This window comes from Dehalococcoidia bacterium (genome assembly GCA_035528575.1).
Lineage (GTDB): Bacteria > Chloroflexota > Dehalococcoidia > E44-bin15 > E44-bin15 > DATKYK01.
On the sequence record DATKYK010000041.1, the window covers coordinates 1 to 57,671 of the forward strand.

Below are 57,671 nucleotides of genomic sequence, written 5' to 3' on the forward strand. Positions count from 1 at the left end.
TGATGGGGTCGATGGTAACATACATGCCGGTGCCGGCGCCGATGGTATCCATGAGCAGGGTGGGAATATTGAATATCCTGCGGTTGATGACCACCTCGCGCAGCATGACGGGCTCGCCGCTCATGATGAGGCCCACGTCGAAGCTGGTACCGCCCATGTCGGAGCAGACCCAGTTGCCTGTCCCCATCACCTGCTCCAGATAGCGAACCCCGAGCAGACCCCCGATAGGCCCGGAGAAGCACCCTTCATAGATTCGGGGGTAGCGGATATTGGTCACGCCTCCGTGCGCCAGAACTATCTGAAGAGGATACCTGTATCCACTGTCCTGGAGCTTGCGCTCAATCCCAGACAGCTGTTCGCGTCCAGGCTCTGCAGCGCTGGCATGGAGCACGAGCGTGTTGAGTCGCGGTTGCTCCCTGGTAATAGGACAAAGCTGGCAAGAGAGATACACCGGCACCTGCCGACCCCGCTTCTGCATCACCTCCTGGGCTATCTCGGACACCCTCAGCTCATGAATCGGGTTCAGGTATGAATACCACAGGGAGACGGCGATGGCCTCCACCCCCTCATCCAGCAGCTCCTCGACCGCCCTCTCAACCTCATGCTCATAGAGGGGTATGGCCTCCATCGAGAACATATCTATTCGCCCGGTCACCCCCTTAACCAATCTCCGAGGAACCAGGGGCATGTTGTGGTGATGCGTTACGTGATGCAGAACATCCTGATAACCATACCCGGTCCACGTCTGGCGGCTCCGTTCGTGGATGAAGACGTCTTCATCCCCCCGTTGGGTGATAACCCCCACATTTTTACCCGTGGCGGTGAGAAGCACATTCATCATCGAAGTGCCGCAGTAGACGATAGCCTCGACACCGGGAAGTATATTACCCGCCTGCTTCTTGAAATCGATATCCCAGTACTCGAAAGCATCCGTCAGCGACTCCCAAACACCCAGAGATTGATCCTGAGGGGTAGTTGCCGCCTTGCCGATGGTGAAGTTTCCCTCGCTGTCTACCACCATCATGTCAGTCATGGTGCCGCCGGCGTCACTGGCGATTATCTGTACCTGGTGTTCCATGTCGCCTCCTTGCAAGTTCTACAGAAATTGGGGCTTCCAGCATATCCAATCCATCGCACTGTGTCAACAGGTTACGCGTGATAACTTCCCTAATTATGTAACCTTATCGCATTACTACACCACATATTTTTCTAGGCAGGGGCCTCGGTTTATAGGTAGGTTGGAGAAAGCCAATTTGTTATTGCGATCCCCGACAAGTCGGGGCAGCAACACATCTAAGGGCGGGTAGGTGAGAAAAGGTGAGATAGCTTTCTCTGAGGCTGACCGGTCGGGGTCGCAATAACGGCCATACACATGCTTGTTATTGCCCCTCGCCAATTGCACAAGCCCGCAACCAGCCAACCCGCATCCTTTACAGCTTGTTCCTACTGACTTGGATAATTGATAGGCGTGCATTATAATAGCCGTGGAACAAAAATTTCACCTCAAACGTCTATATTTTATGAGAAGAACAGTGTCCTGAAAACGGATATTGCAGGATTGCGAAAAGGGAGGGGAGGGGAGCTTACATATGGAATTCATCATTATAGCGACATTGGGTATACTCGGTGCGGCGCTTATTGCAGGTGGCATCGTCATGTATCGTAAGAGCGAAAGTGCTCACGGCCGGGCATTCGGTGCTGCTGCTATTGCCGCTGGAGTCGTCATGTGGGTCATAATTATAATCGTCACCCCAGCATCCCAGAGTTCAGGGGCTTATGCACTGAGTGTTGTGGCAAACATGGGAAGTGGAGATATTATTAGGGGTTAAGAGAGTGAGGGGTTAAGAATCCTAGGGGCTACCCGAGAATGGGTGGCCCCCTCTTTTTTAATACCCCCATACATTTTACCTTAATGCTGCCTTAGCTATGAAAAGCATGCTAGTCACTCTGTAACTGGCATCCACATGGTCATTGTTGCACGATGAGGCTGTCCACAACCTGCATCCTTGATGCCTGACAGCCTGCACTACGGTATTGACCTGTGTCAAGGCCTCCCCACAATAAACCAAAATATTGTCAGGGTTTTCCCCACACAAAAATATACAGACTTTCCCCACAAAAAATACAGACTTTTTCTACAGACAAATGGCGAATCTTGTGTTACCGTTCATATGAGAGTTTTACCAGAGGCGCTTCCTGCAGATAGCCACAATCACAGCGGGTAAAACTGAGGAGGAAATTGGCGATATGGTGCAACGCTATGTTCCGTTCGTCTTTTTCAAGGTGCATCCTGTCGCTTAGCTGAGCCAAGTAGTTGAAATTACAAAAAGATTATCTGGATAAGCCTATCTAGTTAATCAATTAGGATTCCTTAATGCAGTGACAGCGATATTCGCCCTGCCGGGATAAGGGGGCGGACATTCTGTCATACCTGCTGCGCAGGAGGGTCTTAGGGTGAAAGACGGCGGGAATGTGAGTCAGAAGCGGTAGCATAACCAGCCGCATTGTAGGGGGATACCCGGCAATGGGTGGCCCCTCTGTTTTCGCCAATAGTTGCATTGCTTGAGAACGCCTGTATTAGCATAGTATATAGTGACTGATTGTCTTAGTGTTAGATACACCGGTGAGGGCATTTTTGAACCTGTTGTATTAGAGGGATAGCCAAATCCGAAAGGGAGATAAAGGGTGAACACGGGTACGAAGAAATGGCTTACATCTCTATCAATAGCGGCCGTGCTGACAGCGGCGCTGGCAGTCCCGCTGCTGAGCCTCAATGCCGCACTGGGGGATCCTGGCGACATAGGTGATTTAGTAATAGATAGACTAGAGGTTGACACCGTGGGTGACCAGCCAAGTATGACCTATGTCTCCAATAATATTTACGCCATAGCATATAAAAGTGGCTCAGGTAATCTGACGACGGTTGAGATTGCCACCAATGGCAGCATTACTGATCCCATACTGGCTACCTATAAGTATCAAACTGACGACAAGGATGAGGAGCCCAGTATAGTCCGTGTTTCCGATGATACTATCGCCGTGGCCTACAAAGGAACTGACGATCATGGTTGGCTGGAGACGTTTGCGATAAATCTCACCGCCGGGGCCAGTTTTGGCAATATAACCCCTGTAGATTCTCTGGAGTTTGATGAGGTAAAGTGTAAGAAGTCCAGTATGACCAGTATGACCTATGTTTCCAATAATATTTACGCCATAGCATATGAAAGTAGCTCAGGTAATCTGACGACGGTTGAGATTACCACCAATGGCAGCATAACTTATCCCATACTGGCTACCTATAAGTATCAAACTGACGACAAGGGTGAGGAGCCCAGTATAGTCCGTGTTTCCGATGATACTGTCGCCGTGGCCTACAAAGGAACTGACGATCATGGTTGGCTGGAGACGTTTGCGATAAATCTCACCGCCGGGGCCAGTTTTGGCAATATAACCCCTGTAGATTCTCTGGAGTTTGATGAGGTAAAGTGTAAGAAGCCCAGTATGACCAGTATGACCTATGTTTCCAATGATGTGTACGCCATAGCATATAAAAGTAGCTCAGGTAATCTGACGACGGTTGAGATTGCCACCAATGGCAGCATAACTGACCCCATACTAGCTACCTATAAGTATCAAACTGACGACAAGGGTGACGAGCCCAGTATAGTCCGTGTTTCCGATGATACTGTCGCCGTGGCCTACAAAGGAACTGACAATGCTGGTTTCCTGAAAACGTTTACGATAAATCTCACCGCCGGGGCCAGTTTTGGTAATATAACCTTTGTAGATTTTCTGGAGTTTGATGATTTAAAGGGTGATCAGCCCAGCATGGTCTATGTTGCCAATGGTGTTTACGCCATAGCATATAAAGGTGGCTCAGTTCATTTGGTGACGGTTGAAATCACCACTCCTACTCCGACACCGACACCGACACCAACACCTACTCCAACTCCTACACCCACACCCACGCCTACACCTACACCTACTCCAACACCTACACCCACACCTACACCTACACCTACACCTACTCCTACTCCTACTCCTACGCCCACTACTAGCGCCACGGTAGCCACAGCCACCGTCACGGGCAATGCCACCTTCTCTACAAGCTCGGGCACGATACAGAACCTGAACGCCCATGCTAAGTCAACGCTATCCTGCCCCGCTGAAGGTAATGGGAATCTTCAGTTCCCACATGGCTTCTTCTCATTTAATATTACAGGGCTATCCAACGGCGAGAGCGTAACTGTCACCATAACGCTTCCCTCTGCCGTCCCGGTGGGAACCCAGTACTGGAAGTGCGGCCCAACTCCCGGCGATGCCTCCAATCACTGGTACCAGTTGCCTATGGGTGACGACGATGGGGATAACATTGTCACCATAACGCTGGTAGATAACGGACTGGGCGATGATGTCCTGACCGGGGAAGACGGCGAGATAGTTGATGATGGAGGCCCCGGGGTTCCACCCGTTGGGGGCGAGGTCTACCCGGTGAACAGGGTAGCCATTTTGGCACCGTGGCTTGCTCTTGCGGCGCTGATGGCAGTGGCCTTGGCAGTCTTAGTGATAACGAAGAGAAGACGCATTGCGTAGACTCTCCAACAGTGGATGAGAAGATTACGGGAGGCTACCCGAGAATGGGTGGCCCCTCTCTTATTCTTATATAGTCCACAACATTGACAGCCTAGCTCCCCCAGCCCGCATCCGGCCAACTCGCATCCTTTGCAGCCTGTTCACTCGCACCGCTGCCTTGGAGGATTGACAAGCTCTATTAGTTGTGGTCTAATCCCCATCGAAAATTCCGCAAGAAACACATCCCCGTCGGGGGTTAGTACCGTTTCAATTTCAAACTAGGAGTACGGTAAATAAGGGAGGTTAGTCATGGCTGTTTCAGGAAAGTGTGCCCCCAAATTCGAGCGCGTGCGCGAGGAATTCGAGCGCAACTTCAAGGAGCGGGAAGAGGTCGGGGCCTCTGTGTGTGTTACCTTGGACGGCGAAACTGTTGTAGATATCTGGGGCGGCACGGCTGATGTCGACACCGGCGAGCCATGGAAGGAGGACACGGTCTCGGTCGTCTTCTCCGCCACTAAGGGGGCGACAGCCCTCTGTGCCCATATCCTCGCTTCCCGGGGCCTATTGGATATTGACGCTCCCGTAGTGAAATACTGGCCCGAGTTTGGTAAGGCCGGTAAGGAGAACATCACGGTGAAGATGCTACTCAACCACCAGGCGGGTCTCCCACATGTCCGTAAGCCGTTACCCCAAGGGGCGTACTACAACTGGGACATAATGGTACACGCACTTGAGGAGCAAGAGCCATTCTGGGAGCCTGGTACACGACATGGTTATGAATTCGTGGTGTTTGGGTGGTTGGCCGGTGAGGTGGTGAGGCGTGTATCGGGCAAATCGCTCGGTCGCTTCCTCCAAGACGAAGTGGCAAAACCTCTCGGGCTTGACTTCTGGATCGGCCTGCCAGAGGAGATGGAACCGCGGGTCTCAAAGATCATTATGTTCGACCCTCAGCAAATGCTTGACACACCCTTTATGAGAACTGCCCTGGCAGATCCGAACTCTATCCAGGGCCTAGCGCTATTTAACGACGGTGGCACCTTGACCGTGGACGGCGTTGACTCGCGCGCCATCCATGCAGCTGAGGTCGGAGGGGCTGGCGGTATAACAAATGCTCGTGGACTTGCCGGCATGTATGCTCCACTAGCGTGCGGAGGAAGCCTCAATGGCGTCAATCTGGTGGATCGTGACACCCTTGCGCGGATGTCTACGGTGTCTTCCTCGACTGGCCAAGATATGACACTCCTTATCCCCATGCGATTCTCCCTGGGGTTTATCAAATCACACGATAATAGGAGACAACCTCCGGGCATGCAGGATAGCATGATCCTAAGCGAAGACGCATTCGGCCACCCGGGAGCCGGGGGGTCCATCGGGTTCGCTGACCCACGTGAGAGGATTTCATTCGGCTACATGATGAATAAGATGGGCCCTGGTTTGGGGCTGAATCCCAGGGGACAAAGCCTTGTTGATGCCGTCTATATCTCGCTCGGTTTCAGATCGAACGCGTCCGGTAGTTGGTTGCGGTGAATCTATCCCTATGCCCATAGAAAAAGATAGAACCTCTGAACGAGAAGTCCTATCTATCACACGACTTGGCTCCCCGAGCATGATTCGAACTGTGAACTAGCATAGGTCGTAGTGTTGGGCTACTTCACGACCGCTACCGGCGCCTCCTCACCTTCACAACCACCCTTTCCAATCTTTCAACTACTTCATTCACGCCAAACGCTTCCCCATGTAACCTACCTTAATACCGCCTTAGCTACAAAAAGCATACTAGTCACTTTGTAACTGGCATCCACATGCTTGTTGTTGCATACATGAACCCCAACCTGTGCAGCTACTATTGCCAGGGCGCATCCTTCTATAAAAAGACCGCTCTATTTAGAGATGCCTTGCACTATTCATAAGTGATGGATATAGCGCATATAACCTAGTCATGGCAATTGACGTATGAATGGTAGTAATATAAAATATTAAAGCTTCATATCCCGTAAGTTGTGTCATTGGTTTAATTGAGAAGGGAAACTTCACTATGAATGTTAAAAAAGCCATGATAGTACTAGTTTGTACAGCACTACTCGCAGAGTTACTCCTCTTCGCTTTGATACCTTTTAAGGAACAGATGGCATTAGCAGATACTTGCGAGGCTACGTTCTATTCAAGTGCCTCCGATGGCTATTTATATTACGTAACTGGGGGTTACGATACTGTTCACGATTGTCCTTCAGGAACTGTTCAAAGTTCGGGGCGTTTACTTATAGGACAAGATGCCCCCGGTTCAGCGAAGGCTATTTATCGTGCTGGACTGTTTTTTGACACCAGTTCCTTACCTGACTCTGCCGAAATTACGTCAGCAACTCTATCGCTGTACGGGTATAGCGATGCTAGTAATACCGACTTTAATATTACTGTGGTAGATGGGACTGTGCTTAATGACCCGTTACAGACATCGGATTATGGCAACCTGCTAAGTCAGACTACGAGCGGGGGAGCGTTCAACACATCTGGCTTCTCTATCGTTGCTTATAATGACATTCCGCTAAATACGGTAGGAATAGGGTGGATTTCAAAAACGGGAACAACAAAACTGGGGCTTAGAAGTGAGCGTGATATTACCGATACTGAACCTTTCGGACCAGAGTATGTAACAGTTAATGCCTGTGAACAAGGAGAAGGGTACTGGCCTCGGCTGGTCGTAAGCTATGAATGTACCCCCGTAGGTGGCGACATCTACTCCATAACTAGGCTAGCTGTACTCGCGCCTTGGCTGGGGCTGGCAGCGTTTATGGCAGTAGCTATGGGAGTCATAGTGCTGATGAAGAGGAGGCATGTGGCCTAAAGCTACAGACATTTGTTAACAAATGAAGAGGGGCTACCCGAGAATGGGTAGCCCCTGTATTATATACCCCGTGCAACCTACCGCAATGACGCCTTAGCTACAAAAAGCATGCTAGTCACTCTGTAACTGGCATTCACATGGTCATTGTTGCACAATATGGCGTTTTGTTGCTCCTGCCATTTTGCCCAGTTCTGCTCAAAAACGGGGGTCCCTGAAGTGGAGTCCTCTTGATTCTCCCCGAGTTACGTTGTCGAAATCGCATTTTTAGTCCACTGTAGATACAAAACATTGACTCACTGCTTTCTGATCATGGTGTCATAATCATGACACTTGAGTCTATTATCGTGCTCTGGTCAACCGTAAGTTTTATATCTCAGGATGTAATTTTCTCAAGTATTCTGGCCATAAATTCATCTTTTTCTTCATCCGTCATCCCTACAGAACCCTGTTCGATAAGTTTCGCAACCATATCCAGTACAAATTCAACACGCTCTTCTTTTGGAACATTGGGAAGCATCATATTTAGACAATGGGGCATCATCTGAGTCATCATATTTGGCATTATTGGCATTCCTTTCTCCTTACCGCTTCCCATCATCTGCGACATCATTCCCATCATACCGCCAGCACTTTCATCTCCACCCATCATATCCATCATCATTCTAGGCATCATCTGCTCCATCATCCTCTGCTTGTCCTCTGCCGTCATATCGGCGAAAAACTTTTCCATCATCTTTACCATCATATCCTGTTTTTCTTCCTTACTCATACTCCCAATCATCGCTTCCATCATTTCGTCCATCGTGCCCATTTTCTCTCCTCCTTTTACCTTTTTATTCTTATGGATGACTTTACACCTGAATTGTATTTTTCAAACTTCTCCCCGCTATATAGAACTGTATTTACTTGATTAATAGCAGCTTTGCATGTACACTCGGCCTCCATTTATTTCTCCAGTATTGTCTCAATATCTCTGTAAGCACGCGATATGACTTCTCGAATACTCCGCATCTTTTCCGTGTCTATACCGCGAAAACGTTGCCCAACCAGACGTCCAAGCCGCCCGATTTCGGCCATAGTCTCGCGTATCTCTGCAGTATTCTCCGAACTCCAGCAATCTCTCATTTGCCTCTTTATACCTTCAGCGAACTGCCCGTGTTCCATTAGGAAAGCGCGACCTTCATCTGTTATCGTGTAGATTTTTTTCCCATCCATTTGGGCGGCAGAAATGTACCCCATTTCCTCAAGTAGTTGAAGCGTGGGGTATACGGCCCCGGGGCTGGGTGTGTAGAAACCGTGAGAGCGCTCTTCTAATATCCGGATCACCTCATAGCCATATCGAGGCTTATCTTTTATTAGGTCAAGGATGACATACTTCAAGTCTCCCTTCTGAAATGGGCTTTCAAAACAAGGTCTTTGGAATCTTCTATGCATATTGAACATTGCCAACTCCTTAATTGGTCATTCCTATATATCGAGTTATATCCCGATATATCGGGATATATCATAACATAGGGTATCAGTTTTGTCAAGGGGCTAATCATTGTGATTTTATGAAGTCATGGTGTCATGGTAGCGCAGGAAGTGGAGGAAGGGCATTTGGAGTCCGAAAAGTTCGGCGGGAATTTGAAATTTACCAATTGTAGGCCAGATTAGAAAATAGAGGGGCTACCCGAGAATGGGTGGCCCCTTATCTTGCCAGCATAACCGCACACTCCAATGCTGTAATTACATCATGAACCCCCACCTATTGACAACAGCCTCTCAGTCGTCTAGGATGTCCCCACCAGTAATCGGCTTGTAATCTTCAAAGCTGAATAAACATGAAATGCCCGAAATGCCAGTTTGAGAATCCCGAGGAGTCGAAGCCTTATGGAGGATAGGATACTTATTGCATATGCAAGTAAATATGGGTCAACTGCCGAAATTGCTGAATACATCGGTCAGGTTCTTCGCAATATGGGTATTGAAGTCGATGTTCGCAATGTGAATGCAGTAAATGATATCTCACAATATAAAAATATCATCATCGGCAGCGCCACCAGGATGGACAAGTTGCTTTCAGAAGCAGTGAAATTTGCCACGAAGAATGAGTCTAATCTCCGTCGAATGAAGACGGCCTATTTCATCGTGGGCGTTACTATGAAACAAAACACTCCAGAGAATAGGGAGAAGGTCAAAGGATTCCTGGAGCCGCTTTACCGCATACGTGAGCCAGTTAGTATTGGGCTATTTGCTGGTAAGATTGACTATAGCAAGGTGGGATTTTCTTGGAAGGTGATGGCTAAACTAGACAAATCAGGTCTAATGGAGGAAGGTGACTTTCGAAACTGGGATACTATTAGCAAATGGGCTAATGAAATAGCTCCTGCATTAACAGATAATTCGACCAACTAAACGGTCTCCGAATAGCATTGGTCACGTTGACCTGCACCCAAAATCGGTCCAGGTAAAATGTTAGAGTTGGATCGATTTGAGGCGCTACTCAGGACGCAACAGGTGCTGGAGAGGGTGGAAGGGTAAGCTAGGAGGTGAAAAGAAATGACTGAACTAAGTGAAAAGGCACTCTATTGCAGGGATAAATGTCCCATCTGCTCTAGGGCAAAACGTGGTAACAAGGTATTGAAGGCAATAGCTTCCATTGACAGGCTATTTTGCCCTCACTGCAAGGCCTATGAGCGGGAAACGGGCAAGAAATGCACAGATAGTATAGAATAGCCTGGCATATTGTAGTTATTTAGGGCTACCCGATAAAGGGTGGCCCCCTCTTTTTTAATACCCCCATACATTTTACCTTAATGCTGCCTTAGCTATGAAAAGCATACTGGTCACTTTGTGACAGGCAACCACAAAGGTGATATATCACTGATGTGCCGGACTAGTATAAAATTGACACGGAGTGTTAAAGCTAGCTATAATCCTACAAGATAAACTATCGAAAGGACGGGCAGCATGAGCGAGGTTGATATTAATATCCTGGGCCTCTCGGCAACACCGGTTAAGGACGGCAACTGCGACACATTTGTGAAAGAAAGCCTCAAGGGAGCCAGGGAGCTGGAGGGTGAAATCGGTAAAGTGAAGACCGAGTTCGTCACGCTGGCAGGTAAAAAGATCGCCATGTGCCAAAATTGTCAGTGGTGCATCGAGAATAAGGCACCATGTAAGGTAAAGGATGATGCCCAGGGGATATTCGATAAGATTGTCGCCGCCGACGGCATTATCTTCGGCGCACCGACGTGGGGGCTGACCCTGTCTCCCCCGCTCACTGTCCTTTGGTCCAGGGTTAGATACTACGCCATCTTTACCCAGCTAATGAATAACAAGGTTACCGGCTACCTGACCGTGGGATTTTTCGGCCTAGGCTTCGATGCCTGCCTGGACCAGATGGAGAACCTGGTGAAGAGGATGATGATACCCGTGGCCAGGGGCTGGGGTGTTACCAGTACGATCTTTTCTGGAGATAGGCCGAGATACCTCAAGAATGGGGTGCGCGACGACAGAAGGGGAATGCTCATGGCGAAACAGGTGGGGATACGGGTAGTGGAGGTGACCCGCATGATAAAATACGCTACCCAGCACGGCATAGTGCTTCCCGATGAATATAAGACCACCGTCTTCGGCGGGCACTGGGAGAAAGGGAAGGAGAAGGTTTATATCGACGGTGTGTGGAGGGATAAGGGTAGTGGGGGATAAACCTCACCGAAAGGCAAGCGCCGCGGAAGCGATCGCAGCGGTAAAACCGGGCGATATGGTATTTATCGAGGGAACCTGCGGCGAGCCGCGCACGCTGGTAGATGCCCTGGTTGAGGATAGGGAGAGGCTCAAGGGCACTCATCTGCTAGACAGCAGGGTTATCCCCGGCTCCCCGTATGCCGGCTTCACCGATTTTTTTCATATCGTAACCATGCATGTGAGCCCCGACCTGAGGAAAGGTGTCGAGGACGGCACCATCGATTTCCTGCCGGTCAGCCTGACCCAGACCCCCTCCCTGTTTACCACAACCGTGCCCCTGGATGTTGCCCTGGTGCATGTCTCCCCGCCTGATGAGAATGGCTACTTGAGCTTCGGGGCTGTTCCCGGCTTCAACCGCGATGCAGCGCTTGCTGCCCGCACTGCCATCGCACAGGTGAACGAGCAGATGCCGTATACCTACGGCGATAGCCTCATACACGTAAGCGATCTCGACTACCTGGTAGAGGTCTCCCGCCCAGTCCAGCCCTGGCCCGAACCCAAAATAGGCGCTGAGGAGGAGGCGGTGGCGAGGGTGGTGAGCCAGCGCATATCTGACGGGGACACGCTTTGTATCGGCGTGGGCGCCATACCTGAAGCCCTGGTCAGAATGCTCGGTGACCGGCGCCATCTTGGCATCCACACCGGAATGATAAGCGATAGCACCGTTGACCTCATGGATAGCGGCGTGGTGACCAACGAGCGCAAGGCAATCGACAGGGGTAAAACAGTGAGCGGCGCCGCCGCCGGCACCGATAAGCTCTTCCGCTTCATCCACAAAAACCCGCAGGTTGAGATGCACCCCTATACCTATACCCACGACGCCAATATTATTCGCCAGTTCGATAATTTCATAACCATAGTCTCCGCGATCGAGGTCGACCTCAGCGGACAGGTTAATGCCGAAACTATCAGGGGCAGGCAGATTAGCGCCGTGGGGGGACAGGCGGAGTGGCTGAGGGGGGCGGCGGTAGCTCCCGGCGGTAGGTCGATCATTGCATTTACCTCATCGATACAGGGTAAGTCTTGCCGCCACTCCCGCATCATCCCACAGCTTCAGGAGGGCACCATCACCAGCGTGCCGCGCTATGATGTTGACTGTGTGGCAACCGAATATGGCATCGCCGAGCTTAGGGGCAGGACCATGGCCCAGCGTGCCCAGGCCCTTACCTCCATCGCCCATCCTGACTTCCGGAACGAATTGGAAAAGGCGAGGCACCATATAGACTAAGCCTCTCCAGGCCGCTCCACCGCCGCCAGCGAGGTCACTGCAGCGATACACGCCACTATGGCGCCGGCTATGAACGCCCAGCGCACGCCAGCGAGGAACTCCTCCACCTCCGCGCTGGCAAGTGGGCCTATCTGACCGGAGGCCGCCACCGGAGCCAGGTTATACAGCACCGCACCGGCAAGAGCTATCCCAAGAACCATTCCTACATTACGCATCGCGGCCAGCATTCCCGATGCAACGCCCAGGTGAATGACCGGCACACTGCCCATGATGGCGCTGTTATTGGGGCTCTGGAACATCCCTCCTCCCACACCGCAGATGACAAGCCGCCAGATGACATCGATGCTGCTGGAGGTGGCACCCAGGCCGCTCAGTAAGAACAGACCTACGGCGCAGATGATCATGCCGCAGAAGGCCAGGCCCCGGCTGCCGATACGGTCGGAGAGCGCACCGGCCGCGGGCGCCACGAACAGGGTGGCGACGGGTGATGCGGCCATAACCAGCCCCACTTTGAGGATACTATAATGCAACACGAAGGTCAGGTAGAAGGGTGTCAGGAAAACTACCGCGTAGATCGCCACGAAGTTGAGAAGGGCGCTCAGGCTGGCAAAGCCGAACACACGGCTTCTGAACAGCGCCAGGTTGAGCATCGGCTGTTTCACCCTCCGCTCCAGCCAGATAAAGGCCACGCCGGAGATGAGCGCTACCATGAGCAGGCTAATAGAGGCAGGGGACAGCCACCCCCAGTCCTGACCTCTATTGGTATAGAGAAGCAGGCTGAGCAGAAAGACGAAGGCGGCCAGGACCCCGTACCAGTCGAGATGCTGCCCGGGCTTGGTGACCCCCTGAGGTATGACCCGGTAGCACCACAATAGGGCGACTACACCGATGGGAACGTTGATTATAAAGACGTAGCGCCAGCTGAGATGCTCGGCGACAGCGCCGCCAATAGTCGGCCCCAGGCCCAGGGCCGCAGCGATGCTAATAGCGTAGATGCCCAGGGCCTTTCCCCGCTCGGTAGGCGGGAAGGCCGAGGTGATGATAGCCATGCCCACAGCCATAATCATGCCCGCTGAAAGTCCCTGCAGTGCCCTGAACGCTATTAACATCCAGATGCTCTGTGAGAGACCGCACAGTAGAGAGGTGACGGTGAAGCCAGCCAGGCCGTAGAGGAAAATCCTCCTGTATCCGAATATGTCCCCCAGCCGGCCGTAGAACAGGATGAGGCAGCTAATGGTCAGCAGGTAAACCGTCGGCACCCACTGTGCTATAGAGACATCGGTATGGAAGTATTGGGTAATGGCGGGGAGAACGGTATTGACTATGCTGGCATCCAGGGGGCCCATGAAACTGCCCAGCATCACGGCAGCCAGGACTAGCCACTTGGTTTCGATTTTCCTCGACGGTGTGTTGTTATGGGCCATGTTTATCCCCGAAAAGCGCTAATCCTTCGGCTAAAGTAAGCAGGGGCGCGCGTGGCACCCCTGCTCCTATGGCAACGCATCTCAGGTCTATTTTTTCTTCTTTTTCTCAGCACCTTCCGCGCGCCAGGCCTGGTCACCGTAACGCTTGTCTCTAGCTGAATACATGCCCGTGCGCCCCTTGTCCTTCATCTCCCGCATCAGGTTAAACTCTCCAGGCCCAAACTTTAGATTGCTCATCAGGGTGTGGGAAATGCTGGCCAGGTCGTAGCCGGCGGAAAGCCCCATTATGTCCATCGCCAACTGGAACTCTTTCTTGCCCATCACGATACCGTCAAGGGGCCGGCCGGCTATTTTCTCAGCTATCTCAGCAACTTCCTCTTCCAGTTTACTGAGGGGCACCACCCTGTTAACCAGACCAAATTCGTGTGCTTTGCTGGCGGTGAGCGGGTCTCCCAGAAGCATCATCTCCTTTACCCTGCGCCACCCGATCATGAGTACATAAAGGGGAATCGGGCCCTCGATGCCGAGATAGGTGTAGCCGGGGTGGGTAAAAAGCGCATCCTCGCTGGCGATGGCCAGGTCACAGGCACACATCATCTCGAAATGGCCTCCGTAGCAGTAGCCGTGCACCTGGGCAATGGTCACCTTATCACAGGTGAGTATCTTCTGCAGGATGCCCCTCCGCCCCCACCACTCATCCACCCCCCAGTACCTCCTCCTCTGCGGGGGACGCTTATCCTCACTGAAGCCACGCCGCGAGCGCACCGCATCGATATCATACCCCGCCCCGAACGCCCGCCCCGACCCTTTCATGACTACCACCGCCACATTATCGTCCCTATCTGCCTCGTATAACCTGGAGATAACCTCCTCCAGATCGTCCATCGGCACCAGGGCATGCAGCTTCTCCGGTCGATTAAAGGTAAGCGTTGCAATCCTCTTCTCCTTATCAACCTCGTAGAGACAGTAACTCAATCCTTCCTCCTTACTAAAATATTAATATTAGGGCCAGAATAACCTCTGTGCTGCTTTTCTCAGCTCGCCGCGAAAGTCGGGATGGGCCACATTTATTAGTTCCTCTGCCTTCTGCCGCACGCTTCTGCCCCGCAAATGCGCCACCCCGTATTCGGTTACCACCAGGTCGATGCAGTTCTTGTGCAGGGTGACGGTGGTACCCTCCGGCAGCGCTGGCATGATGCGGGATATCGTCCCGTTCTCCGCGGTAGAGGGCAGCACCGTGATAGCGCGCCCTCCCCTGGACAGGAGCGCCCCGAGCTGAAATGGCACCTGCCCCCCGGCTCCGCTCAGCAACCGAGCACCCAGGCTTTCCGCCGTCGGCTGCCCCAGAAGGTCGATGGCCAGTGCCTGATTTATCGTTACCATGTTATCGATGGAAGCGATCACCCTGATATCTTCCAGCCAGTCGACGTCTACCAGCTCAAACAGGGGGTTCATATCGACCCACTGCACCTCCTCCCTAGTGTCCCCGCCCACCGAAGTGACCACCACCTTTCCCGGGCGAACATTCTTATGTTTACCCGTAATCACCCCTTCCCGAACCAGTCGGATTATCCCGGGGACCGTGGCCTCTGAGTGATACCCGATATCGCTTTTGCCGTCCAGTATGCCCAACTGAATCAGAGGCTCATTAGCTCGGCCGACGCCTATCTGCAAGCAGTCGCCATCCCTTATGATGGAGCCGACGTGCCCGGCAATTTCCCTTTGCGCCCAGTCGGGTTCCTTTTTGGCCTTCTTGCCCAACAGGCTCCCACCGCCGGGGCGCTCCCCGGAAGAGATATGCTCCACAAAATAGTCTATCTCCGAGACATGGATATAATTATCGCCGTAGGTTCGGATCAGACGGGGATTCACCTCCGCTATCACCTTTTTTGCCTCTTTGACCTGGGTTTTCTTATTCCATAATGACTGGCCAAAGCTGCAAAAGCCCGCATCATCCGGGGTCGAAACCTCGGTGAGCAGCACATCGAGACCCTGCTTGAAAAATTCCAGGTCGAAGGGGAAAAGGGAGCCGAAAGCGATATCACACCTCCGCTCCTCGACCATCTCCTGGTTCACCCCCAGCGGAAAGGAAACGGTGATACTGAATGAATCCTCCCAGCCCGGGTCATACCAGCCGAAATCATAACCCGGGGTGGGGACATAAACCTGCACCCCCTTAAGCTCTCCTAGACGAGCAGCGATGGCCAGACCTACCGCATGGGCCTCTCTGCCGGTGGTAAAGCCAATCCGGTCTCCGGATTTTACCAGCCCTGCAGCCTCCTCGGCAGGAACCATCCTCCTCTCATACTCCTCCCGCCAGTCCTTCATCTATAGACCCACCTCCTTATTTCGCGTTGAAACGCCCAGTTATCCCGTTAGTCAGGGGGGGTTATTAATCTTTATGGCGCGTCGATGGTAACTGATGACGCCTAATTATATCACTCCCAGAAGCAATCGTAAACTAAGTGTACTCGCCCAGTACATTACATCGTTGAGGGTGCTCGTTGACAGTGCCACCAAAATAGACTTACGTTCTCTGTCATTATTATGAAAACAGAGCCCTTATATGTCCCGACGAACCCCACGCGCCTAGTCAGTGTAAACCTGCCACACTTCCATCCTCCGTTGTGTCTATGTTAATAGACATGATGGATTCTGACCCCGATATAGACTGAAGCGTCGGCCTCGGGGGAGGCAATACAATATTTTCCCACCATCCCTGAGAGGTAGTAATGGGGGACAACCTGCCTGGATCATCCGGTCAAGCCGGATGATGACCTCGAACAACTGCCGGATGATGACAGCAGAACTCCGCCAGCAGGGAACACCCCCATACCCCCGCCCGGGTATAGGCTGAAGCGTCAGCCTCGGGGTCGGGGCACCTCTTTTTCAGCAGTGTCTTAATTATCGATGACCTTAAAATAGGTCCAAGAAGTTCGAAGAGCGTTTGCAAAAGCAAGCTGCAGTATGATATATTTAATCGGCAGATCTGGAAGGAGGTTAGAATTGAGCGATAATCTGAAGGGGAAAAATGCCCTGGTAACCGGAGCCGCGGGTGGTATCGGGCATGAGGTATGCCTGGCCCTGGCCAGGGAAGGGGCTAATATAGTGGCAAACGATATCGGCGCGTCGAGGGACGGCAGCGGTACTGAAGTGGGGCCGGTAGACCAGATAGTTGAGGAGATAAAAAAACTGGGCTGCGATTCGATAGCCAACCACGATTCGGTGGTCGACTTCAATGCAGCACAACGGATAATACAGAGCTGTGTAGACAAATTCGGACGTATCGATATACTGGTCAACTGTCACGGCAACCTCAGAGATCGTATGATCTGGAACATGACTGAGGATGAGTGGGACTCCGTAATGATCGTACATCTAAAAGGTACTTTCAATACCTGTCGCCATGCCTGCGTGTTGATGCGGGAGCAGAAATATGGCCGTATTATCAACGTCACGTCAGATGCATGGCGCGGCACCATGGGACATGTCAACTACGGTGCGGTTAAGGGCGGCATAGTGAGTCTCACCCGCTCTATAGCGCGCGAGATGGGGCGCTACGGGGTAACCGCTAATTGCTTCGCCCCCATCGCCGCTACCAGGATGACGCTGAACGATGAAGTCATACAGGGCACATGGAAGAGGGTTGAGGCCGGGGTTATGAGCAAAGAGCAGGCAGAGCAGGTCTTGAACATGCCCGGGCCTGAGCACATACCACCGATCATAGTCTACCTGGCTACCGACCAGGCCGCCAATATCAATGGACAGGTATTCCATGCCGAGGCAGGTAGAGTGGGCATATACAGTGAACCGGTAGAGATAAGGGCCATATACAAGCCGGAGGGCATATTCACCACGGATGAGCTTATTAGTGTGGTGCCCAAGACCCTGCTAACCGGCTACATCAATCCCGCTCCCCCCCAACCGGAGAGGGAAAAAAAGTCTGCCTAGCTGAGCCGTTATAGATAGCGGCAGACAAGCGTAACTTATGAAAATCGGGATAGTTTCCTACGGAGCATATATTCCCATATACCGCCTGAAGCGGGACGAGATTGCCCGCGCCTGGGACCGCGGCTCTATGGGAGGAGAAAGGGCCGTAGCTAACTATGATGAAGATAGTGCTACCATGGCAGTGGAAGCCATAATCGACTGCCTGAAGGACAGCGATCGGCAGAGTATCGATGGCCTGTATTTTGCCTCCACAACACCGCCCTACCGTGAAAAGCAATCGGCAAGCCTTATTGCCCTCGCCGCCGACCTGCGCCGCCAAATCTTCACCGCTGACTTTACCGACTCACTTAGAGCAGGGACGATCGCCCTTCAGGCTGCGCTCGATGCGGTAAAGGGCGGATCTGGAAAGAGGGTCATGCTCGCCGCCGCCGATTGCCGCCTTGGCCAGCCCCAATCGGACTACGAGCAGAACTTTGGCGATGGTGCCGCTGCCCTTTTAGTAGGTGATGAGGGTGTTGCCTGCGAGATCGAGGGCAGCTACTCCCACGCCGACGAATTCCTGGATATATGGAGGACGGATACCGATACCTTCACCAGAAACTGGGAAGACAGGTTTATCCTTGCCGAAGGCTATGTGCGGAATACCAGAGAGGCCATCTCGGGTATAATGGAGAAATACAGCCTGAAGCCGCATGATATCACCAGGGCGGTCTTCTATGCCCCCGACCCCAGGAGACACTCCGAGATGGCAAGAGCACTGGGTTTTGACCCCAAGACCCAGGTACAGGACCCCATGTTTGCCACGGTAGGCAATACCGGCGCTGCCTTTGCCTTAATGATGCTCATCGCTGCGTTGGAGGAGGCCAGGGCGGGGGATAGAATCCTGTTTGCCAACTATGGCGACGGCGGTGACGCCTTTATCATGCGGGTAACCGAGGAAATCGAGAGGGTGAGGGAGAGGCGCGGGATCAGGAGCCACCTGGCATCGCGGATGACCCTTCTCAACTATGAGAAATACCTGCGCTTCCGCCGGCTTATCCCCATCGAGGCCCAGGCCCGGGAGCAGGCCAATGCCTTTCCTCCGGTGGCGTGGCGGGAACGGGAGCAACTGATCAGCTTCCACGGCTCCAGGTGCAAGCGTTGCGGCCGCACCTTCCACCCGATGCAGCGGGTGTGTATCTATTGCGGGGCCAAGGATGAGTATGAGGGAGTCCGGCTCTCTGACAGACAGGGCACGCTATATACCTACACCGTGGATAACCTGGCGCTCAGTGGCGACCCCCCAACAATCGTGAGCAAGGTACACCTGGCGGATGGGGACGGTGAAAGAGAAGAGAACGGAAAGGTGGGGGTGTATTGCCTGATGACCGACCGTGACCCCCAAAAGGTTGAGCCGGATATGCCGGTGGAGATGACCTTCCGCAAGATGCACGATTCCGGTGGTATGCATACCTATTACTGGAAATGCCGGCCGCCGAGAGAGCCCTAAGGGTCTAAAAAAGAGAATGGATACCATCAAGGACAAGGTTGCCATCGTCGGCATGGGGTGCTGCAAGTTCGGCGAGAACTGGGATAAGAGCGCCGACGATATGATTATCGACGCGGTCTATGAAGCGTATGAGGATGCCGGCATGGGGCGCGAGGATATACAGGCTGCCTGGGTAGGGACAGCCTTCTCCGGTATCGGCGGGATCAGCATTGCTGGGCCGCTTAAGCTCGACCGCATCCCCATCACCCGGGTGGAAAACTTCTGCGCCACCGGGATGGAGACCATTAGAAATGCCTCCTTTGCCATAGCCTGTGGGGCTTATGATATTGTGCTCTGCGTGGGTTTTGAGAAGCTGAAGGATACCGGCCTCGCCGGGCTTCCCGCTGGCTACACCCACCCCGTCCTGGGGATTAATGTTACCGCACCGGGAAGGTGGGCAATGGGCGCCACCCGGTATTTCCAGGCCTACGACATCGACCCGCAGGAGGGCAGGAAAACCCTGGCCCGGATCTCGGTGAAAAGTCACTATAATGGGGCGCGCCACCCCAAAGCGCACCTTCGCAGGGAGGTAACTATAGAGCAGGTGCTCAGCGCACCGATCATCGCCTGGCCGCTGGGTCTATTCGATTGTTGTGGCAACACCGATGGCGCTGCCGCCGCCATCCTCACCAGGGCGGACATGGCCAAAAGCTTCCGCGATGACTATGTATTAGTCAAGGGAATCGGGCTTGCCATTGGCCCTGGCCTGGGGAAGGAGGATGCCAGTTATGACTACATCCACCTTCCTGAAACAGAGGCCGCAGCGAAGCAGGCATATGAGCAGGCAGGTATCACCAACCCCCGTAAGGAGCTCGATATCCTGGAGCTACATGATTGCTTCACCATAAGCGAGCTGATGACCCTTGAGGCCATCGGTATATGCCCCCAGGGGAAGGCTAAAGAGGACATAGACGCCGGAACCTTTACCCTAACCGGGGAACTGCCGGTTAATGCCGACGGTGGCCTGAAGTCCTTCGGACACCCTGTGGCTGCCAGTGGACTGAGGGAGTGCTACGAGGTATATAAGCAGATTCAGGGCAAGGCACAGCTACCGGAACGCCAGTTGAAGGATGTCAGGCTGGGGCTGTCTCATAATCAGGGTGGCCACCCAGGGTGCCTGCTGCCCATTATCACCATCCTGGGACGGGCAGGATAAGTAACCATGTCCAAAGAAGCCCTGAAAGGCGTGAAGGTGCTGGAGCTATGCCAGCTGGTAGCCGGGCCTTACTGCACCAAGCTACTGGCTGACCTGGGCGCCGAGGTGGTGAAGATAGAGGAGCCGGGAGGCGGCGATGCGGCCAGGAGTTTACCCCCCTTCCTCCATGATATACCCGATGCGGAGGGAAGCGGGCTCTTCCTCTATTTAAACACCAATAAATTTGGGGTCACCCTAAATGTGGCCACAGCAACCGGAAAGGACATTTTTCTGGAACTGGTGAAGCAAGCCGACATCCTGGTTGAGGATAACCCGCCCCAATGGATGACAGAGCGGGGGCTGGACTACCAAAGCCTCAAGGAGATTAACCCCCGGCTTATAATGACCTCCATTACCCCTTTCGGGCAAAGCGGTCCCTACCGCGATTACAAGGCCTATCCGCTCAATGTCTTTCAATTTGGTGGCGAGGGCTATCTTACCCCCGGTGGTGTGGAGAACACTAGCCGCCCCCCGCTCAAGGTTGGGAGGTTCCTGGCAGAATACGATAGCGGGCTAAGCGCCGCCATCGCCATCCTTGCCGCCCTCTACTGGAGGGGGAAATCGGGTAGCGGGCAGCGGATCGACATATCCAAACAGGAATCACTTATGGCGCTCAACCGGATGGATATGGTCAGGTCGGCCAATGAGGGAGAGGTCATCACCAGGGCGAAGCAGGGGGTTCCCTATGGTGGTGTCCTGCCGTGCCGGGACGGCTACACCGTGTTCATAACCTGGGAATCGGTGCAGTGGGACCGGCTGGTAGCGTTTATGGGAGACCCGGAGTGGGCTAGCTATGATAAGTTCAGGGACTACGCCGGTCGCTATCAACACGGCGAGCTGCTGAACGCCCTGCTAACGGAATGGCTGGTAAATCACCCTAAAGAGGAGCTTTATCACGAAGGACAGGCCGCGGGAGTCCCCTTTGCCATGGTCTATACATCAAAGGATCTGGTTGATTCAGAGCACCTGAAGGCAAGGGGTTTCTTCGTGGAGATAGACCACCCCAGGACGGGTAAGGTCAAATATCCATCAGCACCCTATAAGTTCTCGGAGACACCGTGGCAGGCCAAGAGGCCGGCACCGCTTCTTGGCGAGCACAACGAGGAGGTCTTTGTTCGGTGGCTGGGACATCCCCGTGAGGAGCTGGCCAAGCTCGGCTCGGCAGGGGTGGTCTGACCGAAGATAAAGGCATATGGATATTCTTAGTGGAGTGCGAATACTCGATTTTACCCGGTATGCCGCCGGACCCCAGATAACGTTGCTACTGGCATTCATGGGGGCTGAGGTTATCAAGGTGGAGAGCCGGGTGGATATGGACCACTTTCGAAGACAGGAGGCGGCGGTGGTATTTGGCTCGGAAAGGGCAGCCGCCGATTGTTTCAACAGCCTTAATGCCAATAAGCTGGGAACAACCATCAACCTGAAGACCATAGAAGGGATCGAGCTGGCCAAGAGACTGGTCCGGATAAGCGATGTGGTGGTGGACAACTTCAGGGCTGGCATCATGGACAGGCTGGGATTGGGCTACGGTGTCATCAGGGGGATCAAGCCGGATATAATAATGCTTTCGGCGTCGAGCCATGGCTCCACCGGCCCGGAAAGCGGGTACATCGCCTATGCCGTGACCATGGGAGCGCTCAGCGGGCTTTCGCAGGTAACCGGCTATGCAGAAGGCCCACCGGTAATCATGAGGAGCAGCGCGGACCTGAGACCGGGGACCAGCGCCGCCTTTGCCATCCTAGCTGCCCTGAACTACCGCCAGGAGACCGGCGAGGGGCAATTCATCGACTTCTCCGCCAGGGAGGCCCTCACATGTGGAATCGGGGAGACCATCATGGACTATACCATGAACGGCAGGGTTCACTCTCGAAGTGGTAATCGCGATGATATTATGGCTCCCCATAATTGTTACCGCTGCCGGGGCGATGATAAGTGGGTGAGCATTGCCATCTCTCGTGACGATGAGTGGGAAGCCCTCTGCCATGCCCTGGGTAATCCGCCGTGGGCGGGAGATGAAAGGTTCACTGACCAATTTAGCCGATGGCAGCACCATGAGGAACTGGATGAGCTCATCGAAGCGTGGACCATAAACCATACCCATTACGAGGTAATGGAGACGCTCCAGGGAGCGGGGGTAGCCGCAACACCCTCCTCCAGCAATGAGGAGCTTTTCAATGATCCTCACTGCCGGGAGCGGGAATGCTTTACCCCGGTGCAACACCCTGAAGAAGGCGAGCTCTATGTACTGGCACCCCCCTGGAAATTCTCCGCCACGCCGGCAAGGGTCACCGCTCCGGCACCGCTGCTCGGGGAACACAACGGCTATGTCTTGGGAGAACTCCTGGGTATGCCTGAAGAGGAGATCACAAGGCTGATAGCGGAGGAGGTTCTTTACTAGATCAAGAGCTGCCATTCATTCCTGTTTCTAGTTAAAATGGGCTATATCCATCGGGATGAGAAAGAAGGGCTATGAAGTATCGTAATGTACTCCTCAAAATCGAAGGCGCGGTTGCCACCATTACCCTGAACCGCCCGGAGAAGCTAAATGCGATAAACGACGCGATGTTTCGGGAATTATTAGCTGCACTCGATGAAGTAAGGCAAGAAGGGGACTCCCTGGTGGTCGTTATCAAGGGGGCAGGGCGGTCGTTTAGCGCCGGGCAGGACCTGAGCGGGGTGGGCACCGATGAGGTAATGCCTCCTAACCCCCGGAGCAAGGCCTACCTCTATAATATGTTTGCCACCGACATGCAAAACCAGTGGAGGTGGCAAACCATCTTCGAGTTCCCCAAGATTACCGTCGCCCAGGTGCACGGATACTGCCTGGGTGGGGGACTCGACCTGGCAATGGCCTGCCGCGCCATCATCGCCACCGACAATGCTGTGTTGGGCGACCCCTCGGTAAGGATGGGGCTTGCTTCACCCAACCCCCTGTGGACATACCGCATCGGGCTTAAGAAATCCAAGGAGCTTCTCCTCACCGGGAAGTATATAGACGGCAAGGAGGCGGAGCGGATCGGTCTGGTAATGAAAGCGGTGCCCGCAGATAAACTGGAGGAGGAGATGAGCAGCGTCACCGAAGGCTTTACCAAGTCGGCGGGGATCGGCGGCTTCGATCAGCTAGCTGACTTCTGGTCTTTCAATATGGCGGCCCTCGACCTTGGCGGGCTGGCTGCGGCTCGGCGGCTCGCGGGTAATGCTTATGTCCTCAGCGCCATCCAGCGGCCGGAACGAAGCATCACCGACCGTGGCGAGTTTAACTTTTACGATGTCCGGGATAAGAAGGGGCTCAAGGCAGCCATCGAGGAGAGGGATGCCCCCTTCAAAGAATATTTCCCCCCACCCCAACCTAAAAAGAGGTGAACATAAAATGAGCGAGATTATTTACGAGAAGAAGGAAGGGATCGGTTGGATCACGCTAAACCGCCCTGAAGAGCTGAATGCTATGAACGATGCGATGCTGGCAGGGCTGGATGAGGCATTTGCCGCCGCTGAGCCAGACCTGGAGGTAAAGGTGGTAGTGGTAAAGGGCGCCGGCCAGGCCTTCAGTGTGGGGCAGGACCTTAGCGGGGTAGGAACCTTCGAGGTATTATCCGAGCCAGGTGAAAACCTCACCATCAAGAGGCGTATGGAGGCAGAGCGACGCCGCAACCGGAGGTGGGAGTACATATTCAATCTGGCCAAGCCGACCATCGCGCAGGTGCATGGCCATTGCCTCGGCACCGGCTGCTACCTGGCAATGGTATGTGATATCACCGTAGCCTCTGAGGATGCACTCTTCGGTGACCCCCTGCTCAGGATGGGCCTGCTTCCCCATATGCCCCTCTGGACCTGGCTCATCGGGATAAAGAAGGCCAAGGAGCTACTCTACACCGGAAGGTACATGGACGCCAACGAGGCGGAGCAGTTCGGGTTGATAAATAAGGCGGTCCCACGAGATGAGCTAGAGGATGAGGTCACGAGGCTGGCGAAAGGCATCAGCCTCCTACCAGGCGATGGCCTCGCTCCCGCTAAGGACGCTATCAACTCCGTTATGGAAGCCAGAGGTCTGGGGGAGGCATGGCGATTTACCAACAATATGCAACTGGTAATGCAGCAGCGCACTATGGAGCCTGGTGAGTTCAACTTCTTCAAGGTCAGGGACAAGAAAGGCCTCAAGGCAGCCCTCAAGGAGAGGGATGCCCTTTTTGAAAAGTTTTCATAAGAGGCGTAGCATGCCCACAGTAACTGGCCAGGAATTCAGGGCTCGATATTAAGAAATGTGAATGATTTCTGAGGAGGCACAATATGCCCACAGGATTTGGCTGGGAATTCAAGACTCAATATCAGAAGTGCTACTGGGAGAATGGTGAGTATCGAGAGAGGGAATACCGGGACAGCCTGTATGAGAAGCTTAGCGACCGCATCGCCCGGATAACCTTTAACCGTCCGGATAAGAGGAACGCCTTTAACGACCGGCAGTTTGAGGACTTCTCCGCAGCGCTACACCAGGCCAATGACGACCCCGATATCAGGGTGGTTATCCTGAGAGGAGCGGGTACCTGCTTTGGCGCCGGCCATGACCTTAGCTCCCCCGAAAAGGAGGAGTCCCCACCGGTTCATCCCGGCATAAATCCCACGCTGGTGGACTATTACGGGTTCGAGCGGCGGCGCTGCACCAAATTCGAGGATATAACCGATTACCCCAAGATCACGATTGCCCAGGTGCATGGCAAGTGCATCGGTGCCAGCCAGATAGTGGCCTCCTGCTGCGATCTCATAATCACTGCGGAGGATGCGCAGTTTGGCATCCGAGGCTTCGGCAGCCAGCTTCATGGGATTACCGATTGGCCGGTCTGGCCCCTGTGGTCCTATAAAGCCTATGCCGGCCGGACGATCACGGAGATGTCGGGGAAGGAGGCGGTGGCGCTGGGCTTCGCCAACAGGGCAGTCCCCATAGATAAGCTTGAGCAGGAAGCGATTAAGTGGGCCGAGGCGCTAAGCGAGTTGCCCAGCGAGGCCGTTGCCGTCACCAAGGAATGGATTAACGGGACGCTCGATATCACCGGGGTGGGTGGCACCCAGAGGGGTCACTTCCTCTCCCACCTCGCCCTGCAATATGTGCGTTTCAGGCCCGATGAGGTCAACCTCTATAAAGCAAAAAGGGACAAGGGGCTGAAGGGCTTCCTTGAAGACCGGGCGAAAACGGCTACACCCGAAGCAACAAAGTGAGGGATTAGTATGCCAAGCTGGCAGGAAGAATATCAGGGGAAGCTGACCTCAGCAGAAGAGGCAGCCGGGCTGGTTAAGTCGGGAGACCTTGTAGCCTTCACTGCCGGTCGTGAAGCCCACGCGGTGGGACTGGCGATCGCAGCCCGATTAGGGGATTTAACCGGTGTGAAGGTGCTGGCGCCCTCGCCCGGATATGACTTTGGCTGGTACGACCCCGGATGGGATGCGGCCTTCGAGATAACGATATCGTGGCCCACCGCTACCGCACAGGACATGCTCGACGAGCGCAGGTGCGACATCAACCTGCCGCTGATCATCCCCTTCGGCGCCGATAACGTGCCACCCAACGTGTTGCTCACCGAGGTGTCGATGCCCGACGAGCGCGGCTTCTGCAGTTTCGGCGCGTCGCTGTGGACCAAGCGCCAGGAGATAGAGGCCGTGAGGCAGCAGGGCGGGACAGTTATAGCCGAGGTGAACGACAGGCTAATCCGCACCTACGGTGATAACTACGTGCACGTCTCAGAAATAGACTATTTCGTTGAGCACCTGTCGCGCAAAGGGCAGCCGGGCACCGGCAGCCTTGGCGGGCGTGTGGTGAAGGAGCCCGAGCCCTACCTGAAGGACATCGTCACCAACGTTGCTTCGCTTATCAAGGACGGCGATTGCCTGCAGATAGGCGTCGGTCGCACCACCGAGCCGCTGATAAGGATGGGGCTGCTCGACGGCAAGCAGGACATCGGCTTCCACTCCGAGGCCACCCCCCCCGGCGTTATCTCGCTGGTACGCGAAGGTGTTATTAACGGCAAGCGCAAGACGCTGCTCCCTGAGCGGGTAGTGGTGACATCCATCGGCGGCGGCTCCAGGGAGGACATGCAATGGATCAATAACAACCCGCTGTTCTACCTGGTGGACCTGCTGTGGCTGGAGGACATACGGGTTATCTCCCAGAACGACAACATGGTGGCCATCAACAACGCGCTGGCCATCGACCTGACCGGCCAGATCACTGCCGAGAGCCTGGGGCCGCGGCTCATATCGGTGGCCGGTGGTCAGATACCCTTCGCTTTCGGCGCGCTGCTCTCCAAGGGCGGACGTTCGATAACGGTATTGCCCTCCACCGCTCGTGAAGGCACCGTATCCCGTATCATGCCGCACCTGCCGGAGGGCACAGCGATAACCCTGCAGCGCAACATCGCCGACCTGGTGGTGACCGAGTACGGCGTGGCAAAACTGCGGAACAAGACAATAAGGCAGCGCTGCGAGGAGCTCATCTCAATTGCCCACCCCGACTTTCGCGCCGGGCTGAAAAGGGAGGCCCATAGGCTTTACTGGCCGTAATCACGTGTTATTCCCCCGTTAAGCTAGATAGTAGAACACATCCGCGCCTAAAACCATAGGCTCTATTATAACTAGGAGCCGTAAAGGGAAGTCCCCGAGGCCGACAGGTCGGCCGACGCTTCGGCCTATATCGGGAGCGGGGGTCTCCCCGACTTGTCGGGGCAGATAAACACTCCAGGGCAGGTGAGTGGGAAAAGCTCAGTACGAGTTATTGACTCAGAAAATCACTATGTGCTATCCTTATCCAGGGCAGCGTAGCTCAGTGGTAGAGCAGGGGACTCATAAGCCTCAGGTCACTGGTTCGAATCCAGTCGCTGTCACCAATACATTTTATAATACCTCACAGAGACCAGGGGATTCCTGTCAAACAAGCTTTTAACGGCTTCCTATTACCCTGCAAGGTTGAAGGCAAATTATTAGAAATGATGTAGCAATGTACTCTCTTTCTCTGTTTTGGGGATAGCTCGAGGTCTTATAAGCCGCTATGGGAGTAAAAGTTAAAGTCTTAAAAGGCTACCCTTACTACCCGGGAGACACAGCATCAGGATATGGGGTTCACAATATACCCAGAGTATTTCCGTTTGAATTAGCTTTAACGAAGTGATTGGTATATAAAAAAGTGGGGTCACCCATTATCGGGTAGCCCGTAACTCCTGAGTAAATGCCCACCTGACTATATACCCCATTTCTGATCAATCCAAGTCTAATACTCTACTTGGATTGATTTTCGGCGGTCAGGTTGGATATAGGCTTCTAACGTAGCAAATCTTGTAACGCTAGATCAATACCAGGAAATCGAAAGGTGAAATCCATTTGTAATAGACGTTGCGGGACAGCTCTCTGGCTATAAAGCAATGCCGTCGCCATCTCTCCGAGGAACATACTCAGCAATGAAGAAGGAATGGGTATCGGTACTGGTCTGCCCAACTCCTTTCCCAAACGCTCGCAGAACATTGCATTGGTGACCGGATTTGGGGCAGATAGGTTGAATGATCCGTAGGCAGCCTCGTTTTCAATCAGAAAGCTAATTGCACCCACTTCATCAGCTATGTGAATCCACGGAAACCACTGAAGTCCACTTCCGAAACGCCTCGCATAGAAGTAACGAGGCAGTATCATGCGCCCTAGTGCGCCACCTGCCGAGCTAAGCACGACTCCAGTGCGGATAGCTAACCATCTCACTCCTAAATTCTGCAAACGGGATGTAGAGTGTTCCCACTCAATAGCGAATTGTGCCAAGAAATCATGTCCCGGCGGTGTTTCCTCTGTTACCTCTTCATCTCCACAATCACCATAGATGCCTATTCCTGAGGCTTGGACGACCACTCCGGGCTTATTAGGAACGGTTTCAATTGCTCGGACAACAGCCTGACCAGCATTCAGGCGGCTTTCGCGTATGCGGCGCTTGCGCTCAGGCGTCCAGCGACCAGCGGCAATGTTCTCACCAGATAGATTTACTATAGCTCCAGCTCCATCAACTAGAGAAGCCCAGCCATCGGCAGTATGAGCGTCCCAACGCTCGATTCGCACTTCATCAGGCAGGCCAATAGCTTTTTTAGGGTCACGGCTAAGCAGGGTAACATCATGACCCCTGCCGACTAACTCCATAGCCAGGGCCTTCCCAATAAGCCCGGTACCTCCTGTAATCAGTACACGCATAACGTCGATAGTCGGAAGGCGCTTATGGTATTAATTCTAGTAAAAAGATCGGGTGGCCGTTATCAGCGATCGAATAGAACGCTATCTTTGTCCCATCGGCACTGATCGATGGCATGCTATCGCTCACCGTATTAGATGTAAGCTGGGTTAGGCCGCTGCCATCGGAGTTTATTATGAATATTTCAGGGTCATCGTCGTCCACCAATGACAGGAACACTATCTTTGTCCCATCGGCACTGATCGATGGAAAGACAGCCTGACCTCCCGAAAACGTAAGCTGGGTTAGACCGCTGCCATCGGAGTTTACTATGAATATTTCAGAGTCCTCTATGGATATTTCATAGTCCACGAACTCTATTGACATGAACGCTATCTTCATCCCATCAGCACTGATCGATGGCGTCCAACCTTCTACCGGATTGGATGTAAGCTGGGTTAGGCCGCTGCCATCGGAGTTTACTATGAATATTTCAGAGTCATCGTCGTCCACGAATGATGTGAACGCTATCTTTGTCCCATCGGCACTGATCGAGGGCAAATCATCATCTATCGTATTGGACGTAAGCTGGGTTAGGCCGCTGCCATCGGAGTTTACAATGAAGATCTCCCCGTCGCCATCTACATATGAAACGAATGCTATCTTTATGCCATCGTCACTGAGCGATGGCATGCCATCGCTCACCGTATTAGATGTAAGCTGGGTTAGACCACTGCCATCGGAGTTTACTATGAATATTTCAAAGCGATGGTTATCCACCAATGACATGAACGCTATCTTTGTTCCATCAGCATTGATCGATGGATACCAATCCTCCACCGTATTGGATGTAAGCTGAGTTAGGCCGCCGCCATCGGAGTTTACTATGAATATTTCAGAGTCATCGTCTTTCACCCATGACATGAACGCTATCTTTGTCCCATCGGCACTGATCGAGGGCCATTCATCCTGACCTCCCGAAAACGTAAGCTGGGTGAGAGTCCATTCATACGTTGTAGGTGTTGACGTAGGTGTAGGTGATGGTTCTCCACCTCCCCCACATGCAATTCCTGACGTCAGCATGATGCCCAGGAGCAGTATTAAAGCAATTCTTGTTATTTTCAATGCATCTCTCCGTTCATTATATGAGCTGAGCATACGCCGGGGAGTTTCGCCTGTCAATGCTATGTGCCCAAAAGAGGGGCCACACATTATCGGGCGCCTCCCAATAATCAGCCTGGCTGGTTCTGTTCGGTTGACGTTGGTGAATATGAGAGGCGAGTTTCATTATAGCCAGTCAGTCTTTGAGGAGCCAGCAAATTGTGGTCCAAGTACAGTCTCCAACACGTCTCTTACAGCCTGATTATCACCAACATACAACACAATCAAATTGCTCGCTTTATAGAAGTGCGGTCGTGCTATCCAACTAATGAAACAAATTTGCCCATTGTTGTTGATTGGAGAACCAGTAGGTGAGATAAGTGCAGCTTCAGTATCAGCCGCAGCAGCATCCTCGTACTCGAAGACCTGAACATAGCTACCATTCACAGTTATGGCCTTGCCATCGACAGAAATGCAGGGCTGTTGTATCACTCCTCCAGTGTCAACAACAGTTGCTCCAGCTTCGCGAAGGTTGTCTATGAGGCTTATGTAGGCTGTAACTGTGGGTGTAGTTGTAGTTGTAGGTGTTGGAGTGGATGTCGATACCTCACCTCCATCGCAGGCAAGTCCTAAGACCAGCAATACTCCCAAGAGCAATACCACAGCTATTCTTGCCTGTTTCATTGCCTACCTCTTACACTTGTGGTAGCGATGATACTCCTGGGGTACTAGGTTGTCAATGCTGTGGGCAATAACAGAGAGGCCACCCATTCTCGGGTAGCCGCCAGGTTTCTGATATCATTTGTTTAGGTAATAATGGGTCCCCCAGGGAATGCTGTAATCGTCCCGACAAGGTATTGTGCCACCAGTTGCAGGTCTGCTGAGTCAAGTGTGCCGCTATCATTTACGTCAGCGGCGAGGAAATCATTGCCAGTTAGCGTTATTGTTCCCACTATATGCTGGGCTATTAGCTGAAAGTCTGCCGAGTCAATAATGCCATCACAATTAATATCACCTTCTAGCCTTCGTATATCACAATCAACCGTTACGCCTCTTGCTTCGAGTTGAGGGATGTAGGTACAAACTGAGGTGCAAGATAGTGGGTTGTCGTTTAAACCTACATAATCCCCTGACGAAATCCCTGGATTATCGACAAGAGGCGATATGTCACTTATCTGGTTATTTTGAAGCCAGAGAAAACCCAGGCTGATGAGTGAAGATAGCGATGATATGTCACTTACCTGGTTATCCCAAAGCTCCAGCCCTCTCAGGCTGGTGAGTGAAGAGAGGGTTGAGAGGTCGCTTATCAGGTTATCCCCAATACCCAGCCATATCAGGCTGGTGAGCAAAGAGAGGGGTGATATGTCGCTTATCTGGTTACTCCAAAGACACAAGTCTGTCAGGCTAGTGAGGCTTGATAGCACAGAGATGTCGCTTATCTGGTTTAAAGTGAGACGTAGGTTTGTCAGGTTGGTGAGTGATGAGAGCGGTGATATGTCGCTTATCTGGTTTTCCTCAAGGCCCAGCACTATCAGGCTGGTGAGGCCTGAGAGCGGTGATATGTCGCTTATCTGGTTACTCCAAAGAGTCAGCCCTATCAGGCTGGTGAGTGAAGAGAGGGGTGAGAGGTCGCTTACCTGGTTACTCCCAAGCTCCAGCCCTATCAGGCTGGTGAGTGAAGAGAGGGGTGAGAGGTCGCTTATCTGGTTATCGTCGAGAGAAAGCCCTTTCAAGCTGGTAAGTGAAGAGAGGGGTGATATATCGCTTATCTGGTTCCTAGGAAGCCACAGCCATATCAGGTCAGAGCAATACTCCAATCCCGTAAGGTCGGTTATGTCTCTATGCCGAGCATTAAGATAAGTAAGCCCTACCAAATCAGACTCGTAGATATTGCCAGTGGGCTTTGCTATGGCCTCCCTTATCGCCACCTCAAGATTGGGGTCAGGGAAATTGACCACATCATGAGCTATAGCCATTGGGGCAGGAAGTAGAAATATCAGCAATACTCCCAAGATTAATATACAAACAATCCTTGCCTGTTTCACTGCCTACCTCGTGCACTTGTGGTAGCGATGATACTCCTGGGGTGAAAGGCTGTCAATACTGTGGATAATAACAGAGAGAACACCCATTATCGGGTAGCCGCCAGGTTTCTGATATCACTTGTTCAAGGTTTCAACATTCCCCCAGGAAATGCTGGAATCGTGCCAACAAGGTATTGTGCCATCAACTGCAGGTCTACTGCGTCAATTGTGCCGCTGTCGTTGACGTCAGCTGCAAGGAAATCATCGCCAGTTAGCGTTATTGTTCCCACTATATGCTGTGCTATTAGCTGAAGGTCTGCCGAATCAATCCTACCATCGCAATTAACATCACCTTCCAATCTCTGCAAGTGCCAGTCATGATAAACTATTACACCTCTTACTTTGAGTTGTGGAATATAGGTATAAAATGAGGTACAAGATAGTGGATTGTCACTTAAATTTACTTTATCCCCTGAACCGATTCCAGGATTGTCGACCAGAGGCTCTATGTCGCTTATCTGGTTGTGCCCGAGATTGAGGTATGTCAGGTTGGTGAGGCTTGATAGCGTAGAGATGTCGCTTATCTGGTTCTCCGAAAGAACCAGCTCTGGCAGGCTGGTGAGGGTTGATAGCGGTGATATGTCGCTTATCTGGTTGTGATCTAGGTAGAGGTGCGTCAGGCTGGTTAGTGATGAGAGGGGTGATATGTCGCTTATCTGGTTACCCCCAAGGCCCAGCGATGTTAGGCTGGTGAGTGATGAAAGGGGTGAGATGTCGCTTATCTGGTTAAAAGGTAGAGACAATGTTGTCAGACTAATGAGTGAAGAGAGGGGTGATATATCACTTATCTGGTTAGACAAAAGCCACAGTGTTGTCAGACTAATGAGTGAAGAGAGGGGTGATATGTCGCTTATCTGGTTCAAAGCAAGGTCCAGCTCTATCAGGCTGGTTAGTGAAGAGAGCGGTGATATGTCGCTTATCTGGTTACAAAAAAGATCCAGGTATGTCACGCTGGTGAGTGATGAGAGGGGTGATATATCGCTTAACTGGTTATCGTGAAGATCCAGCCGTGTCAGGCTGGTGAGTGATGAGAGGGGTGATATGTCGCTTATATAGTTCCACCAAAGATACAGCTCTGTCAGGCTGGTTAGTGAAGAGAGCGGTGATATGTCGCTTATCTGGTTATCCCAAAGCTCCAGCACTATCAGGCTGGTGCAGTGCTCCAATCCAGTAAGGTCGGTTATGTATCTTTCGGAAGCATTAAGATTTGTGAGCCCTACCAAGTCAGACTCGTAGATATTGCCAGTGGGCTTTGCTATGGCCTCCCTTATCGCCGCCTCAAGATTGGGGTCGGGGAAATTGACCACATGATGAGCTGTAGCCATTGGGGCAGGAAGCAGAAATATCAGCAATACTCCCAAGAGTAATACCACTGCTATTCTTGCCTGTTTCACTGCCTACCTCTTGCCCTCTGGAGAGACACTCATATCAAGGGTAACACAAGATGCGCCATTTGTCTGTCGGGAAAACCTGTATTTTTGTGTAGGGAAATCTGGGTAATTTTTTGGGTTTTTTGTAGGGAGGGTCTGACACAGGTCAATACCCGAGTGCGGGCTGGCAGGCTCAAGGATGCGGGTTGGCTGGGTGTTGGAGAGTGAGGGCAACAATCGCCATGTGGATGTCGGTTATGCAATCCCGTGGGGAGCTCCCAAATTGTGGCGATCATTTATAGGAGGGCCCATCTTCGGCGCTGAAGCTTACCAAGCAATGCACATTAAGCCATATTGTGCAACAATAAGTCTGTATATGTCTGTCACAAAGTGCCTAGTATGCTTTTTATAGATAAGGCGGTATTGAGGTAGGTTTCATGGGGCATAAAAAAGTGGGGTCACTCATTATCGGGTAGCCCATAACTCCTGAGTGAATGCCCACCTGACTATATACCCCATTTCTGATCAATCCAAGTCTAATATTCTCTGAAATTGACCCACCGCCCAGCCTACTTAGGTGGATTTGGAGGGAAAAGGCATAAGGCCTATAATCAGGAATTTATTGATCTTCGATATCTTCTCCCTTTGTCGTAGAATCTGTAGGTTCCTCTCGTGTAATGAGCTTTTTGTAACCTAGGAAGATAAGTACAATCAGGATGGCAGCAATAGCACCGAATATTACTGAATTACCCACAGCTTCTGCGCCTTCCCCGAATGCGTATATCATTATTCCCGAACCGCCCACTAGGAGACCGATTCTCATTACATTTAATTTAGGCTTTAGCACTACACCAAGAACGAGAAATACGAATCCACAGGCATATGCGATAATAAACACGTTCCTATGATAGGTTTCCCAAGCAGTGCTCCCCCAAGAGTCAGGGCTTTGATAGAAGGTAACTATACCGAAGCCGACCAGTATGGCAAGTAGAATGCCTACGACTAGCCCGTAGATAATCTTAATAGCTGTCATTCCGTTTCCGCCTTTCATTTACTCCCATACCATCTCTAAAATCGCTAGAAGGAGTTAACCTTTTGATTTACCCGTGTCCATTATCCGATTATATCACTTTTCAAAATGAATGACTTTTTATAAGGAAACTCGCCTCTCAGATTCGCCATTTCTAGAATCATTGTTGGTGGCTTTAGCCCATTGATGAACACTTATTAGGACTTTTTTAATATGAATGCCTTTTTTAGAGATACCGAGAAAGTCTGGATATTTGCGTAACGTTTCGAGGCTAACTCCAACATTGGGCTTAAATATACCTATAGCCAGGTCACGGCCCAGGTTCAGGATGGCGTAGCCGCAACATGCCCCACATTTTCCCAGTTAGATTGCCGGATATTGAGCTGAAGGTGAGCCAAGTAGGCACATAGGCACAGCGGGTGCTCCAAAACCACTTATTTCTTTCGCAGTCTTAGAATCTTGTGATGACAACTGGTGCGAGAAAGAGCCCAAATCCTATCAGAAAAGTTATAAAAAGAATGTACGATATAGTTTGATTTGAAACATCGCTGGACGATAGTTGTACATTCAACGTATTTGCTTTTCTAAAACCAAAATACTGGACCTGCAAAAGAGCCCTTACAAGCCAATATAGTGAAAGAAATATCAGAACTGCTAATCCAATATCTGTATCTGGTAACTCCCCTGCATAAATAAAACAAATAAGCGCTGTGCCCAAATAGAAAAAGAGCAACAACTTACTGAAGATAAGCATTAGAATACGGTTGAAATCATCCAGCGTAGCCAGTGCGTTTTTCCAATCGAGTAGCTTGGGGAAGTAAAAATGAGTAAATGCCCAAAGTAGTAGATATGAGCCGCCAATATAAATCAAGACTTCAGCGATCATTTTTTCTCCTCCTTTCATTAATTTTGGTTGCCAGATTATATATGCAGGCTGGTAGTTAAGTCAATAGGTGAGTGAGCAAAAAAACTATCGTACAACAAGCTAAATTGATCTCGATGATATACGTATCCGGCCTATAAAATACTTGTAAGTGCCCTCTTACCCCTTGAAGTACCATTATCTATGATAGCTAGAGGTTTTATAAGCCGCCACTGGGGTAAGGTAATAGTATCGTAGGGTGGAATTCCTTTTATTTCTAATACTCACCACCCGTTACTGCTCGGTAATTTGATCTGTGCATTTCTTGCCTGTCTCCCGCTCATAGGCCTTGCAGCTAGGGCAAATTAGCCTGTCAATGGAGGATAATATCTTACACAGCTTGTTACCCCGTTTTGCCCTCGAGCAGATAGGACACTTATCCCTGCAATAGAGTGCCTTTTCACTTAGATCAGCCATCACTATCACCTCCTCCCAAACAATATGCTTCCTTAGAATATGGCAGCACAATAGCATGTGGTTCTTTATTTGTCAAACACTGCACATCGTCGGGTAGATGTTGGCACGTGAGAATCATTGGAGATGATGCAACAGTATACCCAAAGTTATCCCTCTTGAGCTGGCTCTATCGTAATAACTGGCCAGAGGAGCCGATGCGCTGTCGTGAGATATAATCTCTCTACTTTTTCTCCAGTCCCTTTTCCTCCGTCATTGCCTTAGTGCGCTTCTTCGTCTCATCAGCCTTTGCCAGTAGCCAGATGAAGGTGCCTAAGAGGACCAGGAAAATACCAATCCCAATTGGTCCTGACCAAAAGAGCAGCAAAAATAGTGTATCTTCCATACTTCCTCCTTTCATTAATTTTAGTTGCCAGATTATATATGCAGGCTAGTAGTTAAGTCAATAGGGGAGTGCACATCAGATACTCTTATTGTGGTTGACGTGCACCACATTGCCTTGAGGGATTGACAGAAAGTGCCCCGCCAATTACATAGGGCTTTGTGGGAATAGTTAGCTTTTGTGATGATAATATATGTTGACAGGCTTTATACACTGTGATATAAACCAAGTGGAGAATCCCGAATGAAACATATACTCGTAGGGGTTTACCTGTCTCTATACGTAATCTGATGGGCAAGAGTGAAAGTACCTGAAAAAGGGGGAATCGATGACTAAAAAGTATGTCTTCTCTTTTTTCCGCAAGTTCACACCACTACTTATTCTACTGTGCTTGCTGTCTCTGTTGCTTCCAGCCCCGGTTGCCGTGGCTGATGGTCCAGTCAATTTCCCTGACCCCTACCTTGAGGCTATCATTCGTGGGTTGATAGGAAAGCCTATACCGGAGGAAATTTTAGAATCTGACTGTGCTACGATTATTACCCTTCCGGCCTCAACAAGTGGCATTACCGACCTCACGGGTCTGGAGTACTGCACGAACCTGGAGAAGCTGAACATTGCCTTGAACCAGATAAGCGACCTCTCTCCTCTCGCTAACCTCACCAGCCTTACATGGATCTGGGCCCAGGTGAACCAGATAAGTGACATCTCTCCTCTCTCTAACCTCATCAGCCTGGAGCATATCGAACTTTACAATAACAGCATAAGCGATACCTCGGCTCTATCTAATCTCACCAACCTGAATTGGCTCTGGCTTCACGCGAACCAGATAAGCGACCTATCACCACTCGTGGATAACGCAGGACTTTCAGGGGGGGATTGGGTTACCGTCTGTTACAATCCATTAGATGCGGATTCAGTCAACATAGACATACCTGCACTTCAGGGGAGAGGTGTGTACATATCATGCCCTGTTGCCACGGAAGATGGCGGCTGCTTCATCGCCACCGCGGCCTACGGCACATCGACCGCTGAGGAACTCAATACCCTCAGAGCCTTCAGGGATGAAGTGCTGCTAGAAAATAGCCTCGGCTCCCAGTTAGTGGCTCTCTATTATGAGGTTAGCCCGCCGGTGGCGGACTTCATATCGGAGCATGAGGGGTTAAGGACTTTGGTCAGGGAGCTCTTGGTTGACCCCGTTGCCTGGTTAGTCGAAGCAACGGAGGCTATTTGGGGGGAATAGGGTAGCTTCCCATTGAGCGTCCCGCATGAAACATATCCTCGTAGGGGGTTTTTTGGCTTAGTCCTTAAGCACAAAACCAATAACCAAAGGAGGGAGTGATGACTAGAAAGAGTTGCTTCACTTTTTTGAATAGGTTGACTCTAGCAATTGTTCTGATAGGCTTGTTGGCGTTGCTAATTCCCGGCTCGGTCGCCGTGGCCGCCGATGAAGTTGACTTCCCAGACACTGTCCTTCGAGAGGCGATAAGGGATGCAATCGGCGGAGGAGACATCACCCAGGCCAAACTTGATCTGCTTACCAGCTTTTCGTACGGGGGTTCGCTTCTTCCTGACGTTACCGATCTTACCGGAATGGAGCACTGTACCAGCCTGACTACGCTCGGCCTCGAGGAGAACCAGATAAGCGACATTTCTGCGCTATCAAGCCTCACCAGCCTGACTTCACTGTCGCTTCAGAACTACCCGTGGAGTGGGAACAACCAGATAAGCGACATCTCTCCTCTATCAAGCCTCACCAGCCTGACGTGGCTCCACCTAGATTACAACCTGATAAGCGACATCTCTACGCTATCAAGCCTCACCAGCCTGACTACGCTCGGCCTCGAGGGGAACCTGATAAGCGACATCTCTGCGCTATCAAGCCTCACCAGCCTGGAAAGCCTTGGCCTCATACTGAACCAGATAAGCGACATCTCTGCGCTATCAAGCCTCACCGGCCTGGTGCATCTCGAACTTACTGGCAACCAAATAAGCGACTTCACGCCGTTATCCAGCCTCGCCAACTTGTCCACGCTTTATCTTGGTGCGAATCATATAAGCGACATCTCTGCGCTATCAAGCCTCACCAGCCTGACAGATCTCGCCCTAAGCATTAACGAGATAAGTGATATCTCTGCGCTGTCAAGCCTCACCAGCCTGACAGATCTCGACCTAACTATCAACCAGATAAGCGACATCTCTGCGCTGTCAAGCCTCACCAGCCTGACAGATCTCGGCCTAAGCTATAACCAGATAAGCGATATCTCTGCGCTATCAAGCCTCACCAGCCTGAATATTCTCCGCCTAATTGCCAACCAGATAAGTGACATTTCACCACTCGTAGCGAACTCAGGACTTTCAGATGGGGATGAGGTTTACCTTGTGGGCAATCCATTAAGTGCGGAGTCCGTCAACACACACATACCTGAACTTGAGGGGAGAGGTGTGATTGTGTGGTACTATAGTGGCGAAGGCTGCTTCATCGCCACCGCAGCCTACGGGACATCGACAGCCGAGGAAATAGACACTCTCAGGGCCTTCAGGGATGAAGTACTACTGGAAAGCACAGTGGGCTCTCAACTTGTGGAGTGGTATTACCAGACCAGCCCTCCGGTGGCGGACTTCATATCGGAGCATGAGCTGTTAAGGACTTTGGTCAGGGAGCTTGTGGTTGAGCCTGTTGCTTGGTTAGTCGAAGTCACGGGGACCCTCTGGCGAGAATAGGGCAGCTTCGCCCCAAAGGCGGTTTATAAAACTTCAAGCTAGCAGGGCACTTTGGGCCTGTTAGCTTCTTTTTTAGTGTTATAATAGCCTAAAGAGCCCACACAGGCGGATTTGGGGGGTAGAGAATGAAAATCAAGGAGATTGCCGTAATATTGCTTCTGGGTATATTGCTTGTAACAGCCTGCACAAGTTCGTCCACACCGCCAGATACAGAGACGGTCACAGCCGATGTCCAAATTATCACCGAAAACTTGAACTGCAATGATATATCGCTAGGGCCTCTTAACTGCCAGTGCTTCCTAACGGGCACCGTCAGGAATATTGGAGATGGAGATGCCACTTCGGTAGTGGTTAAGGCCGAGTTCTTCGATACTTATGGCACAAGGCTCGGTGATGAATCAGATGTAGCAGGTAGCACAGGCGATTTAAGCGTAGGAGAATCGGCCAGCTACTCTATGAGTTTCAAAGAGTCAGAATGTCCGGTTACCTACGCGGTGTGGGCAGAATGGAAAGAATCGGGGGATGAAGGCTGCTTCATCGCCACCGCAGCCTACGGCACATCGACCGCCGGGGAAATAGACACTCTCAGAGCTTTCAGAGATGAAGTGCTGCTACAAAATAGCCTCGGCTCCCAGTTGGTGGCTTTCTATTACGAGGTTAGCCCGCCGGTGGCGGACTTCATATCGGAGCATGAGCCGTTGAGGACTTTGGTCAGGGAGCTCTTGGTTGAGCCTGTTGTTTGGGTGGTCGAAGCCACGGGGACTCCCTGGCAAGATTAGGGCAGCTTCACCCCAAAGGCAGCTCATAAAACTTCAGGCTAGCAGGTCACTTTGGGCCTGTTAGCTTCTTTTTAGTGTTATAATAGCCTAAAGAGCCCACCTAGGCGGATTTGGGGCATAGACAATGAAAATCAAGGAGATTGCCGTAATATTGCCTCTGGGTATATTGCTTGTAATAGCCTGCACATGTCAGTCCACAGAACCAGAGCCAACGCCAACGCCAACACCAGAGCCGACCATAGCCGGTGTCCAAATCATCACCGAAAACCTGAACTGCCATGAGATATCGCTAGAGCCTTTTAACTGCGAGTGCTACCTAACGGGCACAGTCAGAAATATTATGGATGTAGACGCCCCGACGGTAGTGGTTAAGGCCACGTTCTTCAATGCTTACGGCACAAAGGTCCGTGATGAATCAGATATACCCGGCGATTTAAGCGCAGGAGAATCGGCCAGCTACTCTATTACGATCCGTGAGTCAGCATGTCCGAGCACCTACGAGGTATGGGCAGATTGGGAAGGATCGAATGAAGGTGAAGGCTGCTTCATCGCCACAGCAGCCTACGGGACATCGACCGCCGGGGAAATAGACACTCTCAGAGCTTTCAGAGATGAAGTGCTGCTACAAAATAGCCTCGGCTCCCCGTTGGTGGCTTTCTATTACGAGGTTAGCCCGCCAGTGGCGGACTTTATATCGGAGCATGAGCCGTTGAGGACTTTAGTCAGGGAGCTCTTGGTTGAGCCTGTTGTTTGGGTGGTCGAAGCCACGGGGACTCTCTGGCAAGATTAGGGCAGCTTCACCCCAAAGGCGGCTCAAAGACTTCAGGCTATCACTGAAGCTAACAGGGCGAGTATACCTCTATACCAAATACCGGCATTAGGTTGAAAGCAATATTCTTTGCCGTCCTTTTCTTGCTCTGAATTCCTCTATAAATTAACCGGCGGCTGGATTCTAAGAAGCGAGCTAGTATAATGTTGTAAAAACCCCGTTAACGCTTGAATTTTCGACCGGCCGCCGCCAGGGGTGCTACAGCCAGCCAGAGAGCAATGGTTATCAACATAGCCATAGGATAGTCTATTGACTGTGTTCCTGACTGTGCTGTGAAGTGTGGGGCGATAACCCCCCAGAGAAGCATGACAAATAGTGAACTCAAAAAGAAACCGGGTATAGCAGCCAGTATGGTAAAGTATCCCATCGTATAATCCCTCCTTTAAATTGATCCGCAATTTTTACAAAAGTCTAATATACGCTTTGGTGGGTGTCAATAGCATGGAGCTTTTTGGGGTTTCTCCCGATCAGTTCAGCTTATGTGGATTGCACGATGTGCCCAAATGCTAAGTCTGAAACTAGGTTGCGATGGAGATGGCTCCCCTGGGACATTGGAGAATGCATGCTTCACATCTCTCACAGCGTCCCGGGTATTTCATTATCACCCTCTTGTGCCAGCCCCTCTCAATGTCATAGACCCCCCGGGGGCAGACATCGTAGCATATACCACAGGCAGTGCAGTTAGCTTCATCGAGACTTATTTCCCCCCTTTTTATTCTGGCCCGCTCCCCAAAGTTTATCGGCCCAATTTGCCTTATGCCTATTCTATCTAGCAGGGGGTCAAGGTCACTCTTATATAACGGGGTTACCCCGCTAAAATCGGTGCCAATTATTATGACAAGCCCCATGGCCATAAAGAACAGGTCGAGGATATACCACGATTGCCCCGCACCGAGGGAAACATATACTAGAAGCCCTGCTGCTATTAGCCCCTCCAGGAAAAGCAATTTATGCCACCCTACTCTACCCGGAATGAGAGGATAGAAGCCGTACATCAGGAAGAAAAGTCCCCAGCTCAACACCACAAACTCGACAAGCCAGGACGTGCCGAAGATAGCCAGGATTACCAGGATGAGGAGAAACATGGAGAAGAAGACTCCTATGCCTGCGTCCAGTCGGTCGATAAGGGGCCACTTGACGCGGCGCATGTCATCGGTCTTCTTGAAGCTATTGGTCACGTATCCAGGTATGTCCCTGGCATACACCGGGCCAAACTTGCAGCGCCAGCCCGTCTCCTTCCTCACCAGACGAGTATCGATACCTGGGGCAGCGAGCTGAGGCAGTATCAGTGTTCGGTTGGTTACCCTCTCGCCGATTCTCGACGTTCTAACCACCGAGATCACCGAATGGGCAGTGAATTTGCCGCCCTTGGCGGCACACCAGACATTTATGCCGCCTGTTGGGGCTACCAACAAATAACAGTCCAAGTACCTCAGGTGCCTTGTAAGCCTTTTCACAGTGAGGTCGAAATTGGCGGTGACGAAAACGGGGCTCCTCTCATCGGGATTACCTAAAACCCTCAGTCCTGGCTCCACGGAAAGGGGGAATAAGCGGAACAGGGTTGCTATGGCTGTTCTGATGGCCTGCTTAGCTCCCATATCGGCTAACTCTTCCTAGCCACATAGAGCCCAAAGGAATCAAGAAAGCTTCTTTTTTGGTAAATGATTTCGAATCCACTGTCGGTCAGAGCATCCTCGATGCCCTTCAATGCTTTGGTTGACGCCTGTATCAGGATATAGGTTATTACCACTAGTGGGACGCGAACCAATAAATGCAAAATGCGCTTCCACGGCGAATTTGACCTAACTTCATCGGCGATGATGAGGAGCCCGCCGGGTCTCAGGATTCTATTTGCTTCCCGCAGTACGTACTTCTGTTCATCAGGATAGAACTCACTGAATACCAGAGTGCTCACGATCTTATCGAAGGTTCCATCACTAAAGTTGTTATCCATTTCAGTGGCAGCCATTTCTCGAAATTGAATTTTGTCGGTCAAATTTCGCTCACCCGCTTTTCTTATCGCAATAGCCAGCATCCGATACGAAGTGTCAAATCCGACTACCGATGCGCCTTTCTCGGCACAGAGTATTGCCATCGTCCCGGTACCACAACCTATTTCAAGGACTTCGTCGCCGGCTGTTATATAGCTTTCAACGATATCCCGCTGAACCCTGTTACTGTGCCCTAACGATAGCAGATTGATACCGGTGTCGTAGCGCTGCGGTGACGACTCAAGGACTTTCATAAATGCATAGCTTACCATTATTGTCTCCGAGCCCATTATAGCAACTTCCCTGAGGCAAGGTAACATCTATGTACTCATCCAATACATTAGCGATACCTCACCGTTCGCCTCCTCTGGTTGTCATCTAGAGTGAAGCTAATCGATCTCACCTTTTCCCACTCACCCGCCCCGAGATGTATTTCTGCCCCGATATAACCGGAGGTCTCTACCTTATAGCTCCTTCTTACTTAATAAAACCTATGGTGTAGTATGTTCACAACAGACCAAACGGCCGCTTGTGAAGTCAGTAGATTGATCTCAAAAGGCCCGGTATGCTACAGTTGTTATCATCAGGAATTCTAGCGTTATTCACGATGGCGCAACCCTGGACTATTAGGGCATAGTGTGGACACCGCAAAATGCGGAGAGAAATGGAGGATGTAAAGTGAACTTGTTTGATGCTGATAATTTAGAGGGAGCAGCGGCGCTACTGGAACTCAACTGGCAATTTCGGGCATCCCGAGTTTTGATGGCAGCTCATCAGCTTGGCATCTTTGAAGCACTTCGGGAACCCAAAAAGCCCATGGAGGTGGCAGAACAGTGCGGAACGGACGTGGCTATGACCGAGAAGTTGCTCATCGCTTGCTGCGCCCTTGGTGTTGCGGGGCGGGATAACGATCATTTCGTGCTGACGCAGTTGGCAGTGGATACACTGTTGCCCGAAAGCCTGCGCTATCTCGGCGGTGTTCTCGATCACAACGAAACACTGTGGTGGGCCAGTACGGGGCTTCCCGATATAATACGCACGGGGGATCGCGGAGCAGCACCAAAGCCACCTGAAGCTTTCATATCCCGCTGGCACGAGCACTGGATCTGGGCCATGCACGGCTATGCTGCCAATGGTGTAGGACAGTGGGTAGCGAGACAATTAGACTTAAGTGACCGAAGTTTATTGCTGGATGTCGGTGGTGGTCCGGGTACGTATAGCATCGCCCTGTGCCAACGCTTCCCCAAGCTAAGGGCTGTCGTATGGGATTTGTCACAAACCATTGCCATTGCCCAGCAGGTGATTGAGCGGTTCCATATGGAAGACCGTATCGCCGTGAAGGAAGGTGACTGGAATCGTGACGAGTTCGGCACTGGATATGATTGTCTACTAATGTCCAACACCATGCATGGACCAGGCTTTCAAGCAGAGGAAAGGCTGAATCAGGGAATGCGTGCGCTGGTAAAAGGCGGAATGCTCATCGTAAATGACTTCTTGTTAGACAATGATAAAAGCGGGCCTTTACCTGCGGCGCTCTTCAACTTGATGATCGGTGCCTATACTGTGCATGAGCTGATTGCTGTCATTCGCTCGGTCGGCTTTGTGGACGTGTCTCTTATTGCCTCCAACGCCCAGAGAGGGAGCGGTATTGTCACAGCAATCCGTCCGTAAATCCGTCAGTCTCCGCCAGGGTTGCATACTTTGGGCTTCGGTTCAACGGGAGACTGCGATTCAATCTGCCCCATGCGCGCGGGAACAGGTTGTAAAGGATGTTGGTTGGCCAGATGCGGGCTGGGAGCATTCGTCTATGGGTTAATAACGCGCATACCCATCCCGGTTATGGCCATGCCAGTCGGCGGCGCATTAAAAGTAGAAAAAAATCACCGGTCAAACCGCTAAGCGCTCATTATCCTCAGGGGCAAGGCAAACAGGGACAGGCTAGCAGACATTTGACAGACCGCTAGATTTTGTATGCTGCACATAGAAGACTCCAGGTGCTATAATAGCACTAAGAAGCCCATCAGGCGTATCTGGGCAAGAGGCTAAACATGAGCGATATTTACGATGAAGCACAGGCACTGGTCCAGTGCAAGTCATGCCCCTGGTATAAGAACTGCGTGCTACCGATACGGGTGACGGAAGAGGACCTGAGAAGGCAAATGGAGTCCTCAATGCCCGGTGCGTCAATGCCGGGAACGCCGTACGGCATATCTCAGCTCCTGTCGAGTATGGCAATGGCGGCTCAAAACTCCCTTCTCGAGGGCTGCCCTGTATTCATCGATAGACTCCGCTCAAACCCAAAGATTGCCGATCGTGTAAAGAAGATTATGCAGGAGTGGTCACAGGAGAGCGAGCAGCAAGAATAGGGCCGAACAGGGAGGCTTCTAGTAGAGGATATTTATCTGTTGAAGCGTAGAACTTATGAAAGGTTACCGCACTCCATCCTGGTTTCGAATGAAGGGATTCCGCGACCAGGCACAGGACAAGGTTCACGCCAAGAAGAGCAGCAGACGCAAGTCGAAGAGAACGAAGACCAAATAGCCCAGCCCGGATTGTCGCATGTCCATTTAGCAATTGAGCCAAATCACAAGAGGAGGGCAATATGACCACGGCGAGTCAGATCTATCGAGATTTGCAAAAGCATCTAGACGAGTTGCCCATCGGTTACCCGCCGACGAAATCGGGTGTTGAAATCCGCATATTGAAACACCTCTTCACTCCAGAAGAGGCAGAAATAGCAACACAACTTCCTATGATACCGGAACCCCTAAATGACATTTACCAAAAAATGGCAAAAATCGGAATTTCTATCCAAGAACTGGAACAGATACTGGACCGCATGGTCCATAAGGGGACCATTCTAACTAGAAAAAAGGATGATAAGAAATACTATGGAAATGCGATGCTCGCTGTAGGAATATTCGAACTACAGGTGGAGCGACTCACCAAGGGTTTCACCGAAGACATGCTGCAGTATCTCGATGAAGCATTTGGCCAGGAAGTGTACCGTACCAAGATTCCCCAGTTGCGCACCATCCCCATCGAGAAAAGCATTCCCCGAGAGTATCACGTCAGCAGCTATGACAACGTAAGACAAATTGTCGATAGCATCGATGGTCAAATTGCAGTAGCTAACTGCGTTTGCCGCCAGGCCAAGGATCTCATTGGTGAAAGCTGCCGTCATACCGACCTTCGTGAGACATGTTTAATATTTGGTCGTGCAGCCGAGCACCACCTCAACCTGGGCCTTGCACGCTCTATCACCAAAGATGAAGCCTTCGATATTTTGAACAAAGCAGAAGAAGCGGGGTTAGTCCTGCAGCCGGAGAACTCACAGCGTCCGCATTATATTTGCTGCTGCTGCGGTGATTGCTGTGCAATCCTGACCACGGTTAAAAAACTCCCCTGCCCGGCAGAGTTCTATGCAACCAACTACTATTCTGTCGTGGACCCCGACCTGTGCAACGGTTGTGAGACCTGTTTGGATATATGCCAGTTAGATGCCCTGGAAATGGTAAATGACGTTGCTACAGTCAACCGTGACCGTTGCATCGGCTGTGGGAACTGTGTGGCAACTTGCACATCGAATGCTCTCCAGTTACACAAGAAAGAGCAGGAATCGTTGCCTCCAGTAAATACCAAAACCCTGTACATGAATATCATGTCCAGAAAATGAATCACCCCTCAGCAAGCCGACGGCCATCTGTGACGAGAATTCTCGCACCTTCATCGTTCGAATTCGCTTTGCAGCGCCTAAAGACGCTTCTTGCCACCCTGCGATTCATCCCGCCAGCAAGCTAAGGGGTATTCTCACTAATTTTTATAAGTAACTAACTTTATGAGACCGGGATGGGCAAGGTGCCACGGGTAAAAAGAACTGATTTGTTGGATGGGATATTCTCCGGGGGTGGCTCACTGGGAATGGCCTATGTCGGTGCTCTCAGAGCAGTTCGAGAGCATGGTTTCTGGTTCGCACGCGTTGCGGGCACGTCGGCGGGTTCCATGGTGGCAGCCCTGATAGCAGCAGGCTACGATGCTGCCGAGCTGGAATGGATTTTCGCTCCGTTAGAATCAACCACTCATAGACCCGACTCACTGCCGTCCTCGATAACAGAACCCATCGATCTTTCCACATTCCTCGACTACCCTGAATCCTCGAGCGATATAGATTCTACTATCATGAGAAAGACGTATCTCTGGAGAGCCATCAAGCTGAATGCGGTGGACGAGCTTCTCAATAGGAAACTAACCCGACTTCCAGCACGTAACCAGTTGGTAGATGACATCACGGGTAGAATCGTCGCACTATCATTCGGGAGATTGAACCTGTTTCGGAACCGCATCTATAACATTATAAACACCGCGTTGCACTTTTACCCGGAGGACACGCCCGCAATCCGGAGTTTCATGCCCATTACCCTGGAGCAGCTTCGCGAAGATATAGCCGATGTTGCCTGGAGGGCATTTACCGATACGGTTAAAGATTATCGACTCTTTGTGAACTGGACCTTCGAAGGCGGGTTTTTCGAAGGCCAAGCTATGTACAAGAAGATGAAAGAACTACTGGAGGCCAAAGTTTGGGAGTCCAGAGGTCTATCGGTACGCCCGGTCCGGTTCAAGGATCTACCTCTGGAGCTGGGTGTCATTTCAGCGAACACGTCCCACCCGGACAAGGCGAAGCGGATGCAGGTCCGCACAAGGCTCAGTGCTGGCAATATGGAAGTGGCGCGGGCATTACGCGATTCTATGAGTGTTCCCCTGTTCTTTAAGCCTAGGAAGTACACTAGAGGAGGCAATACATTTGAGATAATGGACGGAGGATTAATCTGCAATTTCCCCTTCTGGCTCTTCACCGGAGGACATGAGGGATACCTTGTGCCCAGCGCAGACGACAATGCGAGGACCAAAGTAGGTTTTATTCTGGATAAAGAGATTGATGCCCCCTCTCATTGGGGCTGTCCTGAACCAAAGTGGCATATGCCCGGCTCCAAAGAGGGACGTTCACCGAATAACACCGAAGCCCTTGCCGAAAACCCGGAGTTCGCTTTCCTCTCGTGGGGAGGTCTATTCTCGGGGAGTCCATTCGGCGAGTTCATCGGTATAGAACGTGCGTTGAGGCTGGTTGATGTATCCCTGGCCGCAGGACTGACCTTTACCGAACCCTGGCGCTCGGGTATCAAGGAAACCTATCCTTACTACGAAGTATACATTCCGTTAAAAGGCTATAACGGGCTGGATTTCTCCGTGAACAAAGACATTAAGACCTGGAGGGGAATGGTTGACCGCGGTTACGAGGCAACGGTAGCCAAACTAATAAATGCTGGCCTCATCCGAGGTTCAGCCAGGAAGAAGAACCCTTACCGCCCTTAAAGCTAAACCGAAAGAGGGTCAAGGTCACAGGCCGAAGTATAGTAATCACCTGGGTAGACGTTACTGAGCCCTATCGGTTCAAGGGGCTAGTAGCAGAGGCACGTGCAGGGGTTTAATTGCAACTAAGAAAACAAGCGCTCCTCAGGCATTTCTTGTTGGAGCGGCTAACTATGAAACCAGCCTTTCAACCTCCCCGGAGACCGTCTCTTCAGCCACCACACCAGGGCAACGGAAAACAGCGCCAGACCGCCGAAAGTGGCCATCTTCTGTACCAGTGTGGTATTAACCGCCACCCTGCTGAGAGCAACAGCGGGCCACAACATACCTCTCACTACCGGTTTCGAACCGGGATGGTTATCGATGAACCGAGCTACCGGCGGGCTGAGCCTGTAGTAGGCGGATACCAGACCTCTGCCGACGGGGGTGGTCATCAGGTAACTATCGCGGAACTGGCGTAGGATATCAACATTGCTGTCCATATAAGAACCGTAGGCAGCGGTAGCAATGAAGCACCAGCCATCATCGTCTGGAGGTTCAATAACCTCAACCGAAGAGCAATGCCTTATGGCTACATATATCGTACTTTTGCCGGTGCAGTTACCTCTAACTACTGCATAATCTCCTTCCTCTATCGGTATCAGGTTATCTACGTCATCCTCATCAAAGTAACACCAAACATCGGTAAAAACATCGCTTAATAATCCACAATCCAGTGTAAGGTAGGGCTCCTCACTAAGCACACCTCTACCTATTACACCTATCTTCCCGGATACATCAAGAATATTCCCTTTATATTCGGCATCTGCTTGAAAACTATTTTTGTCATAATCGTCGCACAGTTGATCCGCGGTTACGCATATCACCCCCGGTTCACACGTTGGAGTTGGCGTAGGCTCAGCTGCTGGCTCTTCGCCTGCTGTAAAAAAGATCCAGCTGGCAACGCCGGCCGCTATCAGAACCACAACAATAATCAATATCAACAATACCCTTCTCATAATTCAGCTCTTTTCATGGCACGTTCCCATTCAAGCCCTAAGTAACTAATGCCCTCTTTAAAATAATGAAGCCCCCCTCCACCGCGAAAGGCCCCTAATAACTGGCTCATTCTTCGACAACCCAGACGTCCCGGTTAATCCTCTCCACCTGAGGCCCGTGGCTCGGCGCCCCCGCTGTTCAGCGAGTCTGCCCTCCTCGGAACCATATATTCGGCTGCTGACTTCTACTCCTTCTTAAGATGGCGTTCTTTGCGTTCAGTACTACCGATACTGTGTTACCTGTATGTCAACATCTTGTAATTCAAGTTTCAGCTCGTGATGAGGCAATCCTCATCGCTCGTCGAGCTCATAATATCCCCGTGGTATCTGTAAGTCAAGTAAGCTAATTAACCAGTGATACTGAACATTTCGTTACAGTATTTACCATTGTATTGTTTTGACTTCAAGTGCCAGGGAAATCAACGGGGCTCCTTTTGTCCTATGTATGTTGCGTCGATGAAAGTCTTTGTAAAATTAGGGGCATTTGTAAGTTCGAGATACTGGACTCGATCAGCTATCCTTTGCGCCTCGGCCCGCTGATGCCGTGAGATCAGTGCCAGCTTTGCTCCCATGCCAGCGGCATTTCCTACCTGCCGAAAGCGGCTCCGCGGTAACGGCGGCAACATCCCGATCGCCGTTGCGCTATCCACATCGATGTAGCTACCGAAAGCCCCGGCAATCACTACCTGTTCAATCTCCGCTGCGGTGTGTCCCGTCGCCTCCAATAGCACCTGAATACCGGTATTTATAGCTCCCTTGGCTAGTTGCAGCTCGCGTACATCATGCTGTGTGATAGTTATCGCCGGCCGCCCCTCTTGCCCGGCCTGCCCTCCCCATTCCGCCATCTCACCCTCGCTTACCAGCACGAACTCGCGCTGCCCCTTTACCCCACGCACCCGCGGGTGATCGCCCATCCTCCCACCGTGATCCAGCACACCGGCCAGGTGAAGCTGTGCTATAGCATCGAGGATTCCCGAGCCGCAAATACCTGCTGGCGGCGCGCCACCGATGGTCTGATATTCGACCGTGTCGTCTACCAGCCGCAGCCGCTCTATTGCCCCGGGTGCCGCCCTCATGCCGTCCTTGATATGCGCCCCTTCGAAAGCGGGGCCCGAGGCGCAGGAGACACTGGCTATCTCGCCACCGCTTATTATCGCCACCTCGGTGTTGGTACCTATGTCCAGCGCCAGCGTGACCCCACCAGCCTGCCACACACCCGTAGCCAGCAACATGGCAACATGGTCGGCACCCACAAAGCCAGCAATGTTGGGCAACAGGTGCACGTATGCTCCGGGACTAGCACGTATTCCAAGCTCACGAGCCTTAATGTCCAGGGCATCGCATACCGCCGGCAGGAAAGGTGAGAGTGCCAGTTGCGCCACCGGCAGGCGCAGCAGCAGGTGGTGCATGGCGGTGTTGCCCACCACCACCATTTCGAGTATTTCCTCCGGTTCGGCCTCGACCTCGGCACAGAGGTCAACCATCATCTGGTTGATCGCCTTTACAACCGCCCTCTGCAGCTTCGCCCCTGTGGATGGAGACTCCCTGACACGGGCGATTCGGCTGATGACATCCTCGCCGGAGGAAATCTGAGGGTTCATAATGCCATGCGCAGCAAGCGTCTTTCCGCTATCTAGATCGATCAGGTAACCCGCTATCTTGGTGGTGCCGATATCTACCGCCAGCCCCAATTGGCGGCCGTGCCAGGAACTTACGGCGATAACCTCGTCACCCCGCACCGAAGCCTGAGCCTGCCACTTCCCTGACCTCAGCTGGGGCGACAGGGTGCGAAGCGCCTCGAGATCGATGGTACCACAGCGAACCTGATGCTGCCGGTAGAGCGTCTCCAGAAGCCGCCTGGCATCGGCGCGCAGGTCATCCATTGAGGGTGGTGTTAACTCCAGGCGGTAGGCGCGAACCGGCGGCTCCGGGCTAACCGCAACCTCCCAGCCTTCCACCTGGGTGCGCTGGGGTGCTGTGAGGGACTCCGTCGGCACTCCCAGCTTGCAATCGCCAAGCGGGTAGGTCTGGCAGGCAAGGCGATAGCCGCTTTCAAGTTCCTGAGAAGAGAGGTAGCTTTTCTCATTCTCGGTTGGTGGCGATACACTCCCACTAATCACTTGCACTTTGCAGCGGTGGCAGGTACCCTTGCCCCCGCAGAGGCTGACCAGGTCCACCCCCAGTCTCTGCGCCGCCTCCAGCAGCGATCGGCCGGCGGGGCATTCGCCGCGCCGGCCTACGGGCTCAAAATCAATCCTATACAATTTCAACTTCTAGAAAGCTCGTAGGTCTTGCCCGTCTGGATCATCGCCCTAAGATTCTCCGCTTTAATAGCGGCGGGAAGCTCGCATCCAGAGGACAGGAAGAACCCACCGTCTCCGCCAACCTCATCGATTAGCTTTTTACAGTAAGCCTCCACCTCTTCCGGCTTCCCCAGGGACAGCAGCGTGGGGTGCACGTCTCCGGAGAGGCAGGCGTGGTTGCGGAGCACCTCTTTAGCGGCAAAGATGTCGGTGGTGCCATCGAGCGCCAGCACCACCGAGCCCCGGGGCAACTGCTTGAAGTAGGGGATATTCCTGTCCCAGCTCGTATCCAGGTGGAACCAGGTGACGATCCCCTCGGACCACAGGGCGTCCACGATCTCCTGAGTATAGGGCCACCAGAAACGCTCGAAGATCCTCGGCGGGTAGAAGTAGCCCCCGGCGCGCTCCTCGACGACGAGCGTGATCTTGCTATTGAACATCTTACAGCCGTTGATCGTGGCCTCGATGAACTCGCGGGTCATTGTCTTCAAAGCCTTCTCAATAATTTCGGGGTTGTAGTACAGGTCCTCGGTGAATTTTATCATGGAGCGGCCGAGCGAGAGCCTGAAGAAGGGGTGGCAGGTGAAAGGGGAGGGGGGATACATGGTAACAACCCCCCGTTTCGCCCATTCATCCATGCCCTTGAAGAAGCTGGGAATTATCTCATTCAGTGTCTGGTTCAGCTCCGCTGGCGTGATGTCCAAGACGCGGAATACGAGGTCCTCGGTCATGAACTTCACCCAGCCTATCTCCGCGATGGTGTCGTAGTCCTCCGGCTTCAGCACCTCCTCCTCACATGCCTGGTAAGCGTAGTCATCGGGCAATTCCATGCCGGGATAGGCCAGCCTGAGCCCGAGGGCCAGCGTCATTACCGTTTTTATCATCATTATCGACTTCCCGGTAAGGCTGCCCAGGTCCAGGTCCCACCCCCCAACATCATCAAACACCTTGTATATGGCATCGAGCGCTTTCTCCTCATCCGAGTAGAACTCCGCTGCGGCCATACCGGAGATCCGGGCGAATGGTGCTGCGGTTGCCAGGATAGCGATCGGGACGCGGTCCGGCTTCTCCAGTCGGATTGCCGCCTGCACTCTTTCCTGGGAGGTCATCGTTTCGCTGGCCATCTCTATCCCCCTCTCATCACATCGATGCAGTAGGCCACGCCCTCTGTCGCATCTGTGGTCTGGAAGTCAGCCCCCACGTGGTCTTTGACCACGGAGGTGGTTACGCCTCCCCCGATCATGAGCTTGAACTGCTCCCTGAGGCCGGCTTCGTGCAACATTTCGGCCGCCTGCTTCATGCTATCGAAGGAAGTGGTGATCAGCGCCGAGAAGCCGACGAAATCGGGGGCGGTTTCCCTGACCTTCTCCACTACGAGGCCCGGGGCCACATCCACCCCCAGGTCATGCACCTCGAAGCCCTGGGCCTTGAGCATGATGGCAAGGATGTTCTTACCCAGGTCATGGATGTCTCCTTTCATTGTAGCCAGCACCACGCTGCCCAGGGGCTTGGAGGGGCGCACCCCGGCCAGGTAAGGCTCGAGGATGGCCATCGCCCCCTTAAAAATCTCGCCGGACAGCATCAGCTCGGCCAGGAAGTACTCGCCCTTCTGGAAACGCTCGCCCACGATGGCCATGCCCCGTCGGCACTCCTCGAGGATCTGGACCGGGCTCTCGCCTCTCTCCGCCCTGCTTTTTACCTCCTCCGCGACCCTGTCCCTCTCCAACTCTACGAGCGCCATGCTCAGTTCTTCTGACATCCCATACCCCCTTCCGCGAGGATTATATGCTACCAGCAGCCCGATGGTCAATGCAGCATACCCATCCATCGTACTGGTTATATACCTGTAACCGCGGCCCCGGTTTATACCCGCGCATGGGCCTGGGGGTATGAAGCAATCACAGAGGCGGTGTATGGGCAGGCATTTAAACTATCATTGCTAGGAGCGGGGAGAGGTGGCAATCTCCTAAATAGCATGATTTAGATTATGTAACGCGGGGATTACCACGCTGCGCTGGCAATGACAGGGGAGGTCTGCTACGGCTCTTAATAAAGTTATGCCACGCTACCAACTGACGAAATTGGGAACAGGAAGCCCAACACAACCATTAACCATTAAACATTAACCATCTCGTACTGCATTGTGCCGACCCCCAGCTTCTCCGCTGTTTCGAGTTGCACCAGGCTATGCGTCCGGTGCATCTTCCCCAGCAGGTCGGGGGGCACTTCCGATGTAGAACCAGGGATAACGGGAGCCCGGTCAATAAGGTCGAGAGATGCCTTGTCGGCGGCTACCGGGTCAAGAGAAAACACGATACCTACATCCGGTATAACCGGCTCCCCTGATGGTGCGGCGCAGTCACAATAGGGGACAACATCCTGGATAAAGTTCAGAAAACCGATCCTCCCCCTGCATGCCGATAACACAGCACCGGCTACGTGAGCCAAGTAGACCTGGAGCTTCTCCTTAGACCCGGCAGGCCATACCCAACACCCTAAAGGACACGTGAACCAGCATGTACCACAGGAGATACACTTTTCCACCTCTCTCTCGGGCCTATCATTCACCATCCCTATTGCATCGGTGGGACACGCGTCGGCACACTTACCACAGCCATCGCAGCCGCTTTCATCGAACTCCGGCATGTTTACCAGGTGCTCGGCCCTCTTAGTCTCTGTGGACACACAGCCCATCCCCAGATTCTTCAACGCACCGCCGAAGCCGGTAAGCTCATGACCCTTTACGTGAGAGAGAACCAGTATACAACCCGACTCCAGCAGCAAGGAGGGAACCTTAGCCTGCCCGAGCTGACAGCCGCGGATTCGATTCCCGATAGGTAATGCCTCCTGCCTGTCATCGTCATCGGTTATCACAACCGGGGCACCCACGGTAGCCTCGGCAAACCCGTTCTTAGCCGCCGTATCCAGGTATTTTTGCCTGGTATCCCTCTTTCCGGGGTAAGAAGCCACGGTATCGAAAAGAAAGGGTCTGCCGCCCCTTTTCAGCACGATATCCACTGACTTCCGCACCAGAACGGGCCTTATATACCTTATGTTACCCAGCTCCCCCATATGTAGCTTGATTGCCACAGACCCGCCACCGGGTATCATCTCTTCGAATCCCGACCTTCGGAGAAGGGCTTGGATCCCACTTAAGGGGTTTAGGCCTTTAGAATAGTCAAAAAACAAAACCTGTGCCATAAGTTCACCCCTTTTTAAGTGTTTAGCATTCTGACAGCCCAAATGCTGCGATGCTATTATAGCAACACCGGCAGTGCGTTGTCTCCCAGAGTAAGGAATAAATCAAATTATTCCCCCTAAAAAACCGAAATGACTAAGCTTTACTAGTAATTCGTAACTGGCGCCTTTCTAGCTTCTTGCCTCAATTTTATCCAAATCATTTATCGCATGCTATCCAGGACCATAGCAAGGTTTAGTCACTTGGGACGGTCATTGTAATTTACCACTTGAATAGGTAATATATAGTACGCGTGAATAAAAAGATATAGCGATGTTATCTCATAACAATGATGAATCTTAGAAGGAGCCGACACAGAAAATGGTACTGGCGCTTGATGGCATAAAGATAATAAACATGTGCTGGATCGGCCCTGGTGCTTTCTGCACCGAGATGCTTAGTGACCTCGGCGCCGATGTAATCAGAGTATCTGATGTCGATCAAGAGAAACATAGCGCGCTACCTATGATGGTATTCGAGGCCTATCCCGGTCTGCGTAACTGTCGTACATTCGGCGTCAACCTAAAAACAGAAGCGGGTACAGAGGTCTTTAAAGACCTTGCGAAGAGCGCTGATATCATGATGGAAGGGTTCCGCCCCGGGGTGAGTAAGCGCTTGGGTATCGACTACGATACCATTAAAGACATTAACCCCCGAATAGTATATACGTCCCTATCTGGTTATGGGCAGGATGGGCCTTACCGTGACATAGTCGGGCATGAACTAAACTACATAGCGATCAGCGGTCTTTTGGACTTGACCGGACCGAAGGGTGGGATGCCTGCTATAACGGGCGCAGTTGTCGCTGATTGGTCCGGAGGATTGTCCGCCGGAGTCGGCATTCTAGCAGCGTTGATCGCGCGTGATCGTACGGGAAAAGGCCAGTTCCTGGATGTTTCCATTACAGACGCCATAACGGAAGTGACATCCATGCAGACAAACCCGTATCTATACAAACGTGGAATAGTCCCCAAGAGAGGCGAAACTATCTGGAACGGGATGTACCCCTGGTATAACGTCTATGAAACAAAGGATGGGAAGTACATCACCATTGCTACACTTGAGCCAAAGTTTTTCGCTAACCTGTGCAAGCTTCTGGAAGGTGAAGAGTTCATCCCGTATCAGTTCGATGAGGGCGAGAAGCGGAACGGGATGTATAAATTCTTTGAAGAGAAATTCAAGACTAAAACGCGGGATGAGTGGGTAGAGCTGTTGATGTATGCAGATACATGTTTTGCACCGGTCTTGGGTATCGATGAGGTGGAATTCGATCCCCAGTTGATCGCGCGGCGGATGATCCAGGAGTCTGATCATCCCACAGCGGGCCGTCTCAAGCAGATCGGCTCGATGCATAAGCTCTCTGATTCCCCAGTGGATGTGAGGAACTGGGTCACCAGTTTTGGACAGCATACTAACGAAATTCTACGTGAGATAGGCTATACTGATAACCGTATAAGTGAACTTCGAGAAATGGGAGCAGTTGGTTGATGGAACTCGCCATCGAAAGAAAAAGACTTGCTCGACAGGGCCGGACTCGCTCTTCTGTAATTCTTCTACCACTTGATAAATAGCTGGGTGAAATTCTCCGATACTCTTGCCAGTACCAGCAGTGTCTACTATTGGGGCACCAAAACAAATAAGACGGCTATAAAATCGGCGCGACTCAATTAAGCAATAGAGATCTTCAAAGATTACGGGGCCGATAGGTGGGTGAAAAAAGCGTAGAAATCATTCAAGGCTTTTTAAAACGGAAATATACTCAATTGAACCATATCCTGGAAAAGGGACATAATTTTACCATAGTTTGAGGGGGGACAGGTTCTCTGCAATAATTGAAAGTGCCTTTGGCCCCCTTCTCTGAACCTTCCCTTCCACCACGAGCCAGCCCTCCCTGAATATAACCTGCCCGCACTTTTCCTGGACATCACCGAATACCGTTACATCGGCTACACCGGTACCATCCTCCATTATGACATAGAGCACCCTGTTTCCATTCCTGGTCGGTGGGGTCTGGTAACGAATGACAGAGCCGGCAATCTTAACCGCACTACCCTTCGCCACAGATGGCAGGTCTTTTATCCTGGTGAACCCGTTGTCGAAGGGGTAGAAATCCAGGGGGTGTGCCGATAGATCCAGCGATAGTAGCTCTCTCTCCGCCAGCATCCTCGTCTTCCTATCGATGTTAAGGTTAGCCTCTATTGAGCCTGTCTCTGCATCTTCCATCAGGGGTCTCGCCCCCTTTCCCACCCTCCGGCCTAGACCCACCAGGCCGGGCAATTCGGAAAGCATCTCCTCTCTACTTCCCAACGAATCAAAGGCCCCAACCCTTATCAGGTTCTCCAGGATAGGTTGCCCTACCCTGGTTCTAAGCACGAAATCCCTTAGTGAGGTAAACCTCCCTTCCGCCCTCTGCGCAAGGATAGACTGCAGGGCCCGGTTCGACATTCCCTTGAGCTGGGCGAGACCAACACGTATAGCCCCACCCCCCCCGGTATATCGGTCAGAGGACCTATTAATATCAGGAGGCATTATTTCCACCCCACACCTCCTTGCCTCAGCTACCAGGACATGTGGCGGATAATAACCCATAGGCTGATTCGACAGCACCGCAGCGAAGAACTCTGCGGGGTAATGACACTTCAGCCAGAGCGTCTGATAGGCGAGGATGGCATAAGTAGCGGCGTGAGCCTTACAGAAGCCGTAAGCGGCGAAGGCAGCCAGTTGCTCAAACACCCTCTCAGCAATCCTTTTATCCACCCTGTTTCTGGCGGCGCTGGAGATGAACGAGCCCCGCATCTTCTCCATCTCCTCTGGAGTTCGATCATGCGTCATGGCTCTCCTGAAGCCATCCGCCTCCGCATAGCTCATTCCAGCTAGGTCATGGGCAACCTGAAGCACCTGTTCCTGGTAGAGTATCACCCCCAACGTTTCGCCAAGGGCAGCCTTCAGTCTGGGGTGAAGGTAGGTTACCGGTTCCCTGCCGTGTCTCCGGGGCAGGTAGCGCTTGTCCATGTTTGACTTGAGAGGCCCCGGCCTGACCAGGGCAATTGAGACAACGATGTCTTCAAATCGATTAGGCAGCAGCCTCCCTGCCATTTCCCTCTGCGCCGGAGATTCAAGCTGAAAGGTGCCTATGGTCTTACCGTCACGGAGCATGGCAAAGGCCTCAGGGTCATCCTGTGGTATCTGGTCTATATCGACATCAATACCTCGATTCCTTTTAACCCCGGTCAGCGCGTCCTCGATAACGGTAAGGGTGGGGAGCGCCAGCAGGTCCATCTTGACGATGCCAAGCCTCTCGATATCGTCCTTGTCATACTGGCTGATGACATCCCCACCGCTCGACCACTCCAGAGGTACCAAATCGGAAAGCCTGCCGTCTCCGATCAGCAGTCCCCCTAAATGGACGGATAGATGTCTGGGGAAACCATCTATGGCAGCACACA

50 protein-coding genes and 1 tRNA gene (1 of these 51 running past the window's edge) are annotated in these 57,671 nt (G+C 52.1%); 27 read left to right on the forward strand and 24 right to left on the reverse strand.

What is annotated here, in order from left to right:
* On the reverse strand, positions 1–1,078 hold a 1,078-nt coding region (locus VMX96_10190), incomplete at its 3' end, for a hydantoinase/oxoprolinase family protein (protein HUU64267.1).
* A gap of 511 nt (positions 1,079–1,589) precedes the next feature.
* Between VMX96_10190 and VMX96_10195 the strand changes: the two genes are divergently transcribed.
* The 4 genes from VMX96_10195 to VMX96_10210 all read left to right on the forward strand — a co-directional run bounded on the left by VMX96_10195 (position 1,590) and on the right by VMX96_10210 (position 7,414).
* Complete coding sequence (locus tag VMX96_10195) at positions 1,590–1,829, forward strand: hypothetical protein (protein ID HUU64268.1); 240 nt, start codon at positions 1,590–1,592, stop codon at positions 1,827–1,829.
* 856 nt (positions 1,830–2,685) lie between these two features.
* The gene (locus VMX96_10200; GenBank protein HUU64269.1) at positions 2,686–4,593 is read left to right on the forward strand and encodes a choice-of-anchor U domain-containing protein; all 1,908 of its coding nucleotides are present in this window, start codon (positions 2,686–2,688) and stop codon (positions 4,591–4,593) included.
* 288 nt (positions 4,594–4,881) lie between these two features.
* Positions 4,882–6,099, forward strand: a complete 1,218-nt coding sequence (locus VMX96_10205) for a serine hydrolase domain-containing protein (protein ID HUU64270.1) — start codon at positions 4,882–4,884, stop codon at positions 6,097–6,099.
* A gap of 508 nt (positions 6,100–6,607) precedes the next feature.
* Positions 6,608–7,414 (forward strand): hypothetical protein, encoded by an 807-nt coding sequence (locus VMX96_10210; GenBank protein ID HUU64271.1) that lies wholly within the window; start codon positions 6,608–6,610, stop codon positions 7,412–7,414.
* A 373-nt stretch (positions 7,415–7,787) separates the two neighbouring features.
* Here the strand turns inward: VMX96_10210 and VMX96_10215 are convergent, their stop codons facing one another.
* On the reverse strand, positions 7,788–8,225 hold the full coding sequence (locus tag VMX96_10215) for a hypothetical protein (protein HUU64272.1): 438 nt from the start codon (positions 8,223–8,225) through the stop codon (positions 7,788–7,790).
* Positions 8,226–8,359: 134 nt separating this feature from the next.
* On the reverse strand, positions 8,360–8,794 hold the full coding sequence (locus VMX96_10220) for a PadR family transcriptional regulator (protein HUU64273.1): 435 nt from the start codon (positions 8,792–8,794) through the stop codon (positions 8,360–8,362).
* Between the two features lie 492 nt (positions 8,795–9,286).
* Between VMX96_10220 and VMX96_10225 the strand changes: the two genes are divergently transcribed.
* The 4 genes from VMX96_10225 (at position 9,287) to VMX96_10240 (ending at position 12,374) form a co-directional block, all read left to right on the forward strand.
* Positions 9,287–9,811, forward strand: a complete 525-nt coding sequence (locus tag VMX96_10225; protein ID HUU64274.1) for a flavodoxin domain-containing protein — start codon at positions 9,287–9,289, stop codon at positions 9,809–9,811.
* Positions 9,812–9,955: 144 nt separating this feature from the next.
* A complete protein-coding gene (locus tag VMX96_10230; GenBank protein ID HUU64275.1) occupies positions 9,956–10,132 on the forward strand; it encodes a hypothetical protein in 177 nt (58 codons plus the stop codon).
* Positions 10,133–10,366: 234 nt separating this feature from the next.
* A complete protein-coding gene (locus VMX96_10235; GenBank protein ID HUU64276.1) occupies positions 10,367–11,107 on the forward strand; it encodes a flavodoxin family protein in 741 nt (246 codons plus the stop codon).
* A complete protein-coding gene (locus tag VMX96_10240; GenBank protein ID HUU64277.1) occupies positions 11,097–12,374 on the forward strand; it encodes an acetyl-CoA hydrolase/transferase C-terminal domain-containing protein in 1,278 nt (425 codons plus the stop codon). Before VMX96_10235 ends, VMX96_10240 begins: the two co-directional genes overlap by 11 nt.
* Here VMX96_10240 and VMX96_10245 read toward each other — a convergent pair.
* From VMX96_10245 to VMX96_10255, 3 genes are all read right to left on the reverse strand, one after another.
* The gene (locus tag VMX96_10245; protein HUU64278.1) at positions 12,371–13,798 is read right to left on the reverse strand and encodes an MFS transporter; all 1,428 of its coding nucleotides are present in this window, start codon (positions 13,796–13,798) and stop codon (positions 12,371–12,373) included. The two genes, VMX96_10240 and VMX96_10245, sit on opposite strands and share 4 nt — an antisense overlap.
* 87 nt (positions 13,799–13,885) lie before the next feature.
* The gene (locus VMX96_10250; GenBank protein ID HUU64279.1) at positions 13,886–14,773 is read right to left on the reverse strand and encodes an enoyl-CoA hydratase/isomerase family protein; all 888 of its coding nucleotides are present in this window, start codon (positions 14,771–14,773) and stop codon (positions 13,886–13,888) included.
* A gap of 27 nt (positions 14,774–14,800) precedes the next feature.
* Positions 14,801–16,126: an acetyl-CoA hydrolase/transferase C-terminal domain-containing protein gene (locus VMX96_10255; protein HUU64280.1), complete on the reverse strand. Its 1,326-nt coding sequence runs from the start codon at positions 16,124–16,126 to the stop codon at positions 14,801–14,803.
* A 678-nt stretch (positions 16,127–16,804) separates the two neighbouring features.
* On the opposite strand from VMX96_10255, the gene VMX96_10260 reads away from it, so the two are divergent.
* The 10 genes from VMX96_10260 (at position 16,805) to VMX96_10305 (ending at position 27,344) form a co-directional block, all read left to right on the forward strand.
* Positions 16,805–17,749 carry an SDR family NAD(P)-dependent oxidoreductase gene (locus VMX96_10260; GenBank protein HUU64281.1) on the forward strand — a complete coding sequence of 315 codons (945 nt, stop codon included), beginning with the start codon at positions 16,805–16,807 and terminating at the stop codon, positions 17,747–17,749.
* 37 nt (positions 17,750–17,786) lie between these two features.
* Positions 17,787–19,238 (forward strand): hydroxymethylglutaryl-CoA synthase, encoded by a 1,452-nt coding sequence (locus tag VMX96_10265; protein HUU64282.1) that lies wholly within the window; start codon positions 17,787–17,789, stop codon positions 19,236–19,238.
* A gap of 16 nt (positions 19,239–19,254) precedes the next feature.
* Positions 19,255–20,433, forward strand: a complete 1,179-nt coding sequence (locus VMX96_10270; GenBank protein HUU64283.1) for an acetyl-CoA acetyltransferase — start codon at positions 19,255–19,257, stop codon at positions 20,431–20,433.
* Positions 20,434–20,439: 6 nt separating this feature from the next.
* Complete coding sequence (locus VMX96_10275; GenBank protein ID HUU64284.1) at positions 20,440–21,648, forward strand: CoA transferase; 1,209 nt, start codon at positions 20,440–20,442, stop codon at positions 21,646–21,648.
* A 16-nt stretch (positions 21,649–21,664) separates the two neighbouring features.
* Complete coding sequence (locus tag VMX96_10280) at positions 21,665–22,870, forward strand: CoA transferase (GenBank protein HUU64285.1); 1,206 nt, start codon at positions 21,665–21,667, stop codon at positions 22,868–22,870.
* Between the two features lie 71 nt (positions 22,871–22,941).
* The gene (locus tag VMX96_10285) at positions 22,942–23,835 is read left to right on the forward strand and encodes an enoyl-CoA hydratase/isomerase family protein (protein HUU64286.1); all 894 of its coding nucleotides are present in this window, start codon (positions 22,942–22,944) and stop codon (positions 23,833–23,835) included.
* A 7-nt stretch (positions 23,836–23,842) separates the two neighbouring features.
* On the forward strand, positions 23,843–24,676 hold the full coding sequence (locus tag VMX96_10290) for an enoyl-CoA hydratase-related protein (GenBank protein HUU64287.1): 834 nt from the start codon (positions 23,843–23,845) through the stop codon (positions 24,674–24,676).
* An 83-nt stretch (positions 24,677–24,759) separates the two neighbouring features.
* Positions 24,760–25,683, forward strand: coding sequence for an enoyl-CoA hydratase-related protein (locus tag VMX96_10295; GenBank protein HUU64288.1), 924 nt, complete (start codon positions 24,760–24,762; stop codon positions 25,681–25,683).
* 9 nt (positions 25,684–25,692) lie between these two features.
* Positions 25,693–27,021, forward strand: a complete 1,329-nt coding sequence (locus VMX96_10300) for an acetyl-CoA hydrolase/transferase C-terminal domain-containing protein (GenBank protein ID HUU64289.1) — start codon at positions 25,693–25,695, stop codon at positions 27,019–27,021.
* 248 nt (positions 27,022–27,269) lie between these two features.
* A tRNA-Met gene (locus VMX96_10305) sits at positions 27,270–27,344 on the forward strand.
* 430 nt (positions 27,345–27,774) lie between these two features.
* Here VMX96_10305 and VMX96_10310 read toward each other — a convergent pair.
* The 9 genes from VMX96_10310 to VMX96_10350 form a co-directional block, all read right to left on the reverse strand.
* Positions 27,775–28,680 carry a TIGR01777 family oxidoreductase gene (locus tag VMX96_10310; protein ID HUU64290.1) on the reverse strand — a complete coding sequence of 302 codons (906 nt, stop codon included), beginning with the start codon at positions 28,678–28,680 and terminating at the stop codon, positions 27,775–27,777.
* Positions 28,681–28,702: 22 nt separating this feature from the next.
* Positions 28,703–29,782: a hypothetical protein gene (locus VMX96_10315; GenBank protein ID HUU64291.1), complete on the reverse strand. Its 1,080-nt coding sequence runs from the start codon at positions 29,780–29,782 to the stop codon at positions 28,703–28,705.
* A gap of 162 nt (positions 29,783–29,944) precedes the next feature.
* Positions 29,945–30,442, reverse strand: coding sequence for a hypothetical protein (locus VMX96_10320; protein HUU64292.1), 498 nt, complete (start codon positions 30,440–30,442; stop codon positions 29,945–29,947).
* A 122-nt stretch (positions 30,443–30,564) separates the two neighbouring features.
* On the reverse strand, positions 30,565–31,803 hold the full coding sequence (locus VMX96_10325; GenBank protein ID HUU64293.1) for a leucine-rich repeat domain-containing protein: 1,239 nt from the start codon (positions 31,801–31,803) through the stop codon (positions 30,565–30,567).
* Between the two features lie 122 nt (positions 31,804–31,925).
* Positions 31,926–33,236, reverse strand: coding sequence for a leucine-rich repeat domain-containing protein (locus tag VMX96_10330; protein HUU64294.1), 1,311 nt, complete (start codon positions 33,234–33,236; stop codon positions 31,926–31,928).
* 595 nt (positions 33,237–33,831) lie between these two features.
* The gene (locus VMX96_10335; protein ID HUU64295.1) at positions 33,832–34,245 is read right to left on the reverse strand and encodes a hypothetical protein; all 414 of its coding nucleotides are present in this window, start codon (positions 34,243–34,245) and stop codon (positions 33,832–33,834) included.
* Between the two features lie 448 nt (positions 34,246–34,693).
* On the reverse strand, positions 34,694–35,128 hold the full coding sequence (locus VMX96_10340) for a hypothetical protein (protein ID HUU64296.1): 435 nt from the start codon (positions 35,126–35,128) through the stop codon (positions 34,694–34,696).
* A gap of 270 nt (positions 35,129–35,398) precedes the next feature.
* Positions 35,399–35,581: a hypothetical protein gene (locus tag VMX96_10345; GenBank protein HUU64297.1), complete on the reverse strand. Its 183-nt coding sequence runs from the start codon at positions 35,579–35,581 to the stop codon at positions 35,399–35,401.
* Between the two features lie 220 nt (positions 35,582–35,801).
* Positions 35,802–35,963, reverse strand: coding sequence for a hypothetical protein (locus VMX96_10350; protein HUU64298.1), 162 nt, complete (start codon positions 35,961–35,963; stop codon positions 35,802–35,804).
* 325 nt (positions 35,964–36,288) lie between these two features.
* On the opposite strand from VMX96_10350, the gene VMX96_10355 reads away from it, so the two are divergent.
* The 4 genes from VMX96_10355 to VMX96_10370 all read left to right on the forward strand — a co-directional run bounded on the left by VMX96_10355 (position 36,289) and on the right by VMX96_10370 (position 40,250).
* Positions 36,289–37,200 (forward strand): CFI-box-CTERM domain-containing protein, encoded by a 912-nt coding sequence (locus VMX96_10355; protein HUU64299.1) that lies wholly within the window; start codon positions 36,289–36,291, stop codon positions 37,198–37,200.
* Positions 37,201–37,298: 98 nt separating this feature from the next.
* Positions 37,299–38,681, forward strand: coding sequence for a leucine-rich repeat domain-containing protein (locus VMX96_10360; protein HUU64300.1), 1,383 nt, complete (start codon positions 37,299–37,301; stop codon positions 38,679–38,681).
* Positions 38,682–38,806: 125 nt separating this feature from the next.
* Positions 38,807–39,460: a CFI-box-CTERM domain-containing protein gene (locus VMX96_10365; protein ID HUU64301.1), complete on the forward strand. Its 654-nt coding sequence runs from the start codon at positions 38,807–38,809 to the stop codon at positions 39,458–39,460.
* Positions 39,461–39,584: 124 nt separating this feature from the next.
* Positions 39,585–40,250, forward strand: coding sequence for a CFI-box-CTERM domain-containing protein (locus VMX96_10370; protein HUU64302.1), 666 nt, complete (start codon positions 39,585–39,587; stop codon positions 40,248–40,250).
* A gap of 199 nt (positions 40,251–40,449) precedes the next feature.
* On the opposite strand, the gene VMX96_10375 is transcribed toward VMX96_10370, so the two are convergent.
* The 3 genes from VMX96_10375 to cpaM form a co-directional block, all read right to left on the reverse strand.
* Entirely contained in the window at positions 40,450–40,656 is a 207-nt protein-coding gene (locus VMX96_10375) for a hypothetical protein (protein HUU64303.1), read from the reverse strand.
* Between the two features lie 151 nt (positions 40,657–40,807).
* Positions 40,808–41,887, reverse strand: coding sequence for an HgcAB-like fusion protein (locus VMX96_10380; protein HUU64304.1), 1,080 nt, complete (start codon positions 41,885–41,887; stop codon positions 40,808–40,810).
* A 5-nt stretch (positions 41,888–41,892) separates the two neighbouring features.
* Positions 41,893–42,552 carry a corrinoid protein-associated methyltransferase CpaM gene (gene cpaM, locus VMX96_10385; protein ID HUU64305.1) on the reverse strand — a complete coding sequence of 220 codons (660 nt, stop codon included), beginning with the start codon at positions 42,550–42,552 and terminating at the stop codon, positions 41,893–41,895.
* A 406-nt stretch (positions 42,553–42,958) separates the two neighbouring features.
* On the opposite strand from cpaM, the gene VMX96_10390 reads away from it, so the two are divergent.
* The 4 genes from VMX96_10390 (at position 42,959) to VMX96_10405 (ending at position 47,650) form a co-directional block, all read left to right on the forward strand.
* The gene (locus VMX96_10390) at positions 42,959–43,951 is read left to right on the forward strand and encodes a methyltransferase (protein HUU64306.1); all 993 of its coding nucleotides are present in this window, start codon (positions 42,959–42,961) and stop codon (positions 43,949–43,951) included.
* A 377-nt stretch (positions 43,952–44,328) separates the two neighbouring features.
* Positions 44,329–44,646 (forward strand): hypothetical protein, encoded by a 318-nt coding sequence (locus VMX96_10395; GenBank protein ID HUU64307.1) that lies wholly within the window; start codon positions 44,329–44,331, stop codon positions 44,644–44,646.
* Between the two features lie 236 nt (positions 44,647–44,882).
* The gene (locus VMX96_10400; protein HUU64308.1) at positions 44,883–45,956 is read left to right on the forward strand and encodes a 4Fe-4S binding protein; all 1,074 of its coding nucleotides are present in this window, start codon (positions 44,883–44,885) and stop codon (positions 45,954–45,956) included.
* A gap of 182 nt (positions 45,957–46,138) precedes the next feature.
* The gene (locus VMX96_10405; GenBank protein ID HUU64309.1) at positions 46,139–47,650 is read left to right on the forward strand and encodes a patatin-like phospholipase family protein; all 1,512 of its coding nucleotides are present in this window, start codon (positions 46,139–46,141) and stop codon (positions 47,648–47,650) included.
* Between the two features lie 164 nt (positions 47,651–47,814).
* On the opposite strand, the gene VMX96_10410 is transcribed toward VMX96_10405, so the two are convergent.
* From VMX96_10410 to VMX96_10430, 5 genes are all read right to left on the reverse strand, one after another.
* Positions 47,815–48,645: a CFI-box-CTERM domain-containing protein gene (locus VMX96_10410; protein HUU64310.1), complete on the reverse strand. Its 831-nt coding sequence runs from the start codon at positions 48,643–48,645 to the stop codon at positions 47,815–47,817.
* A gap of 458 nt (positions 48,646–49,103) precedes the next feature.
* Positions 49,104–50,948: an ASKHA domain-containing protein gene (locus tag VMX96_10415; GenBank protein HUU64311.1), complete on the reverse strand. Its 1,845-nt coding sequence runs from the start codon at positions 50,946–50,948 to the stop codon at positions 49,104–49,106.
* 2 nt (positions 50,949–50,950) lie between these two features.
* Positions 50,951–52,111, reverse strand: a complete 1,161-nt coding sequence (locus VMX96_10420; GenBank protein ID HUU64312.1) for a uroporphyrinogen decarboxylase family protein — start codon at positions 52,109–52,111, stop codon at positions 50,951–50,953.
* Positions 52,112–52,113: 2 nt separating this feature from the next.
* Positions 52,114–52,746 carry a cobalamin-dependent protein gene (locus VMX96_10425; GenBank protein ID HUU64313.1) on the reverse strand — a complete coding sequence of 211 codons (633 nt, stop codon included), beginning with the start codon at positions 52,744–52,746 and terminating at the stop codon, positions 52,114–52,116.
* Between the two features lie 356 nt (positions 52,747–53,102).
* Entirely contained in the window at positions 53,103–54,077 is a 975-nt protein-coding gene (locus VMX96_10430) for a DUF362 domain-containing protein (GenBank protein HUU64314.1), read from the reverse strand.
* Positions 54,078–54,546: 469 nt separating this feature from the next.
* Here VMX96_10430 and VMX96_10435 point away from each other — a divergent pair, with 469 nt between their 5' ends.
* Positions 54,547–55,713, forward strand: a complete 1,167-nt coding sequence (locus VMX96_10435; GenBank protein HUU64315.1) for a CaiB/BaiF CoA-transferase family protein — start codon at positions 54,547–54,549, stop codon at positions 55,711–55,713.
* 306 nt (positions 55,714–56,019) lie between these two features.
* Here the strand turns inward: VMX96_10435 and VMX96_10440 are convergent, their stop codons facing one another.
* On the reverse strand, positions 56,020–57,671 hold the 3' portion of the coding sequence (locus VMX96_10440) for a DNA polymerase III subunit alpha (GenBank protein HUU64316.1). The gene runs 1,432 nt beyond the window's last position; 1,652 of the gene's 3,084 nt are visible here — the last part of the coding sequence; its start codon lies off the right edge, out of view — the gene reads right to left on this strand; the stop codon is at positions 56,020–56,022.

Excerpts from the sequence above, each read along its gene's own strand:
- VMX96_10370 (HUU64302.1), top strand. The coding sequence starts at position 39,585 with ATGAAAATCAAGGAGATTGCCGTAATATTGCCTCTGGGTATATTGCTT.
- VMX96_10400 (HUU64308.1), top strand. The coding sequence starts at position 44,883 with ATGACCACGGCGAGTCAGATCTATCGAGATTTGCAAAAGCATCTAGAC.
- VMX96_10270 (HUU64283.1), top strand. The coding sequence starts at position 19,255 with ATGGATACCATCAAGGACAAGGTTGCCATCGTCGGCATGGGGTGCTGC.
- VMX96_10355 (HUU64299.1), top strand. The coding sequence starts at position 36,289 with ATGACTAAAAAGTATGTCTTCTCTTTTTTCCGCAAGTTCACACCACTA.
- VMX96_10420 (HUU64312.1), bottom strand. The coding sequence starts at position 52,111 with ATGGCCAGCGAAACGATGACCTCCCAGGAAAGAGTGCAGGCGGCAATC.
- VMX96_10395 (HUU64307.1), top strand. The coding sequence starts at position 44,329 with ATGAGCGATATTTACGATGAAGCACAGGCACTGGTCCAGTGCAAGTCA.
- VMX96_10380 (HUU64304.1), bottom strand. The coding sequence starts at position 41,887 with ATGGGAGCTAAGCAGGCCATCAGAACAGCCATAGCAACCCTGTTCCGC.
- VMX96_10295 (HUU64288.1), top strand. The coding sequence starts at position 24,760 with ATGCCCACAGGATTTGGCTGGGAATTCAAGACTCAATATCAGAAGTGC.
- VMX96_10425 (HUU64313.1), bottom strand. The coding sequence starts at position 52,746 with ATGTCAGAAGAACTGAGCATGGCGCTCGTAGAGTTGGAGAGGGACAGG.
- VMX96_10365 (HUU64301.1), top strand. The coding sequence starts at position 38,807 with ATGAAAATCAAGGAGATTGCCGTAATATTGCTTCTGGGTATATTGCTT.
- VMX96_10195 (HUU64268.1), top strand. The coding sequence starts at position 1,590 with ATGGAATTCATCATTATAGCGACATTGGGTATACTCGGTGCGGCGCTT.
- VMX96_10230 (HUU64275.1), top strand. The coding sequence starts at position 9,956 with ATGACTGAACTAAGTGAAAAGGCACTCTATTGCAGGGATAAATGTCCC.
- VMX96_10310 (HUU64290.1), bottom strand. The coding sequence starts at position 28,680 with ATGCGTGTACTGATTACAGGAGGTACCGGGCTTATTGGGAAGGCCCTG.
- VMX96_10410 (HUU64310.1), bottom strand. The coding sequence starts at position 48,645 with ATGAGAAGGGTATTGTTGATATTGATTATTGTTGTGGTTCTGATAGCG.
- VMX96_10205 (HUU64270.1), top strand. The coding sequence starts at position 4,882 with ATGGCTGTTTCAGGAAAGTGTGCCCCCAAATTCGAGCGCGTGCGCGAG.
- VMX96_10225 (HUU64274.1), top strand. The coding sequence starts at position 9,287 with ATGGAGGATAGGATACTTATTGCATATGCAAGTAAATATGGGTCAACT.
- VMX96_10255 (HUU64280.1), bottom strand. The coding sequence starts at position 16,126 with ATGAAGGACTGGCGGGAGGAGTATGAGAGGAGGATGGTTCCTGCCGAG.
- VMX96_10275 (HUU64284.1), top strand. The coding sequence starts at position 20,440 with ATGTCCAAAGAAGCCCTGAAAGGCGTGAAGGTGCTGGAGCTATGCCAG.
- VMX96_10285 (HUU64286.1), top strand. The coding sequence starts at position 22,942 with ATGAAGTATCGTAATGTACTCCTCAAAATCGAAGGCGCGGTTGCCACC.
- VMX96_10245 (HUU64278.1), bottom strand. The coding sequence starts at position 13,798 with ATGGCCCATAACAACACACCGTCGAGGAAAATCGAAACCAAGTGGCTA.
- VMX96_10340 (HUU64296.1), bottom strand. The coding sequence starts at position 35,128 with ATGATCGCTGAAGTCTTGATTTATATTGGCGGCTCATATCTACTACTT.
- VMX96_10265 (HUU64282.1), top strand. The coding sequence starts at position 17,787 with ATGAAAATCGGGATAGTTTCCTACGGAGCATATATTCCCATATACCGC.
- VMX96_10210 (HUU64271.1), top strand. The coding sequence starts at position 6,608 with ATGAATGTTAAAAAAGCCATGATAGTACTAGTTTGTACAGCACTACTC.
- cpaM (HUU64305.1), bottom strand. The coding sequence starts at position 42,552 with ATGGTAAGCTATGCATTTATGAAAGTCCTTGAGTCGTCACCGCAGCGC.
- VMX96_10290 (HUU64287.1), top strand. The coding sequence starts at position 23,843 with ATGAGCGAGATTATTTACGAGAAGAAGGAAGGGATCGGTTGGATCACG.
- VMX96_10335 (HUU64295.1), bottom strand. The coding sequence starts at position 34,245 with ATGACAGCTATTAAGATTATCTACGGGCTAGTCGTAGGCATTCTACTT.
- VMX96_10215 (HUU64272.1), bottom strand. The coding sequence starts at position 8,225 with ATGGGCACGATGGACGAAATGATGGAAGCGATGATTGGGAGTATGAGT.
- VMX96_10300 (HUU64289.1), top strand. The coding sequence starts at position 25,693 with ATGCCAAGCTGGCAGGAAGAATATCAGGGGAAGCTGACCTCAGCAGAA.
- VMX96_10345 (HUU64297.1), bottom strand. The coding sequence starts at position 35,581 with ATGGCTGATCTAAGTGAAAAGGCACTCTATTGCAGGGATAAGTGTCCT.
- VMX96_10435 (HUU64315.1), top strand. The coding sequence starts at position 54,547 with ATGGTACTGGCGCTTGATGGCATAAAGATAATAAACATGTGCTGGATC.
- VMX96_10360 (HUU64300.1), top strand. The coding sequence starts at position 37,299 with ATGACTAGAAAGAGTTGCTTCACTTTTTTGAATAGGTTGACTCTAGCA.
- VMX96_10350 (HUU64298.1), bottom strand. The coding sequence starts at position 35,963 with ATGGAAGATACACTATTTTTGCTGCTCTTTTGGTCAGGACCAATTGGG.
- VMX96_10235 (HUU64276.1), top strand. The coding sequence starts at position 10,367 with ATGAGCGAGGTTGATATTAATATCCTGGGCCTCTCGGCAACACCGGTT.
- VMX96_10320 (HUU64292.1), bottom strand. The coding sequence starts at position 30,442 with ATGAAACAGGCAAGAATAGCTGTGGTATTGCTCTTGGGAGTATTGCTG.
- VMX96_10375 (HUU64303.1), bottom strand. The coding sequence starts at position 40,656 with ATGGGATACTTTACCATACTGGCTGCTATACCCGGTTTCTTTTTGAGT.
- VMX96_10280 (HUU64285.1), top strand. The coding sequence starts at position 21,665 with ATGGATATTCTTAGTGGAGTGCGAATACTCGATTTTACCCGGTATGCC.